Annotated in this window: 42 protein-coding genes, 1 tRNA gene and 2 pseudogenes; 22 read left to right on the top strand and 23 right to left on the bottom strand. The window is 46.4% G+C overall.

Annotated features, from left to right (window positions below; all coding sequences use genetic code 11):
- Window positions 1-107 precede the first annotated feature (107 nt).
- On the bottom strand, window positions 108-1,169 hold the full coding sequence (locus tag AK95_RS20380) for a YkvI family membrane protein (protein ID WP_071221738.1): 1,062 nt from the start codon (window positions 1,167-1,169) through the stop codon (window positions 108-110).
- 249 nt (window positions 1,170-1,418) lie between these two features.
- Here AK95_RS20380 and AK95_RS20375 point away from each other — a divergent pair, with 249 nt between their 5' ends.
- The 4 genes from AK95_RS20375 (at window position 1,419) to AK95_RS20360 (ending at window position 3,272) form a co-directional block, all read left to right on the top strand.
- Complete coding sequence (locus AK95_RS20375) at window positions 1,419-1,988, top strand: xanthine phosphoribosyltransferase (protein WP_071221737.1); 570 nt, start codon at window positions 1,419-1,421, stop codon at window positions 1,986-1,988.
- A gap of 218 nt (window positions 1,989-2,206) precedes the next feature.
- On the top strand, window positions 2,207-2,536 hold the full coding sequence (locus AK95_RS20370; RefSeq protein WP_071221736.1) for a hypothetical protein: 330 nt from the start codon (window positions 2,207-2,209) through the stop codon (window positions 2,534-2,536).
- 117 nt (window positions 2,537-2,653) lie between these two features.
- The gene (locus AK95_RS20365) at window positions 2,654-2,872 is read left to right on the top strand and encodes a hypothetical protein (protein ID WP_071221735.1); all 219 of its coding nucleotides are present in this window, start codon (window positions 2,654-2,656) and stop codon (window positions 2,870-2,872) included.
- A 70-nt stretch (window positions 2,873-2,942) separates the two neighbouring features.
- Complete coding sequence (locus AK95_RS20360) at window positions 2,943-3,272, top strand: carboxymuconolactone decarboxylase family protein (protein WP_071221734.1); 330 nt, start codon at window positions 2,943-2,945, stop codon at window positions 3,270-3,272.
- Between the two features lie 83 nt (window positions 3,273-3,355).
- Here the strand turns inward: AK95_RS20360 and AK95_RS20355 are convergent, their stop codons facing one another.
- Window positions 3,356-3,775 (bottom strand): YhjD family protein, encoded by a 420-nt coding sequence (locus tag AK95_RS20355; protein ID WP_071221733.1) that lies wholly within the window; start codon window positions 3,773-3,775, stop codon window positions 3,356-3,358.
- 181 nt (window positions 3,776-3,956) lie between these two features.
- Between AK95_RS20355 and AK95_RS20350 the strand changes: the two genes are divergently transcribed.
- A tRNA-Leu gene (locus AK95_RS20350) sits at window positions 3,957-4,040 on the top strand.
- Window positions 4,041-4,340: 300 nt separating this feature from the next.
- Complete coding sequence (locus AK95_RS20345) at window positions 4,341-5,249, top strand: divergent polysaccharide deacetylase family protein (protein ID WP_481855860.1); 909 nt, start codon at window positions 4,341-4,343, stop codon at window positions 5,247-5,249.
- Window positions 5,250-5,471: 222 nt separating this feature from the next.
- Here AK95_RS20345 and AK95_RS20340 read toward each other — a convergent pair whose 3' ends face one another.
- A complete protein-coding gene (locus AK95_RS20340; protein ID WP_071221731.1) occupies window positions 5,472-7,712 on the bottom strand; it encodes a methyl-accepting chemotaxis protein in 2,241 nt (746 codons plus the stop codon).
- 202 nt (window positions 7,713-7,914) lie between these two features.
- The gene (locus tag AK95_RS20335; protein WP_071221730.1) at window positions 7,915-8,718 is read right to left on the bottom strand and encodes an N-acetylmuramoyl-L-alanine amidase; all 804 of its coding nucleotides are present in this window, start codon (window positions 8,716-8,718) and stop codon (window positions 7,915-7,917) included.
- Between the two features lie 151 nt (window positions 8,719-8,869).
- Here AK95_RS20335 and AK95_RS20330 point away from each other — a divergent pair, with 151 nt between their 5' ends.
- Window positions 8,870-9,070, top strand: a complete 201-nt coding sequence (locus AK95_RS20330) for a YqzE family protein (RefSeq protein WP_071221747.1) — start codon at window positions 8,870-8,872, stop codon at window positions 9,068-9,070.
- Between the two features lie 199 nt (window positions 9,071-9,269).
- Here the strand turns inward: AK95_RS20330 and AK95_RS20325 are convergent, their stop codons facing one another.
- The 3 genes from AK95_RS20325 to AK95_RS20315 form a co-directional block, all read right to left on the bottom strand.
- Window positions 9,270-10,406: a hypothetical protein gene (locus AK95_RS20325; protein WP_235613176.1), complete on the bottom strand. Its 1,137-nt coding sequence runs from the start codon at window positions 10,404-10,406 to the stop codon at window positions 9,270-9,272.
- A 144-nt stretch (window positions 10,407-10,550) separates the two neighbouring features.
- Entirely contained in the window at window positions 10,551-11,513 is a 963-nt protein-coding gene (locus AK95_RS20320) for a YqhG family protein (RefSeq protein WP_071221729.1), read from the bottom strand.
- 1 nt (window position 11,514) lies between these two features.
- A complete protein-coding gene (locus AK95_RS20315) occupies window positions 11,515-13,272 on the bottom strand; it encodes a DEAD/DEAH box helicase (protein WP_071221728.1) in 1,758 nt (585 codons plus the stop codon).
- 421 nt (window positions 13,273-13,693) lie between these two features.
- Between AK95_RS20315 and AK95_RS20305 the strand changes: the two genes are divergently transcribed.
- Entirely contained in the window at window positions 13,694-16,339 is a 2,646-nt protein-coding gene (locus AK95_RS20305; protein ID WP_481855859.1) for an adenosylcobalamin-dependent ribonucleoside-diphosphate reductase, read from the top strand.
- Between the two features lie 570 nt (window positions 16,340-16,909).
- Here AK95_RS20305 and AK95_RS20300 read toward each other — a convergent pair.
- The 7 genes from AK95_RS20300 to AK95_RS20275 form a co-directional block, all read right to left on the bottom strand.
- Window positions 16,910-17,971 carry a BtaManbiosPhlase gene (locus AK95_RS20300; RefSeq protein ID WP_071221725.1) on the bottom strand — a complete coding sequence of 354 codons (1,062 nt, stop codon included), beginning with the start codon at window positions 17,969-17,971 and terminating at the stop codon, window positions 16,910-16,912.
- Between the two features lie 92 nt (window positions 17,972-18,063).
- Entirely contained in the window at window positions 18,064-19,008 is a 945-nt protein-coding gene (locus AK95_RS20295; RefSeq protein ID WP_071221724.1) for an MTP-1 family protein, read from the bottom strand.
- Window positions 19,009-19,050: 42 nt separating this feature from the next.
- Window positions 19,051-20,013 (bottom strand): alpha-amylase family glycosyl hydrolase, encoded by a 963-nt coding sequence (locus tag AK95_RS35170; protein ID WP_481855858.1) that lies wholly within the window; start codon window positions 20,011-20,013, stop codon window positions 19,051-19,053.
- The gene (locus AK95_RS34920) at window positions 19,926-20,690 is read right to left on the bottom strand and encodes an alpha-amylase family glycosyl hydrolase (protein WP_268801971.1); all 765 of its coding nucleotides are present in this window, start codon (window positions 20,688-20,690) and stop codon (window positions 19,926-19,928) included. The genes AK95_RS35170 and AK95_RS34920 overlap by 88 nt, the downstream gene beginning before the upstream one ends.
- 137 nt (window positions 20,691-20,827) lie before the next feature.
- Window positions 20,828-21,667 carry a carbohydrate ABC transporter permease gene (locus AK95_RS20285; protein ID WP_071221723.1) on the bottom strand — a complete coding sequence of 280 codons (840 nt, stop codon included), beginning with the start codon at window positions 21,665-21,667 and terminating at the stop codon, window positions 20,828-20,830.
- On the bottom strand, window positions 21,654-22,532 hold the full coding sequence (locus AK95_RS20280) for a carbohydrate ABC transporter permease (RefSeq protein WP_235613179.1): 879 nt from the start codon (window positions 22,530-22,532) through the stop codon (window positions 21,654-21,656). The genes AK95_RS20285 and AK95_RS20280 overlap by 14 nt, the downstream gene beginning before the upstream one ends.
- A gap of 2 nt (window positions 22,533-22,534) precedes the next feature.
- Window positions 22,535-23,854 (bottom strand): ABC transporter substrate-binding protein, encoded by a 1,320-nt coding sequence (locus AK95_RS20275; RefSeq protein ID WP_071221721.1) that lies wholly within the window; start codon window positions 23,852-23,854, stop codon window positions 22,535-22,537.
- Window positions 23,855-24,205: 351 nt separating this feature from the next.
- On the opposite strand from AK95_RS20275, the gene AK95_RS20270 reads away from it, so the two are divergent.
- The 3 genes and pseudogenes from AK95_RS20270 to AK95_RS20255 all read left to right on the top strand — a co-directional run.
- Window positions 24,206-25,237, top strand: a complete 1,032-nt coding sequence (locus AK95_RS20270) for a LacI family DNA-binding transcriptional regulator (RefSeq protein WP_235613175.1) — start codon at window positions 24,206-24,208, stop codon at window positions 25,235-25,237.
- A 36-nt stretch (window positions 25,238-25,273) separates the two neighbouring features.
- Window positions 25,274-27,001: a phospho-sugar mutase gene (locus AK95_RS20265; RefSeq protein ID WP_071221744.1), complete on the top strand. Its 1,728-nt coding sequence runs from the start codon at window positions 25,274-25,276 to the stop codon at window positions 26,999-27,001.
- A gap of 483 nt (window positions 27,002-27,484) precedes the next feature.
- Window positions 27,485-27,694 (top strand): annotated as a pseudogene (locus tag AK95_RS20255) (transposase); the annotation flags it as partial.
- A gap of 35 nt (window positions 27,695-27,729) precedes the next feature.
- Here the strand turns inward: AK95_RS20255 and AK95_RS20250 are convergent.
- The 4 genes from AK95_RS20250 to AK95_RS20235 all read right to left on the bottom strand — a co-directional run bounded on the left by AK95_RS20250 (window position 27,730) and on the right by AK95_RS20235 (window position 33,094).
- Window positions 27,730-28,611 (bottom strand): carbohydrate ABC transporter permease, encoded by an 882-nt coding sequence (locus tag AK95_RS20250; protein WP_071221718.1) that lies wholly within the window; start codon window positions 28,609-28,611, stop codon window positions 27,730-27,732.
- A 16-nt stretch (window positions 28,612-28,627) separates the two neighbouring features.
- Window positions 28,628-29,590, bottom strand: coding sequence for an ABC transporter permease (locus tag AK95_RS20245; RefSeq protein ID WP_083397690.1), 963 nt, complete (start codon window positions 29,588-29,590; stop codon window positions 28,628-28,630).
- Between the two features lie 72 nt (window positions 29,591-29,662).
- Complete coding sequence (locus AK95_RS20240; protein WP_071221717.1) at window positions 29,663-31,252, bottom strand: extracellular solute-binding protein; 1,590 nt, start codon at window positions 31,250-31,252, stop codon at window positions 29,663-29,665.
- 99 nt (window positions 31,253-31,351) lie between these two features.
- Window positions 31,352-33,094, bottom strand: coding sequence for a glycoside hydrolase family 2 protein (locus AK95_RS20235; protein WP_235613178.1), 1,743 nt, complete (start codon window positions 33,092-33,094; stop codon window positions 31,352-31,354).
- A 144-nt stretch (window positions 33,095-33,238) separates the two neighbouring features.
- Between AK95_RS20235 and AK95_RS33580 the strand changes: the two genes are divergently transcribed.
- Window positions 33,239-34,075, top strand: coding sequence for an AraC family transcriptional regulator (locus AK95_RS33580; RefSeq protein ID WP_074961908.1), 837 nt, complete (start codon window positions 33,239-33,241; stop codon window positions 34,073-34,075).
- 925 nt (window positions 34,076-35,000) lie between these two features.
- On the opposite strand, the gene AK95_RS20225 is transcribed toward AK95_RS33580, so the two are convergent.
- The gene (locus AK95_RS20225) at window positions 35,001-35,513 is read right to left on the bottom strand and encodes a MarR family winged helix-turn-helix transcriptional regulator (protein WP_083397689.1); all 513 of its coding nucleotides are present in this window, start codon (window positions 35,511-35,513) and stop codon (window positions 35,001-35,003) included.
- A gap of 158 nt (window positions 35,514-35,671) precedes the next feature.
- On the opposite strand from AK95_RS20225, the gene AK95_RS20220 reads away from it, so the two are divergent.
- From AK95_RS20220 to AK95_RS20210, 3 genes are all read left to right on the top strand, one after another.
- Window positions 35,672-37,609: an alpha/beta hydrolase family protein gene (locus tag AK95_RS20220; RefSeq protein ID WP_071221716.1), complete on the top strand. Its 1,938-nt coding sequence runs from the start codon at window positions 35,672-35,674 to the stop codon at window positions 37,607-37,609.
- A 223-nt stretch (window positions 37,610-37,832) separates the two neighbouring features.
- Window positions 37,833-38,360 carry a P-loop nucleotide/nucleoside kinase family protein gene (locus AK95_RS20215; protein ID WP_071221715.1) on the top strand — a complete coding sequence of 176 codons (528 nt, stop codon included), beginning with the start codon at window positions 37,833-37,835 and terminating at the stop codon, window positions 38,358-38,360.
- 158 nt (window positions 38,361-38,518) lie between these two features.
- Window positions 38,519-39,136 (top strand): alpha/beta hydrolase, encoded by a 618-nt coding sequence (locus AK95_RS20210; protein WP_071221714.1) that lies wholly within the window; start codon window positions 38,519-38,521, stop codon window positions 39,134-39,136.
- A 63-nt stretch (window positions 39,137-39,199) separates the two neighbouring features.
- On the opposite strand, the gene AK95_RS20205 is transcribed toward AK95_RS20210, so the two are convergent.
- The 4 genes from AK95_RS20205 to AK95_RS20190 are packed head-to-tail and all read right to left on the bottom strand — an operon-like array spanning window position 39,200 to window position 42,690.
- Window positions 39,200-39,898: an ABC transporter permease gene (locus tag AK95_RS20205; RefSeq protein ID WP_071221713.1), complete on the bottom strand. Its 699-nt coding sequence runs from the start codon at window positions 39,896-39,898 to the stop codon at window positions 39,200-39,202.
- Window positions 39,899-39,900: 2 nt separating this feature from the next.
- On the bottom strand, window positions 39,901-40,863 hold the full coding sequence (locus AK95_RS20200; RefSeq protein WP_083397688.1) for a glycine betaine ABC transporter substrate-binding protein: 963 nt from the start codon (window positions 40,861-40,863) through the stop codon (window positions 39,901-39,903).
- Window positions 40,860-41,525: an ABC transporter permease gene (locus AK95_RS20195; protein ID WP_083397687.1), complete on the bottom strand. Its 666-nt coding sequence runs from the start codon at window positions 41,523-41,525 to the stop codon at window positions 40,860-40,862. The genes AK95_RS20200 and AK95_RS20195 overlap by 4 nt, the downstream gene beginning before the upstream one ends.
- A gap of 1 nt (window position 41,526) precedes the next feature.
- On the bottom strand, window positions 41,527-42,690 hold the full coding sequence (locus tag AK95_RS20190) for an ABC transporter ATP-binding protein (protein ID WP_071221711.1): 1,164 nt from the start codon (window positions 42,688-42,690) through the stop codon (window positions 41,527-41,529).
- An 879-nt stretch (window positions 42,691-43,569) separates the two neighbouring features.
- Here AK95_RS20190 and AK95_RS20185 point away from each other — a divergent pair.
- From AK95_RS20185 to AK95_RS20160, 7 genes and pseudogenes are all read left to right on the top strand, one after another.
- On the top strand, window positions 43,570-43,758 hold the full coding sequence (locus AK95_RS20185; protein WP_071221710.1) for a hypothetical protein: 189 nt from the start codon (window positions 43,570-43,572) through the stop codon (window positions 43,756-43,758).
- 264 nt (window positions 43,759-44,022) lie between these two features.
- The gene (locus AK95_RS20180) at window positions 44,023-44,310 is read left to right on the top strand and encodes a hypothetical protein (RefSeq protein WP_162487615.1); all 288 of its coding nucleotides are present in this window, start codon (window positions 44,023-44,025) and stop codon (window positions 44,308-44,310) included.
- A gap of 112 nt (window positions 44,311-44,422) precedes the next feature.
- Window positions 44,423-44,797, top strand: coding sequence for a VOC family protein (locus tag AK95_RS20175; protein WP_071221708.1), 375 nt, complete (start codon window positions 44,423-44,425; stop codon window positions 44,795-44,797).
- Between the two features lie 196 nt (window positions 44,798-44,993).
- Window positions 44,994-45,596, top strand: coding sequence for an HAD family hydrolase (locus tag AK95_RS20170; RefSeq protein ID WP_071221707.1), 603 nt, complete (start codon window positions 44,994-44,996; stop codon window positions 45,594-45,596).
- Between the two features lie 57 nt (window positions 45,597-45,653).
- Window positions 45,654-45,962: pseudogene (locus tag AK95_RS33575) on the top strand (DUF4275 family protein); the annotation flags it as partial.
- A 53-nt stretch (window positions 45,963-46,015) separates the two neighbouring features.
- A complete protein-coding gene (locus tag AK95_RS20165) occupies window positions 46,016-46,486 on the top strand; it encodes a hypothetical protein (RefSeq protein WP_071221706.1) in 471 nt (156 codons plus the stop codon).
- A 50-nt stretch (window positions 46,487-46,536) separates the two neighbouring features.
- Window positions 46,537-47,469 carry an aminoglycoside phosphotransferase family protein gene (locus AK95_RS20160; RefSeq protein WP_071221705.1) on the top strand — a complete coding sequence of 311 codons (933 nt, stop codon included), beginning with the start codon at window positions 46,537-46,539 and terminating at the stop codon, window positions 47,467-47,469.
- The last annotated feature ends 757 nt before the right edge of the window (window positions 47,470-48,226 follow it).

Raw genomic sequence — 48,226 nt, 5'->3', positions numbered from 1 at the left:
AGGCCCCTTAAGGGGTAGCCGAAAAAGTAGTGCGGTTGGCGAACGATTCAATGCCCTTTAGGGCTGGCCAGTAACAAAGGCTTTCAGCCGCAGAGCAAACCACCCGTTCACACGGGTGGTTTTGATTTCCCCCTGAATTGGGGGGTTCCGAACAAAGTCAGTCGGAGCACCCAGAGCAGACACAGTCCCCCGAACATCGGGTAGAGGAGAGAGAGCAAGGAGCTGAAGCCGAACTGGCTGAAGAAATAACAGAACACCATGATGCCAAGGGTAATCACTCTGGGCGACAGCGAGGTTCGCTGCTGAACCTGCAGGGTAATCCCGTAGATATTGGCCACGAAGGTGCTGAAAATTTCCAGGAAGATCAGAATGAGATAGATGATCTGCACGAGCCAGCCCAGCTGGTTGGCGATGCTGCCCATCGGGATCTCGTATTGACTAATGCCGGGCATATGCGCGGACATCGCAAAATGCGCCGCCATCAGCATAAATCCTACGCCCGTACCTCCAATGATGCCTCCCCAGGTTACGGCACGCGCGCTTTTGGTCTGGCTGCCGAGCGGGACCAGCACCGGCATTGCCATTACCAGGTTAAAGGAGGTGTAGAGAAGGGGCGCCAGCCAAACCGAAGGCAGGGTATGGTCCGTAGTCAAGGTTAAGAATCGGGTGGCACCCGGTGTTTGAATCGTCTGAGAAATAATCGCAAGCGATAAGGTCAGCATCATGGGCACAACAAGACTGTTCATTGTCATGATGGACTGGATGCCTTTTCTGAGAATGAAATAGGTTCCGATCATCGTGACAAACAATCCGGTTTGATAGCTCAGATTCAGATGCTCCACAAAAACAGAGCCCGCGCCGGCAAGCATGATGCTGTTCACTCCGAGCAGAATGACAAACATAAAGAGGCTGATCCAGACGCCGGCTTTCTCTCCAAACAGGAATTTGTTCAGGTCCTCAAAGGATTTGGCCCCGATCCGCCTGGATATCGTCATGATTTTTGTGCCGAGCCAAATGAATATTCCTGTCGCTAGCAGAATGGTAAGTGTAGCCCAGTGTCCATATTGGGTAAAAAATTGAAGGATTTCACGTCCGGTTGCAAAGCCAGCGCCAACGATGGTTCCGATATATGTAAAGGCGATCTGTAAAACACGAACAGAATTACGCAAGCCCCGCATCCCCCTTGAAAGTTAATACGTTCTGCTTAGTACAAGGTATGCTTGGCTCAGCTGGGACATGACTCCTACCTGTCCAGGTCCTTACCGGAGGCATGTACATGATGATGGCCAGGCAAGGAGATCAATGTCAGGAATTCTGACGGGAACCGTACAGTTAAATGACGGAGTCACCGTTTGTACTTGCCGTACAGGGAGGAATATGTTACTTTTACGACAAAGGAATCGTGGGAGGTCTTTTGGATGGATTGGTTGAAAGAGCGGATCATCAAAGAAGGTGTCGTGTTGTCGGATCAAGTGCTGAAGCTGGATGCCCTGCTGACGCATCAAGTAGACCCGGCATTAATTATGGATATGGGCCGGGAATTTGCGGCTAGATTTAAAGAGAGCGGCGTAACCAAGGTCGTTACGCTGGAATCCTCCGGCATTTCTGTTGCATTTGCCGCGGCGCTTGAATTGGGAGTTCCGATGGTATTCGCCCGGCGCAAAAAAACGCTGCTCGCCGATCCAGACGCCTTGTGTGAGCGGGTTCCGTCTTTCACCAAGGGCATTGTCACGGACATTATGGTATCGCGCCAGTTTATCGGCGAAGAGGATAAACTGCTCTTCATTGATGACATTATCGCAAACGGTGACGCTGCAAGAGGCCTGATCAAGATTATTGAACGGGCGGGAGCGGAATTAATCGGGCTTGGCGTTGTGATTGAAAAGAGCTTCCAGGCCGGAGCGAGAACGCTGCGCGAACAGAATGTTCATGTGGAATCGCTGGTCACCATATCGTCGCTTGAGGACGGCAAGATTACGTTCAGCTAGGTTTAGGAATATACCAAACGCTTCATGGCATGTCAGGAGTAGAGCCGAAAGGCAGGACTTCCGACATGAACGTTTGTACCCTAGCCTCTGCCGTGCGTAATCGTGTAAATTCGTAGTCAATTTTAAGTGGATTTCAGCCTAAAATCACAACAAAATCTTTTCGCCTCCAAGATTTTCGCTTATAATAAAGAGGTAGGCAAGAGAGAGGAGGCAGCACCATGGGGAAACAACCTGTAACCGAGCCGTTTTTGATTGAGAAGCTGAATGAAGCAAAGGTACATTTTGAACGTGCTTTGGATTGTAAACATACGGAGTTTGATGATCTATATCCCTATATGATTGAACATCCTCAGTTTTTCTGGTACAAACGCTATGTTGCCTGGTCAGAACTGCTGACGATTGCCGGATTGTGTGAGGAGGTTTCCTTCGAATGGAAGGAACAGTTTACGCCTCAGCAGGTAGAATATATCGAGAAGCGCGTCATGTCTTCAACCGTTCTGGATTTTTGGTACGAGAAGAATGACAGTATCGAGCCGGCACAGCGTTAATGGGTATATAGGACATCTCTTAGTCGGGATGTTTGTCGATATCGCAACGCATTCAAAAGACCTAAATGATCTCATTTAGGTCTTTTTTTGCACAAAGTTTATGAAGGGGGTATGGTGATGATTAGCGATGAAAGACTCGATGAGCTGCGGCTCTCCGGCGAATTGGTCCGGGTTGTCCGGGACGGCTTGGAGACCAATGATATTATAGGCTTTGTTGTAGCCTGGGACCCGGAGCAGGTCATTATACGCCGCAGAAACCGGCGGGTCGTTAAACTGGATCGCCGTTACAGCTACCAGCTTAAAAAGGAACCAAGAGTTAGCCCGATCGAAGAGTAGGCATAGATCTCGAACTCGTCGGACAACTTAACCTCGCATCAAATTTTTGTGGAAGAGGTGCTTTAGGTTTATGGAAATGTCCAATGACAAGGTCTCGGCTTACAAGAATGAAATTCTGAATTTGAAGCAGAGCATGCCGGAAATGGCAGAAGCGTATCATCAGTTCACCGGCGTTTGCTTTCAGGATGGCGAACTGGATGAGCGAACGAAGCAGCTGATCGCGCTCGGAATCGGACTGTTTGCCAATAATGAGCTGTGTACCTTCTATCATATGGAAGAAGCCCGTGCGAAGGGAGCCTCGGATGCTCAGATTATGGAGGCTGTAGCCGTGGCGTCTGCCGCCAGTGCGGGACATGCCCTCTCGCAGGGATTGACCCGCGTGCAGCATAATCTTCATTGATTCACGTGTCAGCGATAACCGTCTCAACCGGAGCATTCATGTTCAGTGGGGGAGACGGTTATTCTCTGTTTAAGGGCAGCGATTTAGCGGGCGTAAACAGCGGCAGGAGGATGGGCTTGCTCAGAGGACTCGGTCTCGGGCGAAACCAGCCCAAGGTAGGCTCGCATGCGGTCCATCATCTCCTCACGGAAGGATGGCCATAGAATGTTCATCGAACCAATGTAACCCCGACAAGCATATCGTGCCTGGATTCCTTCCTGGTTTTGTCCAATATCATACACCTTGATCGCCCGCTTGGTGAATTCCTGCTTCACCTCACGAAGAAGCACAGCAGCACGCTTGGCGCCATTCCCCACAACCTCTACATACAATTGAGGGCTCTTGAAGACACCGCACTCCTGAATGATTCGGCAATCCCTTTCAAACACCTTATGAATGAACATCAGCAGCAGGTAACTCTTGATCAATGCACGTTCTTCCGTCGTAACAGCCGGTATGGCCATCAACATCACCGCCTTTATATAGAAAATGGTTATTGAATGAGAACTTATGTTCTTATTTTAACCGAAAAACAGGTTTTTAATCAAGTTTAAAAAAAGTGTTGACTCATTTTGCGCAGCGTGATACTATATATCTTGTCGCCGCTGATAAGGACTTGTCTCCTAATAGCGATGAACATGATACGCGGTCGTGGCGGAATTGGCAGACGCGCACGGTTCAGGTCCGTGTGGGCTAACCCCCGTGGAGGTTCGAGTCCTCTCGACCGCATCCTTATAAAGAAGCTCGTAAACTTGCTTTTTAGCAGTTTACGAGCTTCTTTTGTGTTGAGATTTTAGATGGGGCGGGATGAAAGACTTTAACCAAAATAATGCGATGCCGTTGACAGCCAACGCCGACAAGGTCAAAATTACCGCGGAGCTGCGGAGAAAGCAGCTGCGAGTAAGAAAGCCGACGACCCAACGGTGGCGGGCAAGGAGTTTCTGTGCCTGGGCTGTGCTGAATACAATCACTCTTACATATTTACATACCTTTTCTCAAACAATACGGTTAGGTGTGATTAGCATGAATATGAATGGAAGGGGAGTAACCATGCGGAAGGCATTCAAAAAATTGGTTATCTTGCTATGTACGATATGGATGATCGTGGACGGAGCACAGATCGGATATGGCGCAGGGGTGGCCTCTACCCCTACTGCTGATCCTCCCAATCAGGAAACAGAAGAAATCCACGAAGAATCCGGACGCGGCAGGCCTGATCTGGAGGCGAAAGTTAATAAGCTGGCCGTCATCATTGATGATTTTGGCAATGATCAGAAAGGGACTCAGGAAATGCTGAGTCTTCCTGTTAAGATCACGGTGGCAGTGATGCCTTTTTTGCCGACAAGCGTGAAGGATGCCGAAGCTGCGCATCGGCAAGGGCATGACGTCATCATCCATATGCCCATGGAGCCGAAGCAAGGACGATCTTCCTGGCTCGGACCGGGTGCCATTCTAAGTTCACTAACCGATGAGGAGATTCGTGAACGGATGGAGGAGGCAATCGATTCGGTTCCTTATGCCGTTGGGATTAATAATCATATGGGCTCCAAGGTTACCGGGGATGAGCGGGTCATGTCGATTGTGCTTGATGTATGCAGGGAGAGAGGGTTGTTCTTTATCGACAGCAAGACAAACTACCATAGCGTGATTGGCAAACTGGCCGCGGAGAAGGGGATGCCGTCCATCGCCAACGATATATTCCTGGATGATGTTCATACCGTTCAGCACGTGAGCAAACAGCTTCTGACAGCGGTACAGCATGCGGAAGAGAGAACATCCTGCATTGCAATTGGCCATGTCGGCAAATATGGAATCCGAACGGCAGAAGCGCTGAAAGGAACCATTCCGAAACTGCAAGCCAAGGTGGAGTTTGTGGGTATCAGCGATCTGGTTAGGGAACGATCAAGCTGGCGGCCGAATCCGCTGCCTGCAAATTAGCGTTGGTTAGCAGAACCGAATTTCGCTGTCTGCGTATTAGTGTCAGCAGCAGAACCGGAGTCGGTTTCGGCATGCCGTGAGCAACCGGCGTTAAAAAGATTATCCGACAAAGGTCCGCCCCTATCTTGAACAGCCATAAAAAATGAATAGCCTTCCAGTCAAGGATCCGGTGATTCCATCCCTGTATGGAAGGCTGTACATATGTGTGGAGGCAGTATTCATTTATCGAATGCGGGAATCGGTGAGCTTGAATTGTCCTACCAGTTGCTGCATGGATTTTGCAATAACTTCAACATTGCCCGAAGTGTATCGTACGCTTTCGATTTCCTCTGTAAGCTCCTGTACCTTGCTCTCCACATCCTTGGAAATCTTCCGATTCTCTTTGCTGACCGATGCAATTTTCTCCATAAGCTGAACTACTTCATCAACCGCCTGATGTTTACGAACGTCATCTTCGGCAGCGGCGGCGAGCAGCTCGGAGGCCGCGGAAACCAGCAGGTTTCCTTCTTGCACGACCTTGGTTCCTTCCTTCATTGATTGCACGGCTTGCTGGGCGTCTTTATAGATATGGCTGATAATTAGGTGAACCTCCTCCGTGGACTTTCTGGTCAGTTCGGACAGCTTCCGGATTTCGCTAGCTACCACGGCAAACCCTTGTCCGTGTTCTCCGACCCGTGCTGCCTCAATGGAAGCATTCAGGGCCAGTAAATGGGTTTGGGAGGATATTTGCTCGATGGCGTGCAGCACGCCGGTGACCTCTTGAACGGTACCCATGAAGGTGCGGATCGTCTGATTCGTTTCCTCGACCTTCGAGGAGATATGAGACATCTTGTCTCCGATACGAACCACTTCATGTTTGGCTACATCAATCTGTTCATTGGCTTGCCGTTCCAGCTGACGGAGGGTTCCCCGCATCTGTTCCGCGCTTTCCTTCACGGCATCGATATCCTTCAGCTGGCTGCGCATGCTGCGAATCATCTCGCTAATGTTGCCGCTGACACGCTGAGCGGAAGTCACGGTGACGGCAGTTGTGTCATTCATCACCTGCTGGCTGGCGGAAACATCGCCTGCGGTCAATTTCACCTGCATCATGATGCTTTCGAGGGAGTCGATCATATTGTTGATCCATTGGGCTAATTCGCGCGTTTCGTCCTGATCGAATGGGCGGGTATCCAGGCGCTGCGTCAGATCGCCGGTACCTTCGGCATTCATGCGGATAAATCGGCTCAGGCTTCGAAGTCGATCGGCAATACGCCCGATTTCTTTGCGGCCGATCAGGGAAGAGGCCAGAAGACCAGTGGCCACGCAGGCCAATCCTCCTACAATTGCGGCGAGTGCGGGCGACCCATAAGCAGCAGTAACATAAACAATGAGAGCTATCAGCATACTGGACACAAAAGTGGATAGGCCATGGAGCTTAGCATGTCTAAAGCGGATGCTGCGAACGCGGTAAACCTCTTCCAAATCCCCTTCGCACATCATCCCCCAAACATCCGGACAATGGGGCAAACGGAACGTCAGGCCTTTGCCGATCACCGGAATGTGGCGGTAATCGGAATATCCCGGAAAGGCTACGAACAAATTGCTTCCGTTCGCAATGGTATTGGCTACTCCCGGGTGCAGCTGACCCGTCGCCGGGTCGGTAAAGATGAGCTCAAGCTCGGTATGCTCTTTTACGGAAACAATTCCCCAGTCGGTCGTAACGCCGTCCTTCAGGTTCTCGCCGTGGGTAAAGGTTCGGTCTTCAAATCGGCTTCTGGAAAGAGCGGTTCCGGGCGCAATGTGATGATTCATTTCGGGCTTGGCCATGAAAATATAGTTGTCGCCGGAATCAGGGTAAACGTGGCCGGATTCCCGCTGGATTAAATCTCCGATCACGTCATTCGGCACACGGCCGCACAGGATGCCGACAAACGTATCTCCCGTGTAGATGGCATTCATGAACAGGAGCGTCATTTTGTCGTGAAAGGTAGAGGAACGCGGGCCGATAGTTAAGGTAGTGGGATCGGCATACGGTCCAAAGAGCAATTTGCCAGTGTTCGAACCGATAAGATGGGTGATCGCAGCGCCCAGTGTACTGCTAGCGTTATAGGTTGTTCCAATATGTGAGGGGTATGTAGAATATGTGACTTCACCAGAGGAGTTCAATAAGAATAATTCCGTAAAGTCGGTAGCGCGCGAATATAAGGCTGAGAAGAGCTGCTCCTGATTCAACCGGGCGTTTGATGACAAAGGGCGAGAATGTTCGCTGCCGACTTGTGATTGATAGGAATTATCCTTGTTCAGCTGCTCCTTCAGTCGGTCCAGATGTCCCCAATACTCATGACTCCAAGAGAATAGCAGCTCTTTACGCGTTTCTGCAATACCTACGAATATGTCTTCAACATCGTTCTTCATATTACGATTCAGACGCCATGAAATCCAGAGCGGAAGTCCTTGGCGATAGCCAAGCCAGTCAAACATCGCAATCTCCCCCAATTTCCATTTGAGTAATCTATCTTTCTATATGTTAGTTATACTATCATAATATCCTGAAATTTCTATAATTTTTTTCAGTAAAATGATACTTTTTCATCTTGATGTTAACTTAAATGACAAAAAAGAAGGTTTGTAGACCTAATTATTGGAGTAGGCAGGCCTATATATGCAAAAAAAAAGCCCCAAATTACAGGGCCGTTAAATAACTGATAATCCCGTCGGCAATGGCTTCAGCGATCTGCATTTGACCGTTGCGGCCGGTTAATAATTTCCGATCCTCCATATTGCTGAGAAAGCCGGTTTCGACGATGACGGCGGGTACTTGGGTTTGATTCAGCAGATAGTATGGTTTACCTACCATGATGTGATTGTTGTTGCGGTAAACCAGATTCAGCTGCTCTTGGATGGTGTCCGCAAGCAGGGTGCTGCGTCCCTCGGATTGATGCAGCACGATGCCTCCGCGCTTGGACGAGTTCTTCCCCCAATTCACATGAATGCTGACCACCAGCTTGGTCGGGATCTCGCTGCTGAGCTGCTTGCGCTGCGACAGATCGCGGCGATGCCTCGAGGAGCTTCGATGCCAGCGATTGTCATCGCTAAGCGCGTAATCGGCATCGCGGTTCAGGACGGCATGATAGCCTTCCTTGCGCAGCAGCATGAACAGTCTCCGTGAAATGGCCAGATTAATATCTTTTTCGAGAATTTCACCATACGACGTTCCTCCGTCGATTCCGCCATGACCCACATCGATCAGAATGACATCATGGGCAAAAGGGTGCAGCTGCCTTAGTTCGGACTGGTCGATTTCCTGACCTGAAGAGTGGGTGGATTCGGGCGTTTCGGTCAGAAGCCGGGTTGTCGATAATAGACTTTTATGAACGGCATGCGCTGGACGCGTCATGGTTTGCTCCTTCACTGGATATGCTTCCATAACAGAACCCGGGAGTGCCAGTGTCAAGAGAAGCATCCATACAACGGCTGTCTTAATCATGATGGTTCCCTTCTTTCACGTAAAAATTTCGGCTTTTTTAGAATGTGCATATGGCGGGAAAATCATGCTGTTCAAGTGCGAGCGTCTAGAATTGATTGAAATGGAGCAAACTGATACTGGGATGTGGATAAACCAAAAGGAGTTGATTCGTATGGCCAGCGGCGACGAATTGATCAAGTACATTACCGAGCGCGTGGTTCATTTTATAGATACGCCTAAGGACGTTCGGCGTCAAGCGAAGGTGAAGGAATCCTGGACCACAAGGTGGTTCGGCATGATTCCGTTCTCCATGTCGCTATGGAAAGAGGATGTAACCACCAAGCGCAAAAAAAAGGGACGAAGTAACAGCTGATGCATGTTCAATTCATGAAATCGCATTTTGCGCATCGTGTGCGCACGATGTCAGGGTCGAAGTGAATCTGGCATTTGAAGGCTATAGTCTCTTCAGCGTGCTGAGTGCACACTTATAAACCGTTTTGAAATAAAGGACGCTGCCCATTAAGGGGCAGCGTCCTTTGTCAGTCATGGCATATGGCATGGGAAAACCCGTATTATTCCGGCTGGGCATAAAATTGCCCTTGTCCGATTAACCGGGATGCCGGGAGGAAACGGAGGGTGTCTGTATTCCGCAAGGGAACCGAAACATAAAGCGCAGCCGGGTTCTCCAGATTCTCGGAGGACCATCGATGCCAGCCCGTTAAGTTAAAAGGCGCGCCGTAGGCGGCATTGCCTTTTGCGGACTTAAATATCAGGGTGGAGTGCTCCTTAAGTAAATTCCGCAGATCGGCGCTGCTTCGGGCTGTTAGATTTCCAGTGGTCAGCCACAGCAGATTATCGTAAGGATCCATGGAGTCACCGGTTGCGATGGAGGGCGTTCCGGCAAACCAACGATTGGATTTGGATGAAGTTACGAGTCCTTTGGCTGTTGCAGGCAGCGATACGGATACCAGCTTCGTCGTTGAATGCGTCTGCTGGGGCTCATCCGGTAGGGCTTCACTATTTAGTGCATTAAAATAAAACGGCTTCTTGCCGGGCAGCTGGACCTGCCAGACGGGGGACACGTCATACAGCTTGCGCACGGTGCTGCCTTGAGGCAATGACCCTCCAGCCTTCACAAGGCCTTCCGAAGCGAGCCGCTCTTTCAGCGGCGCTTGGCTGTAGGGAAGGGTTGAGCCGATCCCGTATTCACTCAGGATATATCCGCCGTCTTCGCCTGCACTGATAATCATGTATCCTTGCGGCAGTCCTTCATCGGAAATCGTGACTAACCAGCCGTGCGTGCCCGGACCGAGCGGTGTGAACTCGAGTGCTGCTTCGTCCCATGTCGTAAATGGCGCATGGGCCGATAATTGAGCGACAGTCTCCTCGGCAAAGTCCATCAAATTCCCAGGAACCTGAGCTACAGCTTTGTTCTGACTAACCCCTGAAACGCCTGATGTGTGATGATTCGCAGTAAACGGGGTGCCAGTCAGACTAAGGCTGTTCGCAGAATTGGAAACGTCGGCCTGTCTTGCTGCAGCCAAGCTTGCCTGCGGCTGGACCGTGCTGAACCAGAGGATAGTCGTTACAATGATGGAAACAGACAACATTCGATATCGGCTGTTCTGCTTGTTATCGGCTGATTGGGGCTTAAAGTTCTTGCAATCCTTGACATCATGGTTATGAAGTTCCATGTTCCAACGCTTCAAATCATTAACCGCCTTTCCTTGGCCCTACGCGCCGTGGATGTGTTGGAATCATCATATCGGACAAGCTCTGCAAAGGCTGTTGCAAGCTGTCGCGGCAGGAGAAGGGAGAATGGTTCTTTTTTTGCCTGCTTTTGTAGAGGAGCGTCATGATGACGCACCCACAGGCGAACACAGATGAAATAGACCGCAGGTTATGACGGACAAGCTCACTTTCGGCTCGTACTGCCATTGCATTTCGGAACGGCGGTTCTTATATTGCTCCTCGATGAGCGCTTTTTTCTCTTCATCCTGCTCCTTGAGCAGGTCCTCGTAATAGCTGTCGATCACCAACAATTCATCTTCAAGACGTTCTCTTGCTTTTGTGGCCCAGTCATAGTCGAGCTTACTTAGCTTATCGATAAGATGGTTCTCCAGCGCATCTACGGCCTGCTGCAAGGTAAGAGCAGCGGGGCGGACGTGAACGCTTTCCGGCAAGCGGGGCGTCAGCTCGCGTCCATCCAGGATCGCCGGGAAGTCTTGGGCAATCGCACGGCTGGATAGCGAGATTCCGAGAAAAAACAATTCCTCCCGCTTCAGATCACAGCTGAACTCTACCTTGAAGCAGACGCCCAGCCACTGCTCATACGGCGTGGAACGGGCTCTTGGACGAGGCTCGGTATCGCGCTGCTGGAACAGATAGACGCATTTGCCTTCCTCTCGGGAAGCATTCCAGATTTGGGCCAGCCGGCTGCTGCCGTAGCCAATGTTCTCCCGCTGAATGCGGCCGGGACCGAGGATGGGCAGAACCGGAGCATTCCCGTAAAAGCGGGCCAGGAGCGGATCCTGCGTAGGCGAGGCAAGCTGCGCTTTGGCTTCGGCTTCCTTGCTTTCTGCAAGCCGTTCGTCGTATTTTTCCGGATCAAACACGAAATTGAACGATAACGTTTCGGCGGGAGCGCCGGTACGCTCCACGAAACCCCAGTAATACGGGCGGTTGGTGAGCATTTTGTCGGCTTGCGGAGACAGTTTCACGGTGACATGCTCAGGCGATTTTTCAATGACGGTGCATTCGGTGGCTTCCAAATAGGCCATGAAGTGCTGCTGCACCTCCTGCGGCGTCATGGTCATATTAGGCTTCTTCCTCTCTTAGATTATCTTCGACGGTGCTTCCCTGCTCGATATCCTGCTTGATATGGTGAATCGAGTCGCCCAATGTGCTGATGCGCTGGCGGATTTCATCATCGTTGCCGGACTCCAGCATGATTTTGTACAGGCTCTTCTCGATGGACTCCTTCTTCTCGAACCGCTCGAGAATGACATCCAGACCCCCGATGACCATCTCGAACATGTTGATCTTCTCGTGCAGCAGGTTCAGAATGTGCTCTTCAATGGTTCCTGACGTGGACAGGTTGTAAATCTTCACGTCATTGGTCTGGCCGAGACGATGCACGCGTCCGATCCGCTGCTCGACCCGCATGGGATTCCAGGGCAGATCGAAGTTGATCATATGGTGGCAGAATTGCAGATTGATGCCTTCGCCGCCGGCTTCCGTAGCGATCATGACCTGCGCCTTGCCGCGGAACAGATCCATCATCCAGTCTTTCTTGCCGCGGTTCATTCCGCCCCGGTACGGTACGGAGATGAGCCCATGATCGCGGAAATAATTGAGCAGGTATTCCTGCGTGGCGCGGTATTCCGTGAATACGATGACCTTCTCGTTCATTTGCTGGATCAGCTCGATGGTTTTTTCCGCCTTGGTGTTGGCTTTGATAGCCTTGATGAGATAGACGAGCTCCCAGATTTTATCGCGCAGCGGAGAGTCCTCGGGCAGCTTCTTGGACAGATTAACAAGAGTCACGAAAACGGCATCGCGGCTGCTGCACACTTCACGCTGGAGCGTAACAAGGGACAGCATACTGCTTAAATTTCCCCCTGCTGCCTGATACTGATCTTTGACGAAGGACGTGACGCCGTCGTATAATGACTGTTCTTCGGGCGAGAGGCTAAGCCCTACATTGCGGACGGATCGCTTGGTGAATTTCACTTCGCCTTCGCCGCGGCGGTTACGGATCATGACCTTGGACAGCTCATCCTTGAGCTGCTCCTGGTTCTTGGGTCTTCGTTTATCGACAACAAAATTAGCGGCAAACTGCCCTTGGCCTCCAAGCTGGCCCGGCTTCAGCAGGGTGATCAGATTGAAGAGCTCGCTGAGATCGTTCTGCACCGGCGTGGCCGTCAGCAAGAGGCAGTATTTTTTGCGCAGCTTTTGAATGAACTGATAATTGGATGTTTTCTTGTTCTTGAGTTTGTGCGCCTCATCGATGATGAGCATGTCGTACTCCTCGTTCAGCAGAATCTCCTGATGCGGATCGCGCTTCGCCGTGTCCATGGAGGCGACAACGATATCATTGCCCCAGGAGTACGCTTTTTTCTGCGCAATCGCAGGAATGCCGAACTTGGAGTTCAGCTCGCGAACCCATTGCAGCACAAGGGAAGCCGGAACGAGAATCAACACCTTGGATACCAGGCCGCGCACGATGTATTCTTTTAAAATAAGGCCGGCTTCAATCGTTTTACCAAGCCCCACCTCATCAGCGAGAATGGCTCGGCCCGACATCTCGAACAATACGCGTCTGGCGGTATCGGTCTGATGGGGGAGCGGGGATAAGCCGCCTAGGTGCTTGAGGCATTGCAATTCTTCAAAGCTTGTAACGAGACGCGATTTCTCGCCCTCCACGGCAAGCTGGGCCAGACGATAGTCACCCCAAGGTCCGCCCTTGTCCAGTCGACCGGCGAGATCGTCAAACCAGGAACGGTCGATCTGCAATGGAACGGGAAGACGCGCGTCGAAAATCATGCCTGAGTCGGCAGATGGCTGATGAAACATGTCGATCTCCTCCTGTTGTGAAAGATTCCGGGCCAGCGGTGTATATGTAGTATGGACGAAAAAAGAAGTCTTCATAACCTTGCACGGATTCGGAAGGCGTGGAATAACCCAAAGGGCGCACGGCTGCTGGAATTGGATATTTTCATCCTTTTTTTTCATAGGGAAAGGCGAAAAAGAGAGCGAGAGGAAGAAAGCGGAAGCTTGCGAGCGGGAGCTTGGATCTGATGGCTTAATTTTCACATTATCGGCATAGTTAACCTATATATAGTGTAGTATAATGGATTAGTAGCACTATATATGGTGTATATAGTGGTTTTGAATGTTTGACCGGCTACATAACAGGTTATGTTGTTGGTGAGCGCATAACTGCGGAACTTTTTAATTTTATATTTTATATAGGAGGTAGTTGCTCTTGAGTACGATGCAGAATCAGCGACTGGAAGGTTTAAGCGAGAAGATCTTTTTGGACCGGTATGCCTGGAAGGATGCGGACTCCAACAACGCTAAGGTAGGCGATGTGGTGCTCGTTTTGACGAAGGATGATCCTAAATTTCCGACCAAGGAAGTTGGCGAAATCGTGAAGCGCGAAGGCCGCAAGGTCACGGTGAAGACACGGAAGGGCGAGCTTGTGGAATCGGACGTGGAGAAGCTGACGTTAACCATCGAGAAAACGCCGGAAGAAATGTGGGATCGACTCGCGGCTGCCATGTCATCGGTTGAGGCAACGCCGGAACTGCAGGAAGAGTGGCGCGGGAAGTTCCGCGAGATTCTGGATGATTGGAAGCTGGTGCCGGGCGGACGGATTGCGGCTGGAGCGGGTGCAAGCGATGAATTGACGCTGTTCAACTGCTACGTAATTCCTTCACCGAAGGACAGCCGGGGCGGCATCATGGAAACTCTGAGCGAGATGACCGAGATCATGGCACGCGGCGGCGGAGTCGGCATTAACTTGTCTTCCCTGCGTCCTCGGCGCGCGATCGTAAGAGGCGTGAACGGTTCCTCCAGCGGTGCGGTATCGTGGGGCGGATTGTTCAGTTATACGACGGGATTGATCGAGCAGGGCGGAAGCCGCCGGGGCGCGCTCATGCTGATGATTAATGATTGGCATCCGGACGTGGAGGATTTCATTACCGTAAAGCAGACGATGGGACAAGTTACGAATGCGAACCTGTCGGTATGCGTCAGCAATGATTTCATGAAGGCCGTGAAGGAAGATCTGGACTGGGAGCTGGTGTTCCCGGATACTACGGATCCTGACTATGATGAGCTGTGGGACGGCGATCTGGATAAATGGAAGAAAGCCGGACGCCGTATCATTCCATATAAAACAGTAAAAGCACGCGAGGTCTGGCACACGATTATCGAATCCGCATGGAAATCCGCAGAGCCGGGCGTCGTATTCATGGAATACTATAACCAGATGTCCAACAGCTGGTATTTCAACCCGATTATCTGTACGAACCCTTGCGGCGAGCAGGGACTTCCGGGCTGGGGCGTATGCAACCTGTCCGCGATGAACCTGTCGAAGTTCTATGATGAAGCGAACCATGACGTTGCCTGGGATGAGCTGGCTACAACGACACGGTACTCCGTGCGTTTCCTGGATAATGTCATTGACCGGACGCCGTACCATTTTGAAGAAAACGAATTGAACCAGAAAAAAGAGCGCCGCGTGGGTCTCGGAACGATGGGTCTTGCGGAGCTGATGATCAAGCTGAACATCCGTTACGGCAGTCCGGAATCGTTGGAGTTCCTGGATAAGCTGTATGGCTTCATCGCCCGCGAAGCGTATCTCGCTTCCGCCGATATTGCCGAAGAGAAGGGTTCGTTCCAGGCATTCGATGCCGAGCTGTACCTGCAAAGCGGCTTCATGAAAAATATGGCCGAGGTGTATCCTGAAGTTGCCGAAGCGGTGCGTGAAAAAGGCGCACGGAACGTCACCGTCATTACCCAAGCGCCAACGGGCAGCACGGGTACGATGGTCGGAACATCGACAGGCATCGAGCCGTATTTTGCCTTCAAATACTTCCGTCAGAGCCGACTCGGCTTCGACGAGCAGTTCGTGCCGATTGCTCAGGATTGGCTGGACAGCCATCCGGGCGAAGAGCTTCCGGATTATTACGTCACGGCGATGAGTCTCTCCGCAGAGGATCACATCCGGGTGCAGGCGGCAATTCAGCGCTGGGTGGACAGCTCGATCTCGAAGACGGCCAACTGTCCGTCGGACTTTACGGTTGAAGATACAAAACGACTGTATGAGCTGGCATTCGATTTGGGATGTAAGGGAGTAACGATCTACCGCGACGGCAGCCGTGACGTGCAGGTGCTGCAGACGGAGAAAAAAGAAGATAAGGCCGTCGAAGCGACCACAGCTTCTACTGCGGAAACAGCGCTTGAGCAAAGCGCGGCAGGCCAAGCCGCAGAGGATGCAACGAACGTGGAGCCGGCGGCTGCCAGCGTGGCCGTGACAGCCTCAGCGAGCAAGAGCGGGTTGGATAAGCAATACAAGAAGCGTCCGCAAGTGCTGCGCGGCGCAACCTATAAAATGAACACGCCGTTCGGCATGGCGTATATTACCATCAACGATCTGGACGGTATCCCTAGCGAAATCTTCCTGAACGTCGGCAAGGCCGGTTCGGATGTGTTCGCAATGGCGGAAGCCTTGGGCCGCGTCTGCTCCTTGTTCCTGCGTTACGGAGACCACGGCAATAAGGTGGAGCTGCTGATCAAGCACCTCAAGGGCATCGGCGGCACCGGCGCGATCGGCTTCGGCGCAAACCGCGTAGAATCCATCGCCGACGCTGTGGCGAAGGCGCTCGAGACGCACGTGGCGAACAACGCCGGGGTGGATCATGACCATGATCCGGCACCGGTCGCAGCCACGATGGCGCCTGTCGATGCAGGCGAGGCCGAGGCGACGGCAGCCGCAGGGTATGGCGGACACGGCTCCCACGCAGGCGGCAGCTCGATGTCGCTGGATCTGTGCCCATCCTGCGGCGGGGCATCCTTGATCAATATCGAGGGATGTAAGACTTGCGGGAACTGCGGGTATAGTAAGTGTTCGTGAGGAAGTTGTTAGAACAGGACACTAGCAGCAGGTGTGATATTCCATAATTTTTTGGATTTGTTTCAGAATAAATTAGATAGAAAATTCCAAAAATCCTTAGAAACGATTATTTATTCATTTAATATAATAATTCAGATAAGGCCAGACAACAGGTATTGTTGTTCTGGTCTTTTTGGTTAGGAGGATTATTTTGCTGAATAGACCTTATATTTATGAAGATGAATCAATTGAAGGCTACATAAATAGGGTAGCGGCACTAAATTATCGAACTGAGAACTTACTGAAGTTCCCTTAGACAAATTAAAAAAATAACATATTACAAATTACAAGGTTATCCTTGGCAAAGAGAACTATCCCTGATTGGTTATGAAAAATCGGATCCAATATTGCCCGTATTGTATTAACAATCAGATTTAAAGCCACGCGTCCGGTATACAGTTATAGCCTGATCGCGTTAATGCCAGCATGGTTATACCAAAAAACCAAGGCCTGCTGGAGCAGGCCTTGGTTTGGGTGTGATTATCGTATTACGCTGTCACAATTAGCATTGCCTTTACGCAGGCAGAAATTTTATTCGTAGGTCAGGCTGTCCAGAATTTCCTTTACGCTCAGTTCAGCGCAAGCCATGGACGTATCGGCTACGCCATAATACATCTTCACGACATCGCCATCGACCAGTGCGCCGCAGGAGAAGACAACGTCTCCGAAGAATCCGTTCTTCTCATAATCCGCTTCCGGCTCCATGATCGGTTGACTGGAGCGGGCGATCACTTTGGATGGATCGTTCAGATCCAGCAGCAGGGCGCCCATGCAGTAGCGGTGATCCAGGGTTGCACCGTGGTAGAGCTCCAGCCAGCCTTTTTCCGTACGGAATGGAACGGCACCGCCGCCCATACGGCCGCTGTCCCACATGCCATCACGCAGACCCGCCAGATGTTTGTGATTGCCCCAGTATATAAGGTTATCGGATTCGGCAATCCACATTTCCGGATTTCCCGTGCTTTTCGTGGTTGGACGATGAAGCGCATAATATTTGCCGTTAATTTTCTCAGGGAAGATCAGAACGTCCTTGTTGTCAGGTCCGAAAATCATGCCGTGATGCGTGAAGTTCACAAAGTCTTGGGTGGACACCATCGACTCGCCGACACCGACAGGCGATACGGCCGAGAAGTAGATATAATACGTTTCGCCGATTTGCGTTACACGCGGATCTTCGATACCGAACGTTTCAAGTGACTGTGCCGGATAGACAAGCGGTTTATCATCGATGGTAAAGCGGTGCCCGTCCTTGCTCCGTGCTACACGAATATAGGACAGAGAGGTCAAGTATTCGAATGTAGCGCTTTGATTCACGTTGCGAATGACACGCGGGTCGGAGAAATCATAACGCGCATCATCGGTACGGAATTCAAGAATGTCCAGCTTCTGCGTGTCAGCATTGAAGACAGGTGCCTTGACAATCATCGGATCAGAACTAATGGGGCGCTCCGCTACACGGAGAAGCAGCAGCACTTCACCGTTATATTCGGCTACGCCTGCGTTAAAAGCGCCAATCACTTCAAAACCGTCATGATACGGCTTCACGTCAGCCGGTGTAACCAGAGGATTCTCCTCATATCTGTATATATTCATGGTTGTTTACCCCTATCCAATAAGCATTTTTTTGTATATATGAGCTTGTCACCGAACCTCAATGGGTAAGGCAGGCAGCAGGATCTTTTATCCTATTGCTCGAATTTGAGGAACGGATCCTCGATTGTCACACGATGCGCTTCCGCATCGCTAATCCCTGCGTAGAGATCCGCGGTTCCATCTGGCTTGCGAACCAATCCTCCGCTAAATACGACATCAGCCAGATCCGGACGTTTGGTTTCACCCGGCAGGAATTCGGCCCGTACGGCAATCAATTCCATATCACTAAATGCGCCTGTCTGTGGATCGAGCGCAAACACCATCGGATAATAGTGACGATCACCGGCTTCATCAAAGCTGGCCACATGGCCAAGCACGCCGACAAGTCCATTGTTCAAAATGTGCAGCTCATTAGCCCCGCCCCATTCCGCATCGATGAATTGATCAGCCAGGAGGGGAGCATCGTTAATGAGTTCTATCGTCACGTCGTCAAGCGATTTCACCCTGGTAAAACCAATCTTACCTCGGCCGCCTTTTTTGCCTTGAGGACGTGTGAACACGCCGATTTCGCCGCCGGCCAGCTCCGTGAGGCGTAAATCCTTCATCGCGTCGGGTCCCGTGAAGAAAGGGGAGAGATCATTCAGCGTTTTGCCTTTCCGGAATACGGTTCTCCACATCAGCGCATTCTCCATCGTAGGATGAGGGAAGATCTCAACGCCGCCTAGGACCAGTTCGCCTTGAATGAAGGTAAAGAACGGATCCTGAAGCGTAAAGACAGGCGCTCCTTCTTTCGGTACCCAAGTGCCGTCCTGCTCCACGAAAAAGTGGATTTCGGAATGCTCGCTGTCCCGCGATTCTACCCGGCCTGCAATCACAGTGACTCCATCAATCTGGAAAGGGGCTGTGATATTATACACATCCTTGTCACCTACACCCGTAAACTGAAGTTTTACCGGGTTCTGAACGGTGGATTTCTTGTCTCGATATGCTTGCAACAGCGCTGCGCATGTTTGTACTGCTGATTTATTCAATGCCACGAAAATGATGCCTCCTTCTATATAAACAAAAGATAATTGCTCTTAGGAAACCCAGACAACCGCCGTGTGAGGGGGTACTTCGAATACAGATCCGCCGAGCGATAAGGGTTCTTTGCTTGCAGCAACCAACTCCAGCTCCTGGTCAGACCAATCGCTTAGGTCCAGATGGAGCGGCTCGCTCCCGAACTGGAGCACAACGACGGCTTCATCGCTGCTGAAGCGTTTGGTATACACGATTGCCGAACCCTTCAGTTGATCCAACTTGAGGTAATCGCCCATATAGAGGGCCGGGTACTGAATTCGGAGCTTAAGCAGTCTTTTATAAAAAGCAAACATGGAGTTCGTTTGCTGCTGCTGTGCTTCTGCATGGATCTGCTCATACCCGGGACCCATTCCGATCCATGGCGCCTGATCCGAGAAACCGCCGTAACGATTTCCATTCCACTGCATAGGAGAACGGGAGTAGTCCCGGCTTTTGGTACGTGCTATGTTCAACGCTTCTTCTTCTGTGCGTCCATTCTTCAGCGCGACTTCATAATGACCGAGACCCTGAATATCCCGCATATCCTCGATCCGGTGCGCGATGTGATTTCTCATCCCGATCTCGTCGCCATAGTAGATAAATGGGATCCCCTTCGCCGTTAACATGAGGGCTGCCATCAGTTTGGCTCTCTGCTCCTCAAGCTCGGCATCGCCTTCGCCGAATCTGGAAATGTGGCGCGGCATATCATGGCTGCTGAAGAACAAGGTCGGCAATTGATCCGGCGCATGTTGTTCTTCCATTAATTTGATCTGTTTATATAGATCCGCAGGGAGGAACTGTTCCTGACTGCCCAGGTTAAAGTTGAACACTACATCGAGAAGGCCGCTGCCGCTGTAGCGGCGCAGGATGTCCATATCCTCGGAGCCTACCTCGCCTACCATGAAGATGCCATCCCGTTCATGCACGTAACGGCAGATTTCGCCGATCGCTTCAACAATCCCATCCTGGTTCTGATCGTACAGGTGAATCTGATCGCCGTTCCCATCAACCGGGTTATCCTGGAATTGGCCGGAGACTTTAAGGAAATTGACACATCCAGCCGGAAGCCGTCAATTCCCTTATCCAGCCAAAATCCCATGACGTCTTTCATTGCCTGGCGGACTTCCGGGTTGGCCCAGTTCAGATCAACCTGTTCCTTGGCAAAGGCATGGTAGTAATACTGCTCTGTATCCGGATCCCACTCCCAGGCGCTTCCACCAAAGAAGGATTCCCAGTTATTCGGTATCCCTTGATCTGAAGGAGACTTCCAGATGTACCAGTCACGCTTCGGTGAAAGGGTAGAGGATTTGGATTCCTGAAACCAGGGATGGGCCGACGAGGTATGGTTCAGCACCAGATCTACAATGACCCGGATCCCTCGCTGGTGAGTTTCTTCTATAAACCGCTCGAAATCTTCCATTGTCCCGTAATCCGGATCTATGGCGTAATAATCCGAAATATCATAGCCGTTATCGATCTTGGGTGATTGATAGAAAGGAGTCAGCCAAATTCCGCCAATCCCGAGCTCCTTCAGATAATCCAGCTTGGATGTAATTCCGGGAAAATCACCAACGCCATCCCCGTTTCCATCACAGTAGCTTGGCATATAAATCTCGTAAAAGGCGGTTTTTCGCCACCATTTCATTTGAGTCCTATCCATACGTTTTTCCACTCCCGGATGAACGGCGTGTCCATCCCTTTATTTAAGAAGAAGCCCGAATAGCAGGTTGTAAAGTACAGACCTCTTATACGAGCTTCCTGCAGCAAATCTGATGTGGTTTTGAAGCCATCCGTGATTTATTTGAGACTGAACTGCATTCCTTCCTTGAACTTCTTGCCGAAGATCGCGAACATAATAATAATCGGCACGGTGAGCAGGACGGATGCGGCATACAGCGGACCTGGATAACTGCCATACGGTCCGAACATCTGGGACAAGAGAACGTTGAGTGTCAGCATATTGTCACTGCGTACGATGAGCATATCCCATAAAAGTTCTGTCCAGCGTTCCATCAGCAAGAACAGGAAGATAACCGCGGTAATGGACTTGGACATCGGAATCATGATTTTGTACAGAATCTTGAAATCCGAAGCGCCGTCCAGTTTTGCGGCTTCAATAAATGCATCCGGAACGGCTTTAAAGAAGTTGGTGTACATGAAGATCGCCCACAAGCTGACGGCCTTCGGTATAATCATTGCCCAGTACGTATCAAACAGTCCGACCTTCTGGATAATGAGGAAGTTTGGAATCAGCAAAATGATCGCCGGAAAGAACATGTGGAACAACACAAAGTTATTCACGGTGTCGCGTCCACGGAATTTCAATTTGGACAATGCATAGGCAACCATAATACCGAACAACATCATCAGGAAAGTGGATCCGACGGAAACGATAACGCTGTTAAAGAATGAATTCATCCAAGGTCTGGCAATGCCGACCTCACCGCCGGAGAAGAGCCATTCATAGGATTTTAATGAGAATTTGCTTGGAACGAGCTGCCGGTCCACCTGTGACCAATCTGCAAAAGAGTTGAGCACCATGTACAAGTAAGGATACACCATGACGAGAAGCAGAAGGGTTGCCAGTATATAGCGGCCCGTGAGTCGACCTTTACTGTTTTTCTTAGACCCAACCATTGCGTTTACCCCACCCTTCCAGCAGTTTTCGAATCACATAGATAGAGATAAAGGTAACGACAGAAGCCATGATGGCTATTGCTGAAGCATATCCAGCCTGCAGATTCGTAAATGCTTGATTGAAGATTTCCATCTGCCATGTATTCGTTGCAAAGTTCGGTCCGCCGCCTGTCAGCTGGTAAACCTCTGTGAAGATACCGAAAGTAACGCCGAACGAGAGAATCAATGTTGTATATAGAGCAGGGTACAAGAGAGGCAGTGTAATCTTCCAGAATTGTTGTCTGTCGGTTACTCCATCAATTGCAGCTGCTTCGTAGACTTCTTTATCAATACTTTCAAGGCCTGAGGTCAGGATCAGAGCATAGTAACCTGTGAATTTCCAAGCCAAGATCAAGCCGACAATAAACAGTGCCGAGAACGGCGTGCCCAGCCAGTCAATGTTAATTCCGAACGTTCCTCTTAGGAACTCATTGACCGGACTGTTATAAGATAGAAAACCTTGTACGATCAGGGACGCTACAACCCCTGAGGATAGATAGGGCAGGAAGAACCCTATTAGGTACACGCTTTTAAACTTAGGCAATCCTTGTATGACAACAGCTACGGCAAGTGACATGGCCGTCACCAGAGGAACAAATAACATCATGAATTTGTAGGTAACCCAAAAGGCGGATTGAACCCCTGGTGCTGCCATGGCTTTTCGGAAATTATCCAGTCCTACAAAATCAAAATCGGGAGCGATGAGGTCCCAATTCGTAAAAGAAAGGTACAAGGACCAAATCAGCGGCCCCAGGAAGAATACCAATCCGAAAATAATGTAGGGACTGGCAAATAGCCAGCCCAACTTATTATTTTGTTTATTAATCATTATTGAAGTTCACCTTCAATCGCTTTCTTCATATTATTCCAACCGGTTTGCGGATCGATTTCGCCGCGGATGACCTTATTAAATGCCTCTTGTCCGATAAAGGTTTGAAGCTCATTGAATTTAGGGTTATCCATCGCAGGAACCCCTTTGGACACCGCTTCTGCATATGGAGCCAGTTCCGGTTTTTCAGCGAGGATCTGCTTGAAGCCTTCCACTTCGTTCAGATCATCACGTGCTGGAGGCAGGTTGGTTTGCTTAAACCATTTCACGTCATTCTCCTCATTGGAATAAACCCATTTCAAGAATTCAGCAGCAGCCTGCTGTGAAGCTTCCGGTGCACCTGAGAAGATAACAAGGCCTTTTGCATCCGCATAGGTTTTTGCATCGGCCGGATCCATATGATCCGGAACCGGAGGCAGGGTCAGGGTGAAGTTCTCTCCATATTTAAGTTCAGGATATTTCGTTGCCCACATATCGAATGTCCAAGGACCGATATCGGTGAACACACCCGCACCGGTTTCAAATGGGTCGGTTGCATTTTGAGAAAGGATGCCGCCAGCTTTACGCAGTTCATCCACGAAGGTCAGCATTTCAACGCCAGCTTTGTCATCTGCAACCAGCTTCGTTCCTTCGATGAATTTGTTGCCGTCTGATGCTGCGTTGTAGAGCAAGAAGAAGTCAAACCAGCGTTTCCAAGCTGTAGGGTCGGCAAGGTCAGCACCTTTGGCCCACATATACTTATCCGGATACTTCTCTTTCAGTTTCGCAGTTGCCTCCAGAACTTCGCTGTACGTTTGGGGAGGCTCATTGTATCCGATCTCTTTCAGGAAGTCTGTACGCCATCCGATAAGCATCGGGTTTGAATAGATCGGCAATACATATTGATGACCATCCGCGAATTCCCACGGCGCAATGGTTTCTGTCATGTTCCGGGATTTTACCATCTCTTCGAACTGCGGCAGTTCGTCGAGAGGCAGGAGCGCTTTGCTGTTTGACAGTTGAGCAGCAAATCCACGGTTAATATTTTCAGCTACTGTCGGTGCATTACCGCCTGCGATGGCAGCCTGAATGCTTGCTTCAGAGCTCGGTGATTCTTTAATCGCACTGACGTTAACCTTTACTTTCGGATTTACAGTTTCATATTCTTTGGCCATCTCCTGCCAGAATGCTTGCTGTGGCGGATTAGGCGCTGCCCAGAATTCTACGGTTGTTACACCGTCTGCGCTTTGTTCGCTGTTGTCGCCGTTACCACAAGCTGCAAGCACCGTTCCACCTACCAATGTAATTGCAAGAAGCAAAGAAATTCTCTTTTTCTTCATGTTGACCCATCCTCCCAAATGCAATATGTCCTCCAAAGAACAGAGGGTAACACCGCTGAGTTTGTAACGTTACAAAAAGATGATTACAAATTACTGAAAGCGTTATATTCACATTATTATTCAGGAATACCTGTTTGTCAACGCTTTTTAACCAAAAATACCATAAACAATTAATTCCTGTGAGACATGTCACAAAACATTGTCACTTTACATTTTTATTTTGTAACGTTAAAATAATGTTAGTAATGTTTGATCTAAATCTTTCAAATCTCCATTGGTTTTCGGTATAGTATGATGTGAATCCATTACTTCTATACAACCATTCCTATATAAGAGAAAGGGTCGTTATCCTTGACTAAGTCGAAAATTACGATGCAGGATATCGCAGACCACCTGCAAATATCTAAAAATTCGGTTTCGCAAGCTCTATCAGGTAAAGGCGGTGTCAGTGAGGAAACGCGCAAGCTCATCACTCAAACTGCCGATGAGTTAGGCTATGTTTATACGGGAAATCGAAAGCGGTCCTCCGATCCGGAGGATATGATAGCGTCTACAGGCAGTATTGCTCTTGTAGCAACGGACTTTGCTTTTTCCTTGCGGGGGTTTTTCGGGGAGATTTACTTGACTATTGAACAGGAAGCACAAAAACGAGGCAAGAAGTTACTCATTCAGTCCATCTCCCAGCAGATGATGAAGGACGGTACGCTGCCTCCTTTTGCCCAACAAAAAGAAGTAGACGGTATTCTTATCCTCTCCCATCTGAGCACTGATTATATGAACAAACTGATTGATACTGGTATTCCTACCGTCCTTATCGATCATCATCATCCGGATGTACAGGCGGATGCCATTCTGACGAACAATCGGTTCAGCGCTTACCGTGTCGTTAAATATCTTCATGAGCTTGGGCATACCCAAATCGGTTTCGTCGGGAATACCTCATTCTCTCCAAGTTACTATGAACGCCTTGAAGGTTTCACCCTTGCTCATCATGAACTGGGCATCACGCTCCATCCGAAGTGGATTCTTAGCGATGCGCTGGAGGATCAAGAGTATATGGAAAAACGGATGCGGGATCTGGATGAACAGCCCACCGCATGGTTCTGTGTCAATGATGGCCTTGGTTTTATCGTGAACTCTATCATTTACAACCTGGGCTTCCAAATCCCTGCGGATATTTCGATTGTCAGCTTCGATAACGGACAGCTTTCCAGACTCGCAACTCCCAAAACCACCACGATGGCAGTGGATCTGGCCTTGTTCGGCAAAACAGCGATCAGACAGTTATTCTGGCGGATGGATCAACCGGAATCTCCCTATGTGGAGATTCTGCTGCCAACAACCCTGATCGAACGTGATTCAACCGCAGTCCCGCGTGATTAATTTAACTTTCTGAATAGATGGAGGCTAATGAACATCATGACTACACAAGCTCAAGCACAAGCAGTACGGGCTTACGAACAATGGCTGAACAGCCGAGTAGTTGACGAAGCATTCAAAGAGGAGCTTCGCAATATAGCAAACAATGAGAGTGAGCTTACAGATCGATTCTATAAGGAGCTGGAGTTTGGAACCGGGGGACTGCGCGGAGTCATCGGTGCCGGCAGCAACCGGATCAATATCTATACAATAGGTAAAGCGACGCAAGGACTCGCGGTGACCCTGAGAGAGCAGTACGAATCGCCTTCAGCGGTCATCGCTTACGATTCCAGACGCTTTTCACCGGAATTCGCCCTTGAAGCTGCCCTGGTCCTCGCGGGGAACGGTGTAAAAGCGTATGTTTTTGAATCTCTTCGTCCTACCCCTGAACTGTCCTTTGCTGTTCGGCATTTGAACGCAGAGGCAGGGATCGTGATCACCGCAAGCCATAATCCTCCGGAATATAATGGATATAAGGTATACGGCGCAGACGGTGGACAAATTACGCCGGGTATGGCAGCTCAAGTTATTGAAGCTATCGGTCAGGTTGCTTCTTTTGAAGAGATCCTGAAGCTGGATCGGGCAGAAGCGGAAGCAAACGGCTTGCTCGTATGGCTCGGCCAAGAAATCGATGATGCGTATACTCTGGCTGTTGCCGGTGTAAGCCAAAATCCCGATATCATTCGGGAAGCAAGCAATGACTACCGGATTGTATTCACGCCGCTGCATGGAACCGGCAATGTGCCTGTTCGTGCTGTACTCCATCAGCTTGGCTTTCAGCATGTCGATGTTGTCCCCGAGCAAGAGCTTCCGGATGCCGATTTTTCGACCGTGACATCACCCAACCCGGAAGAACATGCTGCATTTGAGATTGCTATAGCTCAGGCCAAGTTGAGTGGAGCTGACCTCATCCTGGGTACCGATCCGGATGCGGACCGTATGGGAGCTGTCATTCAAGATGATCAAGGGGCGTATTTTATCCTTAGCGGCAACCAGTCCGGTGCCCTCATGGTTCATTACTTGCTCCAATCCATGAAGCAAAAAGGAACCCTTCCTATGAATGGCGCCATCATCAAAACGATTGTGACCAGTGAGCTGGGGGCTGCCATCGCTTCTGCGTATGGCATGACCGTGTTCAACACCCTGACCGGTTTCAAATATATCGGTGAGAAGATGACCCAGTTCGAGCATACCGGAGAGTTTGAATTTATTTTCGGATATGAGGAAAGCTACGGTTATCTTGCAGGCAGCTATGCGCGTGATAAGGACGCCGTCATTGCGGCCATGCTCATGGCGGAGGCAGGCGCATATTATAAGGCACAGGGCAAAACCTTGTATGAAGTGCTCCAGCATCTTTACACAACTTATGGCTATTTTGCAGAGAAGCTGGAGACAAGGACGCTCAAAGGCATTCAGGGCGTGCAGCTGATCGCAGGTATTATGAGCACTTGGCGTGAATCGGCACCAAGCGAAGTGGCAGGTATCGAACTCAGCAAAATAGAGGACTTCAGCCTGGGGCTGTATGATCTGCCCCAAGAGAACGTGTTGAAATTCCATCTCGCTGACGGCAGCTGGTTCTGTCTCCGCCCATCCGGCACGGAGCCGAAGATCAAGATGTATTTTGCTGTCCAGGGGGGTACCTATGAGGATGCACAGTTGAAGATCTCTGCGCTTACCCGGGATGTAATGGCTCGAATAGATGCTTATATAGAAGATCATTGGTCATAATGCATAGAAAAAGACTGAACCAGGTCGTTCGATTAAGAACGGGAAGGGTTCAGTCTGAGGTGAATGTGTCCGAACGGGCAATAAAATTAATGCTAATAGGGATAGCTTTTATGCTTCTCGTCTATTTATACAAGGTGAACCAGGTAGTAGGTTGTATGGAAACGAATTTTTTATTGTAATAATTGGTTTTTTTGATGACTTTATTTGGTGGTTTTAGAGAGAAGATAATAAAGTTTTTTTAGTGATAAATAAGGTTATGCTAACGGGATACGTTAGCATAATAAAGCAAGCAGGTATAATTTATTGTATTGTAAAGATGAATCGTGGGAACTCAAATGTCGGGGGACATGAACATAGTCCCATTGAAAGTCGCTAAAATGGTATTATCCCCTTTTAGTAGACAAGAGAAAAAAGACATCTGTTAAGATGGACTTAATCTTGCCTAACGAAGGGGATTTTTTCATGGGGTGGATGTCTATTTCGGCTGATCCCTACTCATCATGGCAACGTGGATCCAACGAGAACAGCAACGGCCTACTTCGAGAGTTTTTTCCGAAGGGTCATGATCTCGCTGAAATTACCGATGAGGAACTGGCCCATGCCATTCGCCTCATCAACCTTCGGCCCCGAAAGTGTCTCGGTTGGAAGTCTGCTCTCGAATCGTTCATGGCAGAGCTGTCGCACTTGGCTTGACAATCCGTCTTTCGTATAAAACTACATGATATCCATTATTCTTTGAGCGCACCGATCATAACGCCATGCACAAAATATTTTTGCAGAAACGGATACAGGACCAAGATCGGCAATGTAGACACAATGATCGTCGCATATTTTATCGTTATCCCGATATCCAGACGATCGCCGGTCGCTGCTCCTGTCATCATACTATCTGTGCTGTTGGAAATCAGAATCTCCCTGAGCACCAACTGTAGAGGGAACAATTCCCGGTCGCGTAAATAAATCAATGCATTAAAATACGAATTCCAATGTCCGACGGCATACCATAATATCATGACGGCAACGACGGGCATAGAAAGTGGGATGATAATCCTGGTCATAATCACCCAGTCATTCGCTCCGTCGATGCGTGCGGATTCCTCCAAACTTGCCGGAATGCCTTGAAATGCAGTTCGCATTATAATTAAGTTGAACGAGTTGATTGCTCCTGGTAAGAGAAGTGCCCAAGGTGTATTTAACATCCCAAGATTATTAACCAGCAGGTAAGACGGAATAAGCCCTCCGCTGAACACCATTGTGATCACGATCAAGAGCATGATGTGGTTTTTGAAATAAACGTTACGACGGGAAAGAGCATAGGCACCGAGCGTTGTCATAATCAAGTTGATGACTGTACCTGCTGTCACATAGAAAAGCGTATTCCGGTAGCCAGTTGTAACCATAGGATTTTCCAGCACCGCTTTATAGGCATCTAAGCTAAACCCCTGTGGATAGAACAACATGCCGCGAAACTGAGCCATTTCTGCTGAATCACTTAGAGATGCAAACAGGATATAAATAAACGGATAGAGTGTAACGAAGCAAAGCAAAACCATAAAGCAGATATTAAACCATGAAAATACAGTTTCACCCAGAGAACGTTTAGTATTCATTATTCTCGCTCCTTCTTTACCACAGCTTGTGTTCGCTTACCCGCTTGCTAATTGTATTGGCGAGTGTGAGCAAAATGAAGCTGATGACTGAATTGAACAAGCCTACTGCAGCGGAATACCCGAAATCTGCCCCAAGAATACCTTTTCGATATACATAGGTTGAAATGACATCAGCCGTTTCGTAAGTAAGCGGGTTGTAGAGCAAAATGATTTTTTCACTTCCCACGGCAAGCATCGATCCTATATTAAGGATCAACAAGATTACAATGGTCGGCATAATGCCTGGGATCGTGATATACAACGTTTGCTTCCAACGCCCTGCACCATCAATACGAGCCGCATCGTACAGAGATGGATCAATGGAGGACATTGCGGCAAGATAGATAATAGAACCCCAGCCAATTCCTTGCCAGATACCGGAGGATACATAGATAGAGCGGAACCATCCCGGCTCTTGCAGGAAAGCGATTGGCTCATATCCAAAAAAGTCGAGGATATTATTAATTAGACCATCTCGGGCAACAAAATCGACAAGCATTCCGGCTACTACCACGATTGAAATAAAGTGAGGGAGATAACTAATTGTCTGTACAACTCGTTTGAAGAAGATGAGTCGAATCTCATTAAGCAATAGAGCTAGAATGATAGGGGCAGGAAATGCAAACAACAATTCATAAATACTGATCGTTAAGGTGTTTCGAAGAAGTCGCCAAAAGTAAGGGTTTTCAAAAAAGTTCTCGAAGTGGGTAAAACCCACCCACGGACTTTGCCACACACCATCTGCTATACCATAATCTTTAAATGCAATGAGCAGACCATACATAGGACCGTAATGAAAAATGGCGTAGTAAATCAAAACAGGAACAAGCATCAAATAAATATAGCGATTCCGAACCAAGTCCCTCTTGATGATACTCTTTTTGCTTTCCGCAGGTATTCTGGCTGCTGCTAGCACAGAGTTTCTGTCTAAATCAGGCACGAATTCTCCCTCCCGGATGTCCGGCTAATGGCAAGCTGTCCCCCTGCCATTAGCCGAGATGGTTGGCAATGCTTATCGGTTGTTGTATCTTTCTAAAGCTGCTTGTTGAATTTGGATCGCTTCCTCGATTCCTAAACCTTTTAACATTTCTACATAGTTATCGTAATTTTCGAGCGGCTCCGTACCCATGATAAATTTCAGAATCATTTCGTCTTTAAATGTATTGACATCGGTCATAATCGAGGAGTATCGGCTGCTATCTTCTACAGCGATACTAACGGGAGGCATTCTTTTTTCCTGTGTAGTATTTGACCACAATGCCATGGCCTCTTTTTGTTCCGGCTTGGTCGTATACTGCTGCGTGTGACGCACATCCTGCACAAAAGGACCTGATGTAGCGCCCATAATATGCTTTCTGAAGGCTTGGGAAATCGGCAGCCCGTCAGGATTATTCAAGATCGCATCCGTATACTGGGGCTGGCCGTCAACTAACGTGTAGGTTTCGCCTTCTTTTCCGAAGTTCATGATGAGTTTTCCTTCTTCACTGTACAAGTAATCCAGAAATTTGACGGTTTCCACAACGTTTTTGTTACTTCCGGTTATGGCTGCGAAGATGCCGGTAACTGGATTATCCATATGTCCGAATACCGGCTTTTCGCCAGGATTTAAAGTCGGATAGGGGGTTCCGACAATTTTGAAATCTGGTTGGCTTTGTCCCATCAAGTCCATGTATTTTCCAATTCCGCCGTTCAGAAACAACACCGTCGAACCGACCTGATTGCCTGTTATTTTGGCATCTTTCATTTTGGCATCCGTTGTGGCGAAGTCCTTGTCGAGCAAACCTTCGTTGTACCATTGGTTCATTGTGGCCAAGTAGTCCTTGAAACCGGGTTCAATTGGCCCGTATTTGACGGTATCATTCTCCCGGTAGAAATCATTAGGTGTTCCGAAGGCACCGGCAAAAGCTAATTCTCCTGCCGGAATTAGAATCGGAATTTCATCCGCTTCACCATTGCCGTTGGGATCTTGCTCTTTAAACGCTTTCAAAACGGTATACCATTCATCCATTGTCGTTGGTACAGACAAATTTAATTTATCCAGCCAGTCTTTGCGTATTGCTGGCCCCAAAAACACTTGCTGGGTGACATCCTCACGAATGAACGGAAAGCCAATGAGATCTCCATTGTCTGTTGAAGCCATTTTTCTCCATTCCGGATGATCGTCCAGCAGTTTTTTCAGGTTAGGGGCATGATCCAAATAATCATTCAATGGGATGAGTTTCTTATCTCTTATAGCTTTCTGTGCTCCGCCGGGATAAGCGTTCCATCCATAATCTACTACATCAGGCAATTTATTTGATGCAACCATTAAGTTGAATTGTTCCCCGAGTTGCCCTTGTGCCGGATGCTGAAATTCAATTTCCACACCAGTTCTGGCCTCTATTTCCTTCCAAGAAGTAACTTCTCCATAACTCTTCATAATGGCGGCAGCATCCGGAAACAATTCAACCCAATACGATAATTTCGTTAGTTGTTGATTCTGCTCTGCTCCTGGTGATTCTGATGGTTCCGATCCTCTCCCACTACACGCAGCTAGCGTAGTCGTAAACAGTCCCAAGATCATTAAGATAATTGCGTATTTACTCATATTTCGTGTGTGCATGAACAAATCACCCCTTCTCCAAAAGGTATATTCATTAATTTGGGATTACGGTTTTTCATCTGATCTGGAGGGGCATCCCTCCCGGGATACCCTTACGGATCATTTCAGTGTAGAGCCCCATTCGTATGGATTGTTACGGCCGGTATAAATGCCCTTGACCACGCGATAGGCAAGCTTTGGTTTGCGGTACTCGTTGACCAATCCTTTGTTATTGAAGGAGCGTGCCCGATCCCTGAAGTGGGGAAGATGACTCTGCAGTTGGGCCCTTGTATCTGCAAACTGCCATACGTAAGTACCGCTAATCTTCGAATCGGACCGGAAGAGCTTCAGGGACTTGCCGAGTATATCAGCCTGGTAGTCCTCGCTGAATAGACGGGGTTCCCAGCCGGAATCCCCGAATACGCCTGCTCCGCCAAATTCGGTCATAAGCACCGGAGTGTCCCCAGCTCCATATTCCCTGCAGCGCTCATGAAAGATATCAAGCATCTCATCGAACTCGGCATGCCCGAAATACCATTCGCCATAATAGTTAATTCCGATAACGTCAAATAGTCCGAGGCAGATGTCTTTCATGGGGTGCATAGTTGCATACGCCACCAGCCGTGATGGATCCTTGCTCCTAACAAGTTCTGTCATCTTGACGGACAATTCATAGGCTTGCTTGGAGCGTGTATCAATCTCGTTATGAACAGACCAGAACAGGATCGAGGGATGATGAAGATCTCGCTCGATCATCTCATCCATCATGGTCATCGCACGTTCTACGAAGAGCGGATCGTCCGTGTGCTCCGCCGGGAATGCTGCGCCCCAAATTGGAATCTCGCTCCAGAAAAGGACGCCTCGCTCATCCAGCAGATCGAGCCAGTATTCACTCTGGGGGTAATGTGACCCGCGTACGGTGTTGCATCCCATCTGCCGGATTATATCAAGCTCCTTGGTCATCAATTTGTTGGGGAAAGCGAAGCCCCATTCGGGGTGTTCCTCGTGACGGTTAACTCCCTGCAGATAAAGCTCCTTGCCGTTTAGCAGAATCTTCTTGTTCCGGGTCTCCACGGTGCGGAACCCGATGCGGTCTGTAAGGTCGTCATGGCCGGCTACGGCTCTGATCATGTAGAGAGCAGGATCTTCAGGTTCCCATCGCTGGAGGCCCGACCAGACTTGTTCCACGACTAGTTCGATGCTGCCTTTGGCAGGAAGGTAAACGCTGTCAGTAAAGAATTCCTCATTGTTCCGATAGAGGGATAGGGGCACTTTGACTGCAATGTTCGACATGGAGCGGAGCTTGAGCAGGATTCGGACATCAGCACTGGAATCTCCTGTCATGTCGTAGGTAATACGCATCCTCTCGATCGAGACATCAGGCAATTGCTGAATCTCAACGGGCCGGATGATTCCGCCGTAATGAAACCAGTCCACAATGTGGTATGGCAATGTGTTATGTCCCAGCGTGCTGTCTGTGCGGACGACAAGTTCGTGAACCCCGGCAGCGACATTAGGAATCGTGAAGTCAAAGGGAGTAAATCCACCATAATGGTAACCCAGATGCTGTCCATCCCAGTACACTTCGGCATGTCCCATCACGGCGTGGAACAATAGACGCAGATGGCTGCTATCGTCTAGTGTTACCCAAGTGCGGTACCATGCTACGCCTTCGTAGTCGAATTTGCCGAGTTCGTTATTCCAACAGGCCGGCACCGGTATGCGATCATGGTTGGAAGGAAAGTTTGTGTGCCACTTTTCAGATAATCCAATATCATCCTTGTCAAAAACGAAATCCCATAATCCGTCAAGAAATTGACACTCTCTAAGCCGATACTGCTGAAACGTTCGGATCACATTCATCATCTCCAATGATTTCTCTTTAGCAGATCAAGAACTGCTGGTCTGTATGTTCGGAGTGTAGCATTGGTAGCAATGAAGGTACAATGGTAAAAACAATCCTGATGATTTATCATAAATGATACAAATAATGATAGGGGGAGACCAATGGAATATGCTTTGGGAAATATGGTGGTGCATATACACTGGGTGCTCGCCAAGCCGGCGCTGCCAGGCTGGGAGGATATTCGGCAGACCGTATCCGGGCATACCTTTTACTACATCTACAGCGGCAAGGGAATTTTCCGTTGCGAGGAGGGGGACGCGGAAGTAGGAGGAGGTACTTTGGTGTATCTCTGGCCCAGATTGCCTCTTCATATGAAGTCCTCCGAGGCGCATCCACTCCGAATGACGATGCTGCTCTTTGATTGCGCTTCGTTAGAAAAGAATGAGAGTGGATGGGATGCCCCTGAGCCTATTGAAAGGCTAAGGCTACCATTTCTTTTGCCTTTACAGAGTGAACGTATGGGAAAGATCGGGGAACTTTTCCGTGAAGCGGAGAGAGAATGGGTACCTGGAGATCTCGTGCGAGAGGCACGAGTTAAATCTGTCTGGTATCGCTTGGTGCAAGAGGTACACGAGGCGGCGGAAGCGGGAGGAAGAAACAACGGTGAGGAAGGAATAACGGCGGCTCTTCGCAGGTTCAAGGAGAAACTGGACGCGGGATTTTCCACCGAGTTTCGCATCACCGAATTGGCGGAACAGACTGGTTTTTCGCCTGTTTATATACGCAGAACCTTCGCAGCCCGGTACGGGTGCAGTCCCAAGGAATACCTGGATCAACTTCGCAATGAACATGCCCTTCGCCAGCTCCGGTTCACAGGTGATTCCGTCACGGATATAGCGAGAGCGTGTGGTTACTCTGACGTCTACCAGTTCAGCAAAACGTTCAAGAAGCGCAACGGTTTTTCTCCGACCGAATACCGCAGAATGCAAGGAGATTGATACTCGCTTAACCAAACCCCTGCACTTCCTTTAGCGCAATAAGTCGGTTGTCTGATTATTAATTTTAATAACAGAAAAATACTCCATTTGGGCCTTTTGGCCCCCAGTTATTATTTTGACCCTTTTAAAGCGAATGTGAATGGGAGATTGGATTTATCGTCACAAAAGTAATTAAACCACCTAAGCTATTGAGCTAACGTGTAACGATAGAAGGAAGCAGGTCAAAACGATCGGCTTCCTTTCTTACTAACGGGGTTACGTTAGTTCAAGAGAGAACAAGAAGGCATCCGTTAACGAGACCCGGCTGACTTTCTATTCAAAACTTTCAATAGGAGTGTTGTCCATGTCAAATAATCATTTGAATGTTCTAGCTCAGTTAAATGCCGGAAATCGAGTCGAGGTATAGTATTTTCCGGTTGCTTTCTCTCAAAAATTATGACAACGTTTTAGTGCAAGAGAACATACAGTTATCGCGGGACACATCAGATGATCTGTCGTTTAAAACGTAATGGTGAAGTTAGGTAAAGGGTAAGGAGCTGTAATAGAGGTGTATGTATTGAAATACAGCATGAAAAAATAATATGACAATTCATATTACTGAAAGTATGCTTTGTGACAAAAAAAGATACAGATTGTGCCGTTTTGTGTTACAAAAGCTCTTTTATTGTGCTGAAATTATTGACTTTTTTAATTACAACGGACAGATTAGTTAGATATGAATGATCATTTCAAAAGCATTGGAGATTTCCGCGAAGGCGGGGGTCTCCTTTTTTTCGTACGCCTGCATATCTGGAGTTTGGTTTACCTTTCGGAACCGCATGTACGGGTGGTGTGAGTGAATGACATAGCATTCACAAAAAAGTCAGCCAATAAAGGCTGACTTTTATGTCTTTAATTAATATGTTGTATCCCTAGCTTTCGCTTATTACTCTATTCGAATGAGTTTAACCTCTTTCTTTTGCTTAGTTTTCTCTAATGTAGCTGTAGCTGCGATATCTAAGATCGCTTCCATTTTCTCAATATGCTGCTCAGGGATTTCATCCAGCAGGGAAAAGATTTTTTTGAAGGATTTTTCATAAGCGTATTGCACGTATTGATCATAAACTTCCTTGCCTGTTTGGGTAGCCTTAATAATAATGTTTTTCTTATTATCAGAGGTATGGTATTTTTCGAGAAATCCTTTCTCTACCATTTTTGTAACATTCTTAGAGAATGCGCTTTTAGATATTCCCAGCCGATTCGAAATTTCAAGCATGTTCTGGTTTTTATCTTCATTCTCCAATATATATTCAAGTACTTGAATTTGGGCAGCGGAAAATAAATAAGGAGTATTATAGCGATATTCTTTTTTGTATGATTGCGCATAGGCATTACCAAATTTCACAAGCTTTTCAACAAATAATCTATTTTTCCCCATCCATTCCAGTGACATCATCATCACTCATTTCCTGTTCATTTAACTCTTAAAATTATATCAAAAAAAATAAATTCCACAAAGGATATATTCTATGTTGCTTTCACTCATAATGTGTAGTATAAAAACAATATAGTTTACATTGGAAACTATATTGTTTTTATACTTCGAGGAGGCATTTTATGGAGAAGAAGAGCATACGAAGGTTATTCGTCGTATCGGTTGTCATGATTATTGTAAGCGTTTGTTTATCTAGTTTTTTGCAAACTTCCTTTGGAAAGACGGAAATCATTCATTTTAAGATTCCTACTGAGCATGGACAGTGGTTGTCTGGACAACTATATAAACCTAAACAATCGAGCGCAGAGAACAAGGTTCCTTTGGTTATCACCGAGCATGGTTATCTCAACAATAAACATATGCAAAATGTAAATGCCATTGAATTATCGCGAAGAGGAATTGCCGTCATGACATTCGATGCATACTATCACGGAAAATCAAGCTCAGCGAGTGAACCGGTCATGGAGGCCGTTGTTGCAAATGGGGAGGGAATGATACCTCTAGTGGAATTTGCCTACCATAATCTAGATTACATCGATAACCAACGGATCGGCGTTATGGGACATTCTATGGGGGGGATGTCAACATGGATGACGTTAATGCATTATGGTTCACAGTATTATACTGCAATAGAAAAAGCGAAAACTCCGGATTCGGAAGGCGGAGAAGACATTACGGATCGTGAACTGGAGTATGCAAATTCTTTGAATAAAGTATCAGCAGGACTGCCCATAGGAAATATCCGTTTATCAAGTGAAGAAGCTTTTAGCCAAATTCACGCTAACTTAGGCATTATTTATGGTCAATTGGATGAGGGGAATTATGATTTGTCCCAAGGAAATGGTGATCTATCCAACAATGCCCTTGAGGGTTTAGTCGCAATTAACTCGATTTTTCCAAAAGAGGAACAGCAGTCAAGCTTTGAGGTAGGTCAATATTATGGGGATGCAGAAAGCCAAACGCTGAGAATCGTTCATAATCCAAAGCAAACGCATGAATGGGCACATTTTTCCCAAAAGACAGTTGCTGAAACGGTCGATTTTTTCAACCATTCGTTTGGGCTCCCGCCAAAAATAAAAAATACCGATCAGCTATGGATCTGGAAAGAGCTTTTTAGTTTTATCGGTTTATTAGGCATCTTTCTATTGATTTACCCGGTATCTTATTACTTATTAAAAATTCCGTACTTTCAGCAGTTAGCCTTAACGAAGGAACAAAAGAATTCGTTAAATGGTACGACACAAACGGAAAAGAGCACAAAGAAAACACGACTCTTTTGGATAAGCTGGCTGCTTAGTTGGCTGTTTTCTGCAATTGGAGTTATTGTAGCCTTAAAACTAGACCGGTTTATTTTTAAGAGCACGTCCAGTTTCATGTCTGTAAAATGGTTTCCGCAGCCGATTACAAACTATATTATGATTTGGGCGATTTTTAATAGTCTTGTTGGATTGGCACTAGTTATATGGAAATACAGACTGGAGAAAAGAAATAACACTGAACTTTCTATTCATCATCTAGGATTAAAAATCGGTCTGAAAAATTTGATGAGGACCTTTATTCTTGCTCTATGTATCTTTGGAATCTTTTTTACTGTTGTATTTTTAGCAGAATACATCTTAAATGCAAATTTTAAATTATGGATATTAGGAGTATTTACATTCCATTCGGATAAGTTAATGGTATGGATGAACTACCTGCCCTTCTTCTTCATTTTCTATCTGACGAACGCGTTGTTTATCAACAAATTGAGTTTCAGCAATATCAAGTCTGAAAAAGTAAACATGATGGTCGCTGGATTCGGAAATGTGCTTGGCATCCTGTTGATCAATGGAATCCAGTATGCTGTTTTATTTACGACGGGCAACTCCTTCTGGCAAGAGACGAGACTTTATCCCATGGTTCTGCTTCCCTTTATTTTCTTATTATTTGCAGCGGCCATGATTAGTCGGAGCTTATACAAATTGACAGGAAACATTTGGCTCGGTGCAATGGTGAATACATTGATCATCACGATGATTGGAGTTGCGAACACGGCTACCTTGGTTCCTTTTCAGACCTAAAAGCACACGAGGAATTGATGGTAATGTAGAGGGAATTGAATAGACTTTCGGCAAATGTCTGTATCATTCCAAGCCAATTGTACTTGACAAAGTGTTCGCAGTAGTTGGTCTAAATATAATAGAAGCCGGTGCTGCAACAGCTCCCTATTCGTGAATACAGAAACGTTATAGTATGGGGATGTTTAGTATATTAACCGGATGCAAGGCCGAAAGGAGAATTTGGGTGCTTGAAAATCTTGAATTAGATAATCTGATCCATCAAGCAGATGTTTCAATTCCATTAGTAGTCATGATGTGTGGCGTGGCTGGATCAGGAAAAACAACATTGGCTCAACGGCTAGAGCAGAGGGGCTTTGCACGTCTCTCCATAGATGAAGAGATATGGTCTACACATGGTCGATACGGAATTGATTATCCAGTTGAAATGTATGAGAAACTTAAAGTTCAAGCCGAGTTAAAGCTGTATAAGGAACTAGTGAATCTGTTACAGGAAAAGCGCAATGTGGTTATTGATTTCAGTTTCTGGCAACGTAAGAAACGAAATGATTATAAGAAGCTGATTGAAGATGGAGGAGGAGAGTGGAGGCTTATTTATTTGAAAGTTCATCCTAATGATTTGCGTGAACGACTTCGCATTCGGAGCCAGAGATTCGATGCTAATGCTGCATTTACAATAACCGAAGAAATATTATCTGCCTTTCTCAAGGGTTTTGAAGTACCTACTGGTGAAGGGGAAATTATCATCGAGTAAAAGAATAATCAATGTCAACTAGTGGTATTGAGGATTTAATGAAGATATACGGACGCGGTGCCCTTCGGACCGGTTGCGTTTGCTTTCTTAAGCCTCTCTGGTTCGTAGGTATCCAAAGGTTATATAAATTCATTTAAAACCGGAAAGGATGGGAAACGATGAAATTTGAGATTTTAAATGTCCCCTCGTATTGGAAAACTGAAATGAAGCAAAAATATATTCAACTTTATGAGGAAAACAGCAAGTTGGTTGTTCTGTTTCCCGGGAAAAACTATCCTTGTGATAAACCAATTCTACATTTTGCTGGAACCTCCGCACTTCAAAGTGGTTTTGACTTAATGATATTGGAATATGGATATCAAGCTGCGAGAACGGATTTGGATGTTAATGAACTGCAAAGAGTAATAGAAGATAGCCACGAATCGGTTCAACGAATCATTAGCAAGTATAAACAAGTTGTTTTTATTAGTAAGAGCATAGGAACAATCGTTTCTGGAGAAGTTCATGGGAAACTCGAAATTCCAATCAAACATTTATTTTTGACACCAATTAAAGACACCATTCATTATATCAATAAATTCAATGGACTTGTGGTTTATGGAACAAAGGATGAAATATTTAATAAGGAACATGCAAACCAAATTAACATAGATAATGACAGAGAGGTCATTGAAATTCCTAATGCAAATCATGGTTTAGAGACCAACAATGTTGAGGAGAGTATTGAGATATTAAGTAAGCTTGTAAGGATATATATGGAATTTCTAAATAAGTAATCAGGGCATCCCGTAAGATCTTAGATCTTTTGGGATGCCCTTTAAAATGTACGTTTTGCAAGCTCAGTTGATATTTTGCATTTTCGCAGGCGATGGAGCCGCACCTGACTTTCGTTTGGCTAGATCCATCTTACGCTGGAGCATGCCAAGCACAAGATCCGCAACGATTGCCAGCACGGCCGCAGGAATGGCACCTGCAAAGATACGGAGGGAATTATTGCTGTTCAGTCCGGCATAAATTTCCCGTCCCAGCCCGCCTCCTCCGACGAGGGGAGCAATCGTTACCACACCAATGGCGATGACGGCCGCAATACGCAGGCCTGACATGATATATGTCAGCGCAAGCGGGAAACGCACTTTCACGAGCATTTGGAAGGGGCTCATTCCGATTCCTTTTCCGGACTCAAGATAGCTGGGATCCACCTGTTTTAACCCAACATACGTATTCCGTGCGATTGGATTCAGGGAATACAGGAAGAGTCCCACCATGACCGTTGTCGTCCCGAGTCCCATCCATAACATGAGCACCACGAGCATGGCCAAGCTCGGTACCACCTGCAGGATATTGGTGATAAACAAAATGATTTTGGCTGCCCATTTGCTCTTAGAGCAGAGGATGCCAAGCGGCACTCCAACGATGAATGCCAGGCCCAGACCGATAACGACCATCGTAATATGCTGGATGAAATACTCCCAGAGCAACCCCTGATTTCGTGATATATACGACAAAAAATCGGCAAATGTTAAATGTTCACTTTCCATGCTTACCCTCCTTTAGCTTTTAAGAGGCCCTGCTCTTTCAAAAACGCGATTGCGACCTCCCGCTCGCTTTTCTTCTCAATGTCCACCTGATAATTAAGCGATATCATCGTATCTGCATCCAGATGACCGATTAAAGGCGCTATCGTATCCTGAATTTCAGGATGCTTCTTCAAAAGGTCCGAACGCAATACCGGACTTGCATCATATGGAGGGAAGAATTGCTGGTCATCCTGAAGCGTCTGCAATTGGTAGGCTTTCAGCCGGGAATCCGTTGAGTAGGCCAGCACGATATCCACCTGCTCATTGGCTACCGCACTGTATACCAGGCTAATTTCCATAGGGAAGACCTGACCGAATTTGATGTCATACGCTTTGGAGAATGCCGGATATCCATCCGTGCTTCTCTCGAGCCATGTCGTATCTACTCCAAGCTTCATGGTGTCCATGTCTTTTTTGACATCGGAGATTTTGGTGTACCCGTTGGCTTCGGCAAGATCCTTTCTTACCGTGAACGCGTAGGTGTTCTCAAAACCCAAAGGGTTCATCCAGGTGAACCCGAAGTGTTCCTGGAATCCATCCTGTGCTTCCTTCAAGACTTTATCGCGGTCTTTGGTGCCGCTGATCGGGAAATGGTTGTTGAAAATCTCACCGGTATACAGTGTCGCCATCTGAACGTCGTTTCGTTTCATCGCATTGATGACCAATGAGCTTGATGCCAGATCCGGGATAACATCCACCTTCAGATCGGTTTGGTCTTCAATCAGCGCTTTATACATTTCAGCGATAATCTTGGTTTCGGTATAGGTTTGCGTCCCGATTGTAATCTCGCTTTGAATTCCGCATGCGGAGGTAAAAGCGGCAAAAGCTATCATGCAGATGAACAACGGAGTCCATTTAAGTTTTTTCAGATTCATCACGCCTTCCTTGTTCCGTCCGGCTCGCTGTATACGGCTGATGTGACTCATATCGCAGCGTCCCGGGTCTGAGTCTGGTGGTAGTGTTTGCTTAGCCAGCTCTCAAGCAGCCCAAGCAATCCGTCAGCTACAAGTGCCAAGAGAATAGCACCAATGCCACCGATGAAGATCATCTCGGGCTTGTTGACACCAAGTCCAGATACAATTAGCTGGCCTAAACCGCCAGCACCAATCAGAGAAGCCAGTGTTGCCCAACTGATGATATACACGGTCGTAATGCGGACACCGGACATGATGTAAGGAAGCGATAAGGGAAACTGAATCCGCAAAATCGTTTGGGCGGTGCTGTATCCCATCCCCCTGGCCGAATTGAGCACGCCTTTATCCACGGAGTGAAAACCGTCATAGGTATTCCGCAGGATGGGCATAAGGGAGTACAGAAACAGCGCAAGGATGGCCGGTTTCATGCCGATGCCGAGGAGCGGAATCAGAATAGCCAGAAGCGCCAGGCTCGGAACCGTCTGAAACAGGTTCGTAATGAAAAATACGATGCTGTTAATCCAGCCTACCCGGTTGTATACGAGCAGGATACCGATCGGCACGGCAACAACAGTCCCCAAAAGAACGGCAGAGAATGAGAGGACCAGATGCTCCTGCAATGCCCTTAGAATATCTGGATAACGATCCGTAATAAAACTCCAGAATGCGTTCATATCACTCATCCTCTCCGATCAGTACCGGAGGAACCATCGTTGGATAGACTTCGGCCAAATGTTTAACCACACTGCCTCTTGTGATTAATCCGAGGAAACGGTTATTGCTGTCTACGACAGGGAGGTTGCTGAGCTGATGACTGTCCATAATCTCGATGGCCTGTGGAAGCGTGCTTCCCGAAGCCACGGAAAAACGGACCGGATGCATAACGTCTGCCACGGTTTTGCCTTCTTCGCCGTATTGGTCGAGCACGCGGTAGATCGAAACCGCACCTTGTAGCTGACGGTTACGGTCCACAATCAGCAGCGAATCGACTCGCTTCATTTCCATCATCTTGATGGCTTCAGCCAATCCCCGGCTCGGGAATGCCGTGACCGGATTCGTAATCATCACTTCATCCACAAGCGGTATTTCATAGGGGCTTTCATTTTCATTCTGCAGTCGTTTCGAACCGATAAAGTCACGCACAAAATCGTTTGCAGGATGCCGTAAAATGCTGTCCGGTCTACCTGTTTGCACCACTTCGCCATCTTTCATCAGAACGATGGTATCCGCGATTTTAATAGCTTCATCCATATCATGGGTCACAAAAATAATGGTTTTATTGAGCTCCTGCTGAAGACGGATCAGCTCATCCTGAAGCTGCTCGCGGCTGATGGGATCCAGTGCGGAGAATGGCTCATCCATCAGGATAATATCGGGTTCAGCTGCCAGTGCGCGCACTACGCCTACACGCTGCTGTTGTCCGCCGCTTAGCTCGGATGGATATCGCATACCATATATAGTGTGGTCCAGTCCGACCATGTCCAACAATTCATTTACTTTTTGATCTGTTTTGTCTTTATCCCACTTCTTCAGACGCGGAACCACGCCCGCGTTCTTGGAGATATTCATATGCGGGAATAAACCAACGCTTTGAATGACATAGCCGATATTGCGTCGAAGTTCAACCGGATTCAATCTCGAGATATCCTTACCGTCGATCAGAACTTTGCCCGAGGATGGCGTATTGAGCGCGTTGATCAGCTTCATGGTAGTCGATTTGCCGCAGCCGCTCGGTCCGATGAGGACGGTAATTTCCCCTTTTTTGAATTCCAGATTAATGTCCTTCAGCGCGTGAAAGCCATTATCGTAAACCTTGTTCACATGCTCCAGTACTATCATTCAATCGCCCCTTTGCAAGCAGTATCCATATTATGCGGAGCATTTGGCATATCATCCATCGGGGACCCAAAAAACTGTTGAGGGAAAAGCGCGGTGCCAGAGATATGAGAAGGCTTCAGCCTTGTTATGTAGAAATGGAAAATAGCTAAGCAAGTTAGCAATAAAAAAATCAAAATGGAATAGGATTAAGCGCATGATTAAGGGGTGGAGAAAGATCTAAGAGGGAAGCCCTGAGGGTACTAACAATTTAAGTTAAAAATCTTCGTTATGGCATTGACTTACATACCCAAAATCCCACCTTTATATGCAGTGTAGCTTTCCAAACTATGCAATCCCTTGTTACATCCATCCGAAGAAGTATTCCAAGCCTGTATGCCCCTGTTCGTATCGGGAAAATATGCGTTCTCATACATGAATCCCTGTTATACCTGCGCGAATCAAGCAGCAATGTCATTGTGTCACTGCTTCCCTCGGCCCAAATGGATATATGCAAAATACGTAAGCAAGCAACGATTCCCTCTTGAGTAGGACCGTATAACTGCTCATGCAATAATATGTTTAATTCTATTACCCAGCTAGCATTGGATTGAAACATGTATATGGAACGATATTGAATATGTGGTACCTCGGGTCCAGAATCGTCCAAAGGATAGATAAATGATTGACTAGTGAGGAGCGATAGTTGATTTGAGAAGAGATAGCATCCTATAACACAGTATTCAAACTATTTGACTACCGTCGCTAGGTATTCAGATGTATAATAATGGAAGGGATTGCCTGAACTTTAAATGAAACGTCTGAAAATAGTAATAATAACAATTGATGCAAGGGACAATGGACCATAATATAGTTTTCAGTTTTGATAAGGGGGCTAATATCGTGGATTTTTTTTGGATGGTGGCGCTATCTCAAATAGTCTTTGTTGTATTAGTTTTACTGTTTATTGTAGCATTATTTCGATTTGTAAATAGAGTAATGCTACATACAAAAAATACAAAAGAAAGCTTACGAAGAATAGAAGATAAAATTGATAGGTTATATCAAGAATTCAATAAAACAAATGAATAAATCTAAAATAGGTAGCTCGTGAATACAAAAAGAATGTTATGCGAAATACAACAAATAAAATATGGGTAGGGGAACCTTTTGATGCCGTTAAATTACAAAAGGCCAGAAACATTAGAAAAGCTTGTTCAGTTGGATCAGGAACTTCATCAACTACATGGGCAAACTGTCAATGATTATATAGGCTTTTATATTAGTTTTAATCATGATGATGACAGGTAGGCCCCGATTATTTTTATACAACCTATGTTTGAAAAAGCAGTACATTTGGTTGCAAGAAACCTTAGGGATTTTCTAGCTTTATTCATCACCCTTAAGGATATTTATGTTCTAGAACGTTTTGAATTTTATAAGAGCCAATCGGATTTTATCAAGGATTATAACGAGAATTATTTGAAGGATATAGATTTACGAGAGAATGAGCTTGAATTTTTTATTGAGGAATTAAGGGAGAATGTTGTTGAAGGAATTACTGAAATTAATGATGCATACGCATACATTACTGATTTAAGAAAACAAATTTCAATTGACATAAAAAAGATTCTTACTAATTGAAGAGTAATCGAAAGTTAAATAGAATAATTGATTTCCCAACTTTGTATACTATAAAATGGAAATGGGAATTGAAACTAAGTTTCGCACAATGAAACAATGGGGTTACAAAATTATGTTATACAATTTCTCTGGAATTGACCACGTTCAATTAGCGGCTCCTGAAGGTTGCGAATCAGAAGCTCGAAGCTTTTTTGCTGGCATATTAGGTTGGGGCGAAATACCAAAGCCTGAGAATCTAAGGAAACGTGGTGGTGTTTGGTTTCAGTGTGGAACGCATCAGGTACACATCGGAGTTCAAAAGGAATTTGTCCCCGCTACAAAAGCTCATCCTGCATTTCATGTCCAGAATATAGATTCATTGAGAGAATATTTACTTCAAAAGAGTATCCAAGTGATTGATGATGATGCACGGTCTGATGAGGGCGTACAACGTTTCTATCTTAACGACCCTTTTGGAAATCGCCTTGAATTTTTGGAATGGCTCTAAAAGAAAGATAGCAGGTCTTTTTAGACTTGCTTTTTTTCTAATCGGAGAAGTGAACTTGGCCTATTGGGCCAGGAAGTTGAGGTCAAAACGTATACTGAGCGAGAGAACGAAAAGGAAAGTAACGGAAAGGTTAAATCGACTGTTAGTATAGCGATCTTATAAATGGTCTTATTTAACAAAGAAAGGAGACGATTCGATGACTGCAAAGCCACAACTGGTATTAGATTTAGCTGGTGTATTAGTAAGCAATTTTTCATCTACATTTTGGCTCCAATTATCTAAGGGTACCGAAATCTCATTTCAAGACATCCGAGAACAATTTGATGAGATTCGAAAAGATCTATGGACTGGAAAGATCAAAGAAGATGACTTTTGGGAATGGATGAGTCTGCGAATGAAGCAAATTAACAAAGAGCAAGCCAGAGCGTTATTAATTCAATCACTGGAACCTCTTCCTGGATTAAATTATTTGGCGGAGTGGAGTGAAATTGCAGATATCCATATCTTAAGTAATCATTGTAAGGAATGGTTGGAATCGATTTTAGAAAGAGTAGAACCCTATACAAAGAGCATAACGATTTCAAATCAAGTAGGTTTAAGAAAACCAGATATACAGATATATCAACATGTCGGCAAACAATTTGAAGCTGGCCAAACGGTTGTTTATATTGATGATCAAGAAAAGAACCTGAAACCGGTTATCGAACTTGGATGGAAAACCCTGTTAGCAGATAAAGAGCATAAATGGATAGAACAAGTTGAACCCATGATAGGAATGAGGAGGAGAACACTTGATTAGAAAAGAGATTCAATTAATTCTAGATAGCTTACCGGAAGAAGAAAGACATTTACATTAAACATTAGTGACGATATAAAAGAAAGCATTTATTACAATCAATATAAGTGGCATATTTTTAGTTATGAAATACAAGATTGTTTGAAACAACATGAAGCAAGAAATGCTTTTAATACTGAAATTAAAGATGAATTATATGTTATGTACCAAAACTCTCCCCGTGTACTTCTATACAGTAATGCAAATGCATTAGTCGCAGAGGATTTTGATTCTCAACAAGATATCTATGTATTTAATAAAAATTTTACTTGGACGTATGTAAATACACATGAAGACATGTGTGGGCCCTATTTTTATAAAGTGAAATAATTTCGTCGTGATGCATGAACCGTGCGAATATAGATTTGGGAGGGATTCAGGGAGTGAATAGAAAATCATTTATCATGATTTCCGTCATCTTATGCTTACTACTTAGTGTAGGTTGCAGTAATAACCATGAAGTTACTTCTGACGACATTGGCAAAATAAGTATAGAACTACAAGAACAAAAAGAAGAATCAAATGGAACCATGTTCACACTAAAGCTGCATAACAAATCCAGTCATATTATAGTACAAAATAATGTATATTTAAGTTTTCCCATAAAACTTGAAAACGGTGTTAAAGGGAATGATTTTAAGATAGAAACTAGAAATAATAAGCTCAATATTGGCCCGGGAGAAGAATTACTTCTTACCGTATTTGCTCCCAAGGAAATGTATGAAGGAAATCATAATATTGACTTAGAAGATCCCCATATCGAGATTAAAGGTTTCTTTAATGAAGTAACCGAAAAAAATCATTTCAGTATGATTGGAGGGCATCGTACTATGGTTGGTTCTAATGGGGAGTGACTGCAAAGTATCCTGCATCCTAAAACTGTAAAGAGTATCAAGGAGGAGCAATGAGTGCAGATATTAGACAAACAATTCAGAGTACCATTAAACGATACATATCGCCAACTGCTGAAATTTTAAGTATTAATGATATTGATTTAGCCTATGGTTTGTCAGCCGTAGCCTTAAAGAGACATGAAATACTCATAAAAGATAATAATGATAAAAGGACTATCAATCTTATTTCTAAGCAAGCAACTCTGATTGAACGGCGTGTGCTCTCTCGTCTTTTCGAACAATCGGCAAATGTACCTTTTAGTTTTACGCCTGATTTAAGAAGCAGCAATAGAGCATATCTTTGCATGCAAGATGTTGACTATGAGACAGATTACAGTAATTTAAATTATAATTTGCTTCAATCAAATGAACTATTAGCATTATCTCATATTCATGCGGTTAATTATCAAAAGTCGGATGAATTGAGTTGGCTCCCTTTTGCAGACTTAAAACATATTGAACATGCTTTAAACGAAAAGTGGAGGCCAAGCTGGGATGAGGCAAAGTTAGATGCAGATTTTATAAGTGAATTTGGTCATTATATTTCTGAAATTGAACAATCAGCAGAAAATATTGTTAAAGACATCAAGGAAGTTCTTTTAGACCAAAGTTCCCACACCCTTATACATAATGATTTACATCCAGGAAATACATTGATTTGTAACAATAGAGAAGTATTTTTTATTGATTGGGAAGAAGCGAGATATGGGTCGTTGTACTTAGATATTTCACTTTGGTTTACAGAGGCTTCACAAGCGGAAAGTTACAGACAATTGATAAATTCACAAGGACTGAATTTATCAAAGGATAATTTTACGAGACGTTTTACTATAGCTTCACGATATATGGGATTACGTTATATGTCATGGTTCCTGCAGGTATGGAAAGAAGAAGAGAGATGGCTGAATGAACTAAGTAAGTATCTGAAGATGGCGATATTATAGTTGGAATGATATATGTGATTCACAATAGGCAATTACAGCCTATAACAAAGAATTCACACCGCGGGTGTTCGCTCTTGGTCTGGCTTTAAGACTCAATCGGATACATCTGACTTTCATCGACGTCGTGAATATAAGGAGTCTCATTGAGAAATACCTGTGAAAGAAAAATAAATCACATAAATGGAGTTGTATCTAATGCTGATACTAGAACGAGCAAACAAAATGATGCCCTAAAACTTGCTGAAATACAAAAGGCCAGCTTTAATGATGAATCGAAACATTTTAATAATAAATCTGTGGCCCACTAGGAGATGATTCCGTAAGTTGGCAAGAGGAGATGATGCAAAATTGTGAATATTTTAAAGTGCTCTATAATGGAGAGATAATTGGGGGCGCTTTGATATTTATAGAAAGCAATCAAGTACATAACCTAAGACGGATTTTTATTGATCCAAACTAAACCTATACATTTTTGAGAAGACCTACTAGTAGACTATCTCGGGATATACCAGATGAAGTTCCATCTGGAGGAGACCCAATTACCTTGTATATGTTTTTTGTTGTTCTATTATTAAGTATAGTAAGCATGAATCTAGTTTCAAGAAAAAGGGAAGAAAAAGTAGAATGTACTTAAACTCCCTCGAAGTGATTCAATTTCCTCACTCAAACTCATGAATTCGCAGGATTTCACCCTGAGCTAAACATGAAAGAAGAGAATCCAGGGGAGTCGGTGGCTGGGGACAGTAGAAAGGGCATG

Origin of the sequence: Paenibacillus sp. LC231 (assembly GCF_001860525.1) — a bacterium.
Taxonomy (GTDB): domain Bacteria; phylum Bacillota; class Bacilli; order Paenibacillales; family Paenibacillaceae; genus Paenibacillus_AQ.
This window is presented reverse-complemented; position numbering and strand designations above follow the sequence as displayed.

What these genes read in the sequence shown, in the direction of transcription:
- AK95_RS20375 (WP_071221737.1), top strand. Translation starts at nt 1,419, where the DNA reads ATGGATTGGTTGAAAGAGCGGATCATCAAAGAAGGTGTCGTGTTGTCG.
- AK95_RS20370 (WP_071221736.1), top strand. Translation starts at nt 2,207, where the DNA reads ATGGGGAAACAACCTGTAACCGAGCCGTTTTTGATTGAGAAGCTGAAT.
- AK95_RS20365 (WP_071221735.1), top strand. Translation starts at nt 2,654, where the DNA reads ATGATTAGCGATGAAAGACTCGATGAGCTGCGGCTCTCCGGCGAATTG.
- AK95_RS20360 (WP_071221734.1), top strand. Translation starts at nt 2,943, where the DNA reads ATGGAAATGTCCAATGACAAGGTCTCGGCTTACAAGAATGAAATTCTG.
- AK95_RS20355 (WP_071221733.1), bottom strand. Translation starts at nt 3,775, where the DNA reads ATGGCCATACCGGCTGTTACGACGGAAGAACGTGCATTGATCAAGAGT.
- AK95_RS20345 (WP_481855860.1), top strand. Translation starts at nt 4,341, where the DNA reads ATGAATGGAAGGGGAGTAACCATGCGGAAGGCATTCAAAAAATTGGTT.
- AK95_RS20340 (WP_071221731.1), bottom strand. Translation starts at nt 7,712, where the DNA reads ATGTTTGACTGGCTTGGCTATCGCCAAGGACTTCCGCTCTGGATTTCA.
- AK95_RS20335 (WP_071221730.1), bottom strand. Translation starts at nt 8,718, where the DNA reads ATGATTAAGACAGCCGTTGTATGGATGCTTCTCTTGACACTGGCACTC.
- AK95_RS20330 (WP_071221747.1), top strand. Translation starts at nt 8,870, where the DNA reads ATGGCCAGCGGCGACGAATTGATCAAGTACATTACCGAGCGCGTGGTT.
- AK95_RS20320 (WP_071221729.1), bottom strand. Translation starts at nt 11,513, where the DNA reads ATGACCATGACGCCGCAGGAGGTGCAGCAGCACTTCATGGCCTATTTG.
- AK95_RS20315 (WP_071221728.1), bottom strand. Translation starts at nt 13,272, where the DNA reads ATGTTTCATCAGCCATCTGCCGACTCAGGCATGATTTTCGACGCGCGT.
- AK95_RS20305 (WP_481855859.1), top strand. Translation starts at nt 13,694, where the DNA reads ATGCAGAATCAGCGACTGGAAGGTTTAAGCGAGAAGATCTTTTTGGAC.
- AK95_RS20300 (WP_071221725.1), bottom strand. Translation starts at nt 17,971, where the DNA reads ATGAATATATACAGATATGAGGAGAATCCTCTGGTTACACCGGCTGAC.
- AK95_RS34920 (WP_268801971.1), bottom strand. Translation starts at nt 20,690, where the DNA reads ATGGATAGGACTCAAATGAAATGGTGGCGAAAAACCGCCTTTTACGAG.
- AK95_RS20285 (WP_071221723.1), bottom strand. Translation starts at nt 21,667, where the DNA reads ATGGTTGGGTCTAAGAAAAACAGTAAAGGTCGACTCACGGGCCGCTAT.
- AK95_RS20275 (WP_071221721.1), bottom strand. Translation starts at nt 23,854, where the DNA reads ATGAAGAAAAAGAGAATTTCTTTGCTTCTTGCAATTACATTGGTAGGT.
- AK95_RS20265 (WP_071221744.1), top strand. Translation starts at nt 25,274, where the DNA reads ATGACTACACAAGCTCAAGCACAAGCAGTACGGGCTTACGAACAATGG.
- AK95_RS20250 (WP_071221718.1), bottom strand. Translation starts at nt 28,611, where the DNA reads ATGAATACTAAACGTTCTCTGGGTGAAACTGTATTTTCATGGTTTAAT.
- AK95_RS20240 (WP_071221717.1), bottom strand. Translation starts at nt 31,252, where the DNA reads ATGCACACACGAAATATGAGTAAATACGCAATTATCTTAATGATCTTG.
- AK95_RS20235 (WP_235613178.1), bottom strand. Translation starts at nt 33,094, where the DNA reads ATGAATGTGATCCGAACGTTTCAGCAGTATCGGCTTAGAGAGTGTCAA.
- AK95_RS33580 (WP_074961908.1), top strand. Translation starts at nt 33,239, where the DNA reads ATGGAATATGCTTTGGGAAATATGGTGGTGCATATACACTGGGTGCTC.
- AK95_RS20225 (WP_083397689.1), bottom strand. Translation starts at nt 35,513, where the DNA reads ATGATGATGTCACTGGAATGGATGGGGAAAAATAGATTATTTGTTGAA.
- AK95_RS20220 (WP_071221716.1), top strand. Translation starts at nt 35,672, where the DNA reads ATGGAGAAGAAGAGCATACGAAGGTTATTCGTCGTATCGGTTGTCATG.
- AK95_RS20210 (WP_071221714.1), top strand. Translation starts at nt 38,519, where the DNA reads ATGAAATTTGAGATTTTAAATGTCCCCTCGTATTGGAAAACTGAAATG.
- AK95_RS20205 (WP_071221713.1), bottom strand. Translation starts at nt 39,898, where the DNA reads ATGGAAAGTGAACATTTAACATTTGCCGATTTTTTGTCGTATATATCA.
- AK95_RS20200 (WP_083397688.1), bottom strand. Translation starts at nt 40,863, where the DNA reads ATGAGTCACATCAGCCGTATACAGCGAGCCGGACGGAACAAGGAAGGC.
- AK95_RS20195 (WP_083397687.1), bottom strand. Translation starts at nt 41,525, where the DNA reads ATGAACGCATTCTGGAGTTTTATTACGGATCGTTATCCAGATATTCTA.
- AK95_RS20190 (WP_071221711.1), bottom strand. Translation starts at nt 42,690, where the DNA reads ATGATAGTACTGGAGCATGTGAACAAGGTTTACGATAATGGCTTTCAC.
- AK95_RS20175 (WP_071221708.1), top strand. Translation starts at nt 44,423, where the DNA reads ATGTTATACAATTTCTCTGGAATTGACCACGTTCAATTAGCGGCTCCT.
- AK95_RS20170 (WP_071221707.1), top strand. Translation starts at nt 44,994, where the DNA reads ATGACTGCAAAGCCACAACTGGTATTAGATTTAGCTGGTGTATTAGTA.
- AK95_RS20160 (WP_071221705.1), top strand. Translation starts at nt 46,537, where the DNA reads ATGAGTGCAGATATTAGACAAACAATTCAGAGTACCATTAAACGATAC.